Raw genomic sequence first — 57,671 nt, 5'->3', positions numbered from 1 at the left:
GAATCAGGATTGGGTAATAATCAGTGTGAAAGACAATGGGCTGGGGATAACAAGTGAGGTAATAACCCATCTATTTAGTCCTTTCTTTACAACTAAACCTGTGGGTCAAGGTACTGGTTTGGGATTATCTATTAGCTATCAGATTGTGGTGGATAAGCACGGCGGAGATTTGAAGTGTTTATCACAGCCAACAGAGCGGGGTGCAGAATTTGTGATTGAGATTCCTATTAGGCAGAATAATCGGGTAGAGATGAAGGAAACTTAAGGGGAATTAAACACAAAATCAGGGTCAAGTCTGGTAAAGTCTATAATCGCGATCGCACTTCCCCAATTTCTCTGTAATTTCTGAAGTCTCCCAAACACTGAACTACCTAGCTGAAGCCCTCGATAGTAGATTTTGAGTCGTTGGTCAACGTGTCAGTGTCCCGGACTGGTTAAGGTGAGGCGTGAGGGGGCGATCGCGCCTTCACCATGTGCCAGTTGCATAAGTTTTGAACTAATGACTAATGACTAATGACTAATGACTAATGACTAATGACTACTGCCAACTGCCAACTGCCAACTGCCTATCTTCCTCCGACTACAACATTTTTAATTCGCAGGTGGGGGCCGCCGACGCTGACGGGTAAACCGCCTTGGCCGCCTTTGCCGCAGCCGCCGTAGGCATAAACTGAGTCGTTGCCGATCGACTCAATATCCTTTAAAGTCTGAAATACATTGCCACTTAAAGTAACATCGCTCACCGGTTCGGCCAATTTGCCGTCGCGAATCATGAAGCCTTCAGCCGCCGCAAAGGTAAACATTTCGCCGTTTGTTTGTCCTCCCAACATCCGCACTGCATACACTCCTTCCTCAATGTCGCCCACCATTTCGTCAAAAGAATGTGCGCCAGATTCGATCGCCGTATTAGTCATCCGCACCAACGGCATAAAAGTAGCGCTCAGAGCCCTGGCATTTCCCGTCGGAGCTTCGCCCATTTTGCCCGCAGTCTCGCGATTGTGCATCCGAGCTGCTAAAACTCCATTTTTGATTAAATGCTTGCACTGAGCGGGCACGCCTTCGTCGTCGTATTTCAGAGTTCCCGGCAGTCCCGGCAAAGTTGCGTCGTCAATTACATTCAATTGTTCGATCGCCACAGGCTTGCCCAAAGTCAACAATTCCTGCATTTTGGGGTTTTCGTAAATGCCGTCAGCTTCCGACAAATGACCGAAAGCTTCGTGAATAAACACCCCCGACAAATAAGGGTCTAAAATCACCGGATACTGACCGCCTTTGACCGGTTTTGCGTCTAGTTGGCCAACAGCTCGAACAGCCGCACTTTTAACACGATCTTCAATATTTGTCAAGACACCGTAGTCCGATCGCGAGTGAATCGACTCAAACCCTTGGCGGACGACACCGCCCTCGCCCCGGGCGATCGCCCCGAAACGCCCCGTCACGTCCAAGCGCTCCTGAGCAATGCAAGTACCTTGAGAATTCACAAAATAAGTAATCCCAAATCTGTCGCTATAACCGGCCATTGTCGTCTGAATTCGCGGGTCATAATCTAACAGCAACTGATTGTAAGATTCGAGCAATTTCCGCTTTTCTGCTAAAGTAATAGAGCGCGGATCGCGGCCAAATTCCACCGCTACATAATCTTGAATCGGAGCGACATCTGCTAGTAGAGTTTTTTCGCTCCCAACCAAACGAGACTGAACGACAGCTTCTTCAATCCGAGCTTTTAACTCAGCTAAACCGTTAAAAGTTACAAAACTCCAGCCGCCTTTGTGACAGGCGCGGATGCCGCCGGCGAGACTGAAACTGCGGTTGACTGCATCTAACCCAGGGCCGCGAAAACTAATCGCTGTTGACTCGCTTTGTTCGAGGCGAACTTCTAGATAATCTACTCGATCGCGATAAGGTGCGATCGCTTCCATCAACTGTTCCTGCATCAAATTGCCCCTATGAAGATTTACGCCCAGCGCTGACAAAAATTATTGCTAACTCCATTTTAACCAATAAATCCCGTCTTTCGGGTGCGCGAGTCCGAACGGGGAGAGGGAGAGTCTGGGCTGTTTCATTCTAGAAAAAATCAGGGTTTTGTCTTGTAGGGGTAGTGCCCCCGTGCCTACCCCTCCACTCTTGCCCCAAGCCCGGTATCCCGGAAATATTGCATTTGCTTAGAAAAATAGAATTAAAATAAATCTATCTAAAGACTTAGAAATATAGCTTAAGTGCCGGCAAATGCAATACTTTAAGATTAAAAAATTTCAAATTTCACCTTATTTAGCAGCAATTGCCACATCAGTAGCAATTTTGGTCGGAGTTGGCATTTTAGATAGATCGGAACAACAGCGATTTTTGCAGTACAAGCGCGCTAGCACGATCGATCGCCTCAGTACAGTCCGTTCTAAGCTGGAAAGTTCTTTGAATTCCCGGCTGTTTTTGATCCGGGGTTTGGTGGCTGACATTTCCAACAACCCAAACATCACCGAAGCCGAATTTGCAGCGACGACGAGAATTCTGCTGGCACAGCAAACCGGTATTCGCAACATAACTTTAGTTAAAGGCACGACGATTGCTTACATTTATCCGCCGGAGGGAAATAAAAAGGCGATCGGGCTTGACTTGATGGCGGTATCCGAACAGCGACAAATGGTCGAAGAAGTCATCAACACCAGAAAAACTTTGGTTGCCGGGCCCGTGAAATTATGGGAGGGAGGCCTGGCCTTCGTCAGCAGAACACCCATTTTTCTCACACCCCCGAACGCAGAGCCTGAAACAGGAGTTTACTGGGGGTTGATCGGCGTGATCCTCGATAAAAACTCCCTGATCGAGGAAGCAGGACTCAATGACACCTCAGCCAACATGCAATATGCTGTGCGCGGCAAAGACGGCAAAGGAGCGATCGGGGACGTGTTTTTCGGCGACAAGTCGATTTTTCAGAAAAGTCCCGTGGTTCTGCAAGTGACCTTGCCCAACGGTTCCTGGCAGTTGGCAGCAATTCCGGCGGAAGGATGGCAACAGAATTCGCCGCTGCGGGGGTGGTTGCTGTTTGGTGGCTGCTGGCTGGCTGTTTTCAGCGGGGCGGTGGCCTTTAGTTGGGTGTACGGGCCTGCGAAATTGCGCGCGAACGAAGCTAAGTATCGGCAATTGGTGGAGAATGCTAACAGCATTATTGTGCAGTTAGATAGCGAAGGTAAGATTACTTTTTTTAATGAGTTTGCGGAAACTTTTTTCGGGTATTTAGAAGCAGAAATAATTGGCAAAAGTGTGATCGGCACAATTGTAGATTCGGTCGATTTGTCGGAAAATCATTTAGCCGTAATAATTCGAGACTGTGCGACAGAACCGGACAAATACTTCAAACACGAAAATCAAAACATCCGCCGCAATGGCGAAAAAGTCTGGGTAGCCTGGAGAAACCAACCTTTGCTCGATGACCGAGGACGAGCGATCGGGATTCTGTCGGTGGGTACAGATATTAGCGAGCGCAAAAAAGCTGAAATCGCCCTGCAAGCTTCTGAATCAGAATTGCTAGCTTTGTTTGCTGCCATGAACGACGTAATTTTTGTGCTCGATGTTGAAGGACGCTTCCTGAAAATTGCCCCCACCAGTCCTGAACTTTTGTACAAGCCACGGGCCGAACTTGTCGGACAAAAAACCCGCGATATATTTGAGCCAGAAATAGCAGAAATGTTTCTGGAGTCAATTCGCCTCGCCCTCGCTACTAATCAAGTCAGTAGTTTAGAATATAATCTGCAAATTGGTAGCGAACAAAGGTGGTTTTTCGCTAACATTTCGCCCATGACAGAAAATACGGTGCTCTTAGTAGCCCGTGACATTACGCAGCGCAAGCAGTCTGAAAATTGGTTGAACGGTCAAAAACAAATTTTAGAAATGATTACTCAGGGCGCTTCTTTGAGCGATACTTTAAATACTTTAATTGAAATTCTCGAACAGCAATCGAGAGATGTCATGGGTTCGGTTTTGCTGTTAGATGAAGACGGTCAACATTTTCTGCACGGAGCCGCGCCGAGTTTGCCGGAAAGTTACAACGCTGCTGTTCATGGTGCAGCCATCGGCCCGAATGTCGGTTCCTGCGGCACTGCTGTCTACCGCCGCGAACAAGTGATTGTTACAGATATTGCTACCGATCCTTTGTGGGAAAATTATCGAGATTTAGCCTTGACTTTTGGACTGAAAGCTTGTTGGTCTAGTCCGATTTTTTCGTCTACAGGTCAAGTTTTAGGCACTTTCGCCATGTATTGCGCCCAACCGCGCGTTCCCCAAAATTTTGATCTGCAATCGATCGAAACTGTCAGGCATTTAGCAGGAATTGCGATCGAGCGCAAACAAGCAGAAGAAAGTCTCAAAAAGCTCAATCAAGAACTAGAAAATATAGTCAAACAAAGAACAGCTCAATTGATGCAAAGTGAAGAACGCTGGCAGTTAGCGCTCAAAGGCAACAATGACGGCATTTGGGATTGGAACTTGCAAACAGGAGAAATATTCCTGTCCAATAGATTTAAAGAAATCACCGGATACCAACACAGACCAAATCTCGATTACTTTGACGAATGGAACAGGGACACGCATCCCGACGATTTAGCCTTAGTAATGCAAGCTTTCCAAGACCATTTAGATAGGAAAACGCCACATTATATCGTCGAATACCGATTGTGGTGCTACAACAGCTCCTACAAATGGATACTCAGTCGCGGACAAGCTTTGTGGGACGAAAATGAAAAAGCCATCCGCATCGTTGGTTCAATTACTGACATTACCGAGCGCAAACAAGCAGAGGAAGCACTGCGTTTGAGCGAAGCAAAATTCCAAAAGCTGTCAGCTAATTTGCCGGGAATGATTTATCAATGTTTGCTGCGTCCAGATGGCTCTGTCAGTTTCCCTTACATGAGTCTTGCTTCCCGAGAAATGTTTGAGTTAGAAGCCGAAGCTGTTGTGCAAAATTCGGCTTTGCTAGTAGATTTGGTTCATCCCGATGACCGCCAAAATTATTACGAATCTATTGGTGTTTCAGCGCAAAGTTTGCAACCTTGGCAGTGGGAAGGACGGCTAGTCCTGCCTTCAGGCAAAATTCGCTGGTTTCAGACAAATTCGCGTCCTGAAGCTAAAGAAAACGGCGATATTCTTTGGGACGGCATCACCATTGATGTGACGGATCGCAAGCAAGCTGAGTTAGCTTTGCAAGAAAGCCAGCAGTTCATTCAAAAAGTAGCCGATGCTACTCCCGGTATTTTGTATCTCTACGACTTGGAAGAACAGCGAAATATCTACTCTAATAATTCACTACTCGCGCTTTTGGGCTATACCTTTGACGACATTATAGCGATGGAGTCGTCAATGATCCCTCAGTTAATACACCCCGAAGATTTATTGCTAATCGTGAAACATCACGCGAGCCTTGTAGAAGTTGAAGATGGCGAAATTAGGGAAATTGAGTACCGGATGCGGGCAGCAGACGGTCAATTTTTGTGGCTGCAAAGTCGGGATACTATTTTTAGCAGGAATGCTGACGGTCAGGGTAAGGTAATAATTGGATTTTCCCTGGATATTACGACTCGCAAACAAGCAGAGGAAGCACTGCGACAAAGCGAGGCGCGAGAAAGACAAAGAGCCGGAGAGTTGGAGTCAGCGCTGCAGTCATTGCGCTCTACTCAAGCTCAACTCGTTCAAACTGAAAAAATGTCTTCTTTGGGGCAGTTAGTTGCCGGCATCGCTCACGAAATTAATAATCCGGTTAATTTCATTCACGCTAATATTAATTATCTCAAAGAGTATACGCAACAGTTGCTCGGTCTGGTGAGTCTTTACGAACAGGAGTATCCAGAACCTAATGCAAAAATTGTCGATCGCATTGAAGAGATTGATTTGGACTTCATGGCCGAGGATTTAAGAAAACTTGTGGGTTCGATGCAGGTAGGAACCGAGCGCATCCGGCAAATTGTTTTGTCCCTCAGAAATTTCTCGCGGCTGGACGAATCGGCAATGAAGCCTGTGGATATTCATGCAGGAATTGATAGCACTTTGTTAATTTTGCAGCACCGCTTGAAAAGTCACGACAGCCGTCCGGCCATTGAAGTAATTAAGGAGTTCGACAAACTGCCACTGGTGGAGTGCTATGCTAGCCAACTGAATCAGGTGTTTATGAATATTATTGTTAATGGGATTGATGCGATTGAGGAACGCTGTCACAAGTTGTCGGTTTCTGAAGCAGAGAAAAATCCCGGCCGGATTGCTATTTGGACTGGTGTAACGCCTCAAAACACTGTGATGGTGGAAATTTCGGATAACGGTACGGGCATTCCCGAGGAGATAGTCGATCGCATTTGTAACCCGTTTTTTACGACAAAAGCTGTGGGGAAAGGTACGGGGCTGGGAATGTCGATCGCGCACTCGATTGTGGTAGAAAAGCACAAGGGTAAGATTGAGTGTATTTCCAAAATGGGACAGGGAACGACTTTTAAGATTGAAATTCCGATCGGCAAAACCTAGTCGATTTTAGATTTTAGATTATAGATTTTAGATTGGTAGGGTGCGTCAGCTCATAGCTGAATTTTCAGGCTGTGAGCGATGAGCCGCGAGCTGACGCACCCTAAAAATTAGCGACTCGTGCACGAATGCTCCCCTTCTTCCTTCTTCCCTCTTCCTTCTTCCTGATGACGTTGGACGGAAAGCTCGGGGGGACAGCAAAACATGACGTTGGACTAATGACTTCTTCCCTCTTCCCTCTGCTACAGCGACTAAGATAGATCCAAGCTGCTAGAGAAGCGGTGCTGCATCAACCTTTAAATGGATAAAAACTGACATGATGGGATTAATCCTGGAAGCGCTCGAAGCAATGGGACACAATGTCCGCTGGATGTCTTGGAATTTGTTTTTAGGTTTACTACCGCTGGCGCTGAGTTTTTGGCTGTTCCGCAAACCCCGATCGCGCTGGCTGCTTTGGGGTACGTGGGTTCTTCTGGGCGCTACATTTGTGCCGAGCACGCGCCATGTTTTAGCCTATCTGAGGCACATTGTGCAAGATGTGGGTAAAACTTACGTTTTGGGGGCGATCGCCATTACACTCGCGCTGATGGCTTTAGATATCTGGGTACTGCGACAGCGCGGAGTTCGCTCTCTCCGCTGGTGGGGCGGTTTTTTCTGGTTTATCGCATTTTTGCCCAACGCACCCTACGTTTTAACTGATATCATTCACCTGATTGAGCAGATTAAAGAGGATCGATCGGTGTGGACTGTGACTCTGGCTTTAATTCCGCAGTATCTGGCGTTTATGCTGGCCGGGTTTGGAGCTTACGTGCTGTCGGTGATGAATTTGGGTTACTATCTCAAGCAACAGGGTTGGGGTAGATTTATTCTCGCCACCGAGATGATTATTCACGCACTTTCGGCGATCGGCATTTATTTAGGGCGATTTATCCGCTTCAACACTTGGGACATTCTGACTAACCCCGATGCGCTGGTTAACACCGTAATGAACGATTTGATTGGCAAGCGTCCGGTTGTAGTAATGGTTGCAACATTTGTAGTAATTGCGGTTTTGTATTGGCTGATGAAGCAAGTTATTTTGGGGATTAGCGAGCGATTTTACAGCACTCAATCCGAGTCGGGGTCGATCGACCAAACCGCGACTTCTTCTGATTCCATCGATTTGAGATTCTAGAGATGCCCATTGAGAATTGACTTGTAGCTCCGTGAATCTGCCAGCTTGAACTAATAGCAGTTCAAAAAAACAATGCAACTCTAGGATAGCTGCTAAACCGCTATTTTATAAGTCATTCTCAATCAAAAAACGCAAAACAAAAAATGAAAATGCTATAAGACCCATTTTTTTTAGATCGCGTATTTAAGCCGGCAAGCAAGTATCCGTCTGTAGGTGAGATTAATTTCTGCGATCGGCTCCCAAATAAATTACTGCAGCCATCGGTAATAAAACTTGATATGTTATAACAGCCGAAGTAGTTTTGTAACAAGCAAAGATGAATCGATTTGACCGTCAGTTGTGGGAGCGATTTATGGCGATCGCTCAGCCTTACTTTTATCCTTTAGAGCCTGGGGGCGGCAGAAGATTTTTAGGATTAGTCGCACTGCTGTTGATATTTCTCTTTGCTGCGATGTTTATGGCTGTGAGCGCTTTATGTCTCGGAGGTGCTGCTCTTTTTCCAGATTTTGTCAATAGTATTGCAGCCGGCTTAGTTACTTTGTTGAAAGGAATTATTAATTCGCCCGCAATTGCGATCGTAGCTTTCATGCTAATTATTCCTTTCATTGCTTTTATCTGCTTCAAAAACAGATTGACAGCGCACTGGCAGCCCTGGGCTTTATTGACTTTGCTGCTATTTTTGTCCCTGTCAGTTAGCGGGCTTAATGTAATTATTAGTTATGTCGGTAACTTTTTTAACACAGCACTAGCTAAAAAAGACGAACTCAATTACTGGAAGTATCTGTTTGTCTATGCAGGCGTTTTTGCACTCGGCACTCCTATTGTCGTAATTTACCGCTACATCCAAGATAAATTAAGTCTCTACTGGCGAGAGTGGATGACAAATAAGTTCCTCGATAAATATTTTCACAATCGGGCTTATTACGAAATAAATTCTCACAAAGAAATCGACAATCCCGACCAGCGAATTTCCGAAGATGTCAAATCATTTACCAGGACAAGTTTGTCATTTTTGCTGATAATCTTGGGTTCAATAGTTGACATTATATCTTTCACAGGTATCCTGTGGTCTATCTCCAAACAACTTTCGATATTCCTGATAGTTTATGCTATCTTGGGGACGGTCGCCACTCTAATTTTTGGGCAAAAATTAGTACCTCTTAATTTTAACCAACTTAAAAAAGAAGCTAACTTCCGCTACGGACTGGTTCACATTCGCGACAATGCTGAATCTATTGCTTTTTACCGGGGAGAAGAACAGGAATCGACACAAATAAAGCAGCGGTTCGTGGAAGTATTCCGCAATTTTAATTTACTAATTGGCTGGCAGCGAAATCTGGATTATTTCACAACAGGATACGGATATGCTGTTGTGATTATTCCGGCTTTGTTTCTAGCTCCTGCTTACTTTGCCGACAAAACCGATACAATCCAGTTTGGAGATATCACGCAAGCAGGTTTTGCTTTCAGTCAGGTTTTAAGTGCTTTTTCTGTGGTTGTAACTCAGATTGAACCGCTGAGTTCTTTTGCAGCTAGTATCAATCGTTTGACTGTATTTACAGATACTTTGGAAGCAGAAAAAGCGGTATCTCGTGCCGGAGAAACAGTTATAGATGTAGTAGTTGATTCTCAGTTGACGCTGGAACACGTTACTTTAGATACTCCCAAACATCAAAAGACTTTGATTAGGGATTTGTCGGTAGCGGTGTCGCCGGGAGAAGGACTGTTAATTGTCGGTCAAAGCGGCGCAGGAAAGAGTTCTTTGGTGCGGGCTATTGCGGGTTTGTGGGATTCGGGAACGGGCCGTTTGGTGCGGCCGGAACTTGGGGAAATGTTGTTTTTGCCGCAGCGTCCTTATATGATTTTGGGGAGTTTGCGATCGCAACTTCTGTATCCCAACACCAGCAGCGAGGTTGATGAGGAAAAATTTCGCCGCGTTTTGGCATCAGTAAACTTAGCAGATTTACCCGACAGATTGGGCGGTTTTGAGGCGGATTTAGATTGGACGGAGATTTTGTCGCTGGGAGAACAGCAGCGTTTAGCTTTTGCCCGATTGTTGCTGACAGAACCGCGCTACGCTATTTTGGATGAGGCGACAAGTGCTTTGGATTTGAAGAACGAGCAACATTTATACGAGCAGTTGCAAGCAACTAAAACTACCTTTGTGAGTGTCGGCCACCGCTTGAGTTTGTTGAAATATCACCAGCAGGTTTTGGAACTTTTGGGCGATGGAAGTTGGCGGGTGGTTTCTGCTGAGGAATACCGGGATAGTGCGAGCGTGTTTGATTGATAGAGGGCTGCTAAAGATGATATTATGTCCGGCAAAAAAATAACGTTCAGGTTGGTAGTAAGGACTGAAGTTCCCATCCAATTTAAAAGCTGAAGTCCTCACTACAAACGTATTTTATAGCTGTTGTTAGCTCGGACATAATATTACTGATTGCATCAGGGTTGGGAGGTTTTCCGCAGTTGCATGGTTTTTTAAACTGGTACCAAAACCTAGAATTTGGGAAAAAATATCTCAAATTTTCCGAAAAAAAAACAAGCAAACTGAACTTTAACCGATGCAATTGTTCGCCCGCGAGAACTCACAGAATATAATAGAAGATAGATTTTTAGTAGAGGCGAGATTCCTACCTTGACTACTCCGATTCCTCAAAACTTTGTGCAAAATATCGCCAAACAGCTCGGTGTGACAGATGCCGAGTTAAAAACCGTGTTTATGGCTCTTGACGGTCAATCTACCGCTACGATCGCCAAAAAGCTCGGCATTAGCGACATCGCCGTTCGCAAAAGACTAGGCGAAGTTTACAAAAAGTTTCAGATTGGGGGGAACGGCCCAGGAAAATTGTCAGAATTGAGACATCAGTTGCTGTTTTCATACCACGCAGAGCAGGGAGCAAGCGATTTTAGTCCCGGAGGTAAAGGATCTTTTTTCAAAATGCCGATCCTCTCCGAGCGCTCCGCTAACGGGCGCAGACAAGAAGATTGGGGCCAAGCACCGGATGTTACGGTTTTTTACGGACGCAGTGAAGAATTAACTGCGCTAAAACAGTCGATCGTATCGGATAATTGTCGCTTGGTAGCGCTGCTGGGTTTGGCCGGTAGCGGGAAAACAACTCTGTCGGTACAGTTGGCGAAACAGATACAGCATGAGTTTGATTTTGTGATTTGGCGATCGCTGCGATCGACACCAACACCATCCGAATTTCTAGACAGCTTAATTCAACTTTTTTATAACCCAAAAAAGCCCGATGTGCCGTTAGTGGCTCCATCGAAAAAGAGCGATCTCAACGACAAAATTTCGCGTTTAATCGAGCATTTGCGAAAACAGCGCTGTCTGCTAATTGTAGACGATTTTGAAGCAGTCCTCCGACCCGAAGAACTAGCAGGACACTACCGCGAAGGCTGCGAAGGCTATCGAGATTTAATTATACGCCTCGGTCAAGTCAATCATCATAGCTGTTTAGTGTTAGTTAGTGCCGAAGAACCTACAGAACTAGCTTTGCTGGCGGGAGAAAAAGTGCGGTCTTTCAAGCCCGCTATTTCTTCAGAAATAGCGCGAGAAATTTTTCAAGAAAAAGGCTTGTCAGCTCGCGATCGAGAGTGGGAAATTTTGTTAGCTCGCTACGGAGAAAATTTGTTAGCATTAAAGATTGTGGCAACCACAATTAAAGATTTTTTTGATGGTAATGTTGTCAAATTTTTAGAAGGGACGGCGTTATTTATTGAAGAACACATCAGCAATTTGCTCGCGCAGCAGTTCGATCGAATGTCGAATTCAGAACAAGAGATTGTCTGCTGGCTGGCTATTGCACAAAGTCCAATTTCCCTGACGACTTTGCGAGAAAAAATGTTAGTCAATTCCTCGCTTTCCGATTTGCTAACAAATCTCGATTCTCTCAGCCGTCGCTTGCTAATTGAAAAAATCAGTGAGGCCGGAGAAACTGTGTTTAGGCTTCAGCCTTTAATTGTGAAATACGTCAGCGAAAGATTAGTTGAGCAGATTCGGGTGGAGGTTTTGGAAACAGTTAAAACGCAAGGAACAGAAAGAATGCTGCTGTTGAAAACTCACAATTTTAGCCAGAGTATTGCTCAAGAAAAAGCCGGTGAAGAATCTCGCAGTCGTTCAATTTTAGCATTAGTTAAAAATCGGCTGCAAGTGTTGTTTCTGAAAACTACAGGCTTTGAAGAACCGCTAAATATCCTGACGAAAGTTGTCTCCGGTTTGGAGGATAAATCGACGCTTGAGGTGGGATATGCGAAGGAGAATCTAGCGCAGATTATTTGGGAATTTCAGTAGACTTGAATTGCATCCATGTCCTCTCAAGACTTGAAATCTGCGTTGAGCGCCGTCAATCTGCTATTTTCCGAGCGATCGTATGATGTTCAGTAGATTACCATCACAAAAATGGTTCGCGCGTGCGTCAGTCAGTGTCCGCACGCGCGATCCGAACTGTGCGTTTAATCGAGTATTTGTGGGGTGCGGATACATCAAAAATTCCTTGCACTCGATCGACAATCTGACGTAGCGGATCTATGAAATTGTCGATTTTTTGTTATAAATTTTCGAGGAATACGCACCCTACGCTTCCTTCTTTCTTCTTTTCACCCTGAGCGAAGCCGTTATAGCCTTCTTCGTGATGACGTTGGACGTTCGCGAGCGGCTAAAATAACTAATAACTAGCCTTCGACTTCGCTCAAGCTAAAATAACTAATAACTAACAACAAATAACCAATAACCAATAACCAATAACCAATAACCAATAACCAATAACTTCTTTGCCAAAAAAAACGATCGCCCTTTCAAAAAAAGCGATCGCCCAATTTTCAACAAAAACAGAATTCGATAAAATTATTTGACAATACCGAAAGCCGATGCAGATTCAGATCCAGTAATTTGGCCCAAAGCAGGGGCTGTTGGAGTCTGTGCAATTTTGGGTGTCAAAAATCCCTTCGCATAAATCTGAGGATTTTCTTGAACAATTAGGCTGTAAGATTGGCGGACTTCGGCGTTTACCGCCACAGTCGTCGCATCGTAAACTTGCATCGCCATGTTGGGATAAAAACCAATTCCCACAATCGGTATCAAAAAGCAAAATGCGATCGCCACTTCCCGAGGTTTAGCATCAATAAACTGTGCATCACCAGGCAAAATACAACTATTACCGAAACAAACCGCTTCATCCAGATTCTCTCGCTGATTCCGCAAATCTAGATCCTCAAGGTCACAAGCCGCCAATGTTCCACAGTTGTAAAATAACTGTCGCAGCATCGAGAGCAAATAAATCGGTGTCAAAATCACTCCCACCGCCGCCAAAAACACGATCGCCGCGCGGAAAGAAGAGCCGTAAACATCGCTCGTTGCAACGCCTACAAAGACTGACAATTCGCTAGCAAAACCGCTCATACCGGGGAGTGCCAAAGATGCCATTGCGCCTGCGGTAAACAAGGCAAAAACTTTCGGCATCACTTTCCCAATCTCGCCCATCTCGTCCATCACCATTGTATGGGTGCGATCGTAGGTAACGCCCGCCAGGAAAAACAATACTGAGGCGATCAAACCGTGGGAAATCATTTGCAGCAGCGCCCCGTTGATTCCCAAATCCGTGAAGGAAGCAATACCCAACAACACGAATCCCATGTGAGAAATCGACGAATTCGCAAGGCGGCGCTTCATGTTCGTTTGGCCGAAGGAATTCAGCGCGCCGTAGATAATGTTAACAACACCCAGCACCGCCATAATCGGTGCAAAGTAAATGTGTGCTTTCGGAAGAAGTTCCAAATTCAGGCGGATCAGTCCGTAGCCGCCCATTTTCAGCAACACGCCGGCCAGAATCATCGACACCGGAGAAGATGCTTCGCCGTGGGCATCAGGTAGCCATGTGTGAAAGGGGAAAATCGCCAGTTTTACGCCGAAGGCAATGAACAATCCGCCATAAAGCAGGATTTCTAAACCCAGCGGGTAGTCCTTCAAGCCGAGTTCTACCATGTCGAAGGTAACGTTTCCTCCGCCGTAAAATCCCATTGCTAAGGCAGCTATCAAAATAAAAATGGAAGCGCCTGCGGTGTAAATCAAGAATTTGGTAGCTGCGTAGCGGCGGTTTTGTCCGCCCCAAATCGAGATTAGCAGGTACACCGGAATTAGTTCTAATTCCCAGACAATGAACAGCAGCATGATGTCTTGGGCGACAAATACTCCGATTTGTGCCGAATACATCACCAACATTAGGAAGTAGAACAATCGAGGCTTGCGATCGACCTCCCATGCAGCAAAAATAGATAGCGTCGTCACCAATCCCGCCAACAACACCAGCGGAACCGACAGCCCGTCAACCGAAACAGACCAGTTGAGCCCTAAAGAAGGTATCCAGGAATATTTCTCGACGATTTGGAAAGTAGAGATGCTCGGATCGTAGTGAGTCCAGAACACCCAGCACATCAATACAAAGTCTGCAATACCAACGCTCAGAGCATACCAGCGGACTGTTTTGCCGTCTGTATCCGACAAAAAAGGGATGGCGGCGGCAGCTATGAGGGGTAGGATGACAATTGCGGTCAGCCAAGGAAATTGATCCGCTATCATGATAGTGAGAATAAATACTTAGTTGGAAGTTACGACAATTATAATACTAAATTTAAGTAAAACTTAACATTTGTAAATATATTTTTTTGACAAATACCGCAGTGGCTAGCAAAATCATAGATTGCGGCAAATGTCAATAGTTTTTGCAGTTATTTTATTCAGCAGTTTTTAACCGGACTCAAACATTTTCTAGCAGCTAAAGTGGCTCTAAACCTCTCTGGACAAGGCTTGTGAAGTCGGGAAGCCAAAAATAACACTAATGCGACGGCGAGCATCTGTGTTGTGTATTTCTAGCATCGCCCAGCCCAAAAAATCCTTTTTACAAAACACAGATATTCCTGCTTACGGTTTCGGGCAAGTCTTATTGGGGAAATCACAGCTATAAATATAGGGTTTCTGCCAGTTCAGAGGAATTTGTAATAAATCCCTGGTTCCCGTCATTCCCTGTCCCAGAAAGAGCAGCACAGCTATCGAATTCAAGATGACATGGACAGTGCGCCACCGATTCGATCGATCTTTGTAAATATCTTCAACAATCGCCAGCGAAAACACCATCAGCAGCGCAGCGGTGATGCCAATGTAATAGTGAGACCAATACCATTCCTTGGTTAGCCGATAAACGCCATCTTGAGTGCCAAGAATCACCAAGCCAGCACCAGTCAATGTCGCAAATATGCCACGCCATAACGCCGGTGTCGATCGATAGAGCATCACCAAAGAAGCAATAGTCGCCAAAAACATCAGCACAATGAAAACGACTTGAAACGAGTTTTTGCTCCAAATTTGTTCGGTCAAAATATGCTCAAAAATCGCGTAGCCTAAACCCAACAACGTCACTCCTACCACCGAACCAGACAGAATTCTACCTGCTTTCAGGTGTTCTGAACCGACTACTGGAGGAATTTTGCTCTTTTCCCCGGATGCAACTTGCTTGCGGCGCTGCATCGTTTGCCAAGCCATATTCAGCACCACACCAAGCATCGGAAAAACGATCGCTACAGCTAAAATCGGATGCAGCAAAGCCAGAAAATCTTTAAGTTCCATACAATACCCTTTCGTTTTTCAATTCGATTTAACCTCACATCTTGCGCCCATCTCAAATCAGGCTTTTTCATAGGGAAGAGCGGGTTTATTCAACCTCTCTGTAACTTTCTGTGACTGTTGGCGAAGTGAGCCCCTACAGGACACTCGTGTTGCAATATCTCAGTTTAACTAAACTTTTGATACCTTCACGCAATCGATCGCGCGATCGAACAACACACAAGGCTTCAACAAAATCCCAGATAGTAGCAAAAGAGACAATAACTCGCCGGAGCGCCAGGGCGTTTCCATTTACAAACGAATACCAGAAATATTATGGTACAAAATGTGAGTTTGAATCAAGTATGATAGCTCCAAAAAGATTTCTGAGTATCCGGCATCAGCTTTAATTAAGCTTAACGTAACAATTCTTTGTTATTCAGAATACTAGGCCAATTTTTGTTTGCTAAAGCAATATGACCGGGGATATCACCCATCCACTCTGCTTGTACTTTCTTGTCGTAGTTGAGATAAAGCTTCCCATTAACAATTTTCCAGGCATCAGGTTGTGTAGCAACAAGATTTCCTTCACTGGCAGCCTGAGCGCAATATCCACCGTATTCAGGAGCATATTTTTCAGGATTTTTAGCAAACATATCGCGGTTTGCTGCACTAGCAAACATCCAAGTTGTGCCACCCCAATTATGTTTGAATTGGCTAACTCCCATCACTAATTTGCTTTGGGTAAAATAGGCTACGACATCCTGACCGTCAAGAGCCATACCATTTTCGGTGTAATACTTAGGATGAACGGTTGTTGTGCTGTTTTTACCAGCGCAAGGATTGGCTTTACCCGCGCAAGGATTGGCTTTCCCCGCACAAGGATTGGCTTTCCCCGCACAAGGATTGGCTTTCCCCGCACAAGGATTGGCTTTACCAGCGCAAGGATTGGATTCTGCAATCTTGAATGAAACGGTTGTAGAGTTTGAGTTTGTGGCACCCTTGAAGTTGGCGTAGCTAACATTAGCTGTTGCCAAGCCTAGAATAGTGGCAATCGCGATCGTGGTAAAGTATTTTACTTTCATGTGTTTAATTTTCCGATAAATTGTTAGCAGTTCCATGCCAGAGATTAGCTTGAGAATTCTTACTCTGTGGCAAATCGGCTGGCTTTTTGTTGTCCTCGACGCACTTTTGACAAAAGAAACCGGGTTTTTACTTGATTTGTGGGTGACAGTGAAGGATTATTGGTAAAAAACCCGGTTTCTGGCCACCCGTGCGTCAGTCCTAATGGTGTTGTCCTCAAGACTTGAGGTTATTTACATTAACACTCAAGAAAATGAGTGCTAGATGAGGAAGAGATGGATGGGAGATAAAACATTCAGAGTTTTATCTCTCGGTTTCTTCAGCAAAAATTCATCTAAGAATTAGGAACCCATCATCTAGTTACCAGGAATATCTTATAGACTGGAGATTAACCCTGACTATCTTTTAGTAGTTCAGTAATTTAATCGCGAGTTGAGAAATGATCACAGGAAAAGACTGGTTAGTAACGGATGATGGACAGTACCGTGTTGGTGAGGCTATCAGTCAAACACAAAATTTGACTCATCCCTACCGACTTTACCGCTTTTTAACTGACTTGGAAGATGTATTAGAACAAATTAGTGATGATTATTTACGACTCCAGGCAATTTGTCCTCTTGTTCGCAAATTGTTAGATGGTTCTTCTTGGCTTCAAATTGCTCTTTTAGAGCCTGACTCTGAGACAGGATGGGCAGTACAAACACTTTATGATGAACCATTTTTTCCTCTGACGGTGCAGTTGGTGGCTTGGGCTCCGGGGGCAGTTTCTCCGATTCACAATCATGCTAGTTGGGGGCTGGTGGCGCTACTTGGTGGACAGGAAAAAAATACTTTTTGGCAGCGATCGCCAAATGCTAAATTTTCCAATAAAATCAAAACAGCGGGCGATCTTTTGCTTGCATCTGGTGACATTTTGTGCTTTATGCCCGATGCAATTCATCATGTGGAGGCGATCGGAGATGAACCAACAATTAGCTTTAATATTTATGGTGAAACAGATTACGATCGACGCTTTGAATTCAACCAACTTCAAGGCACGGCAGAAAATTTTTAAGCGAGCATTCTGATGGGAAATTGGGAATTGGGAATTAGGAATTGGGAATTGGTAAATTGAATGAAGCATATAACCAAATTTAGAGCTGCTATTAATCATTTTACTGGTAAGCGAATTTCTACTTCTTCGCTTCAGTTTCGCCTGACGCTGGAATTGCTGTTACTCTCGATTTTAGGACTTGGCAGCGTGGCATTTTGGTCTGGCTGGCAAAGGTCACAAAATCTAGTCGGTGCCCACAAACAAACGCTGGAATATATTGGAATGCGTTTTCCCGAACAGGTTGAACTTTATAGTGAAATGGGTTCACTAGAAATTGGTTTAACTCGAAGCGTTCATAAAGCTTCTACAGGAGGAATTATGGTGTGGGTGAAGCGAAATGACGGGATGCTGTTGGTAAATTCACCTGATATGGATCTGCAATCTTCTAAGATTACGAAGATGCTTTCGTTGACGCAAGTTCCTGCTGAGCCGACTTTTGTGCGGGTGGAAGATCGCTACATGGTAATCTGTAGCACGACTCTGAGAATCAAAAATCAGTTGCTGGGTACGGTATATTTTTCTCAAGATATCACTGACGAGCAACGTCAATTAAATGATGGGATTCGGAGTTTAATTGTTGTCAGTATTGTGGTAATTTTGGTGTTAATGTTGGCGATCGCCAGTCGGATCCGCCATGCTCTGGGCCCCTTGGAACACATGAGTCAAGTGGCTAGCACTTTGTCTGCTGATAATTTGCAGGCGGCAAAACTCCAACTGGATGAGGCTCCTGATGAGATTTTAGGACTTGCACAAACTTTTAATGAGATGTTGTTTAGATTGTCGGGTTCCTGGGAGCAACAACGCCAATTTGTCGGCAATGTTTCTCACGAATTACGCACTCCCCTGACGGTTGTTCTCGGTTATTTACAAAGTTTGCTCCGACGCAGCACTAATTTAAGTGACTATCAGCAGCAAGCACTGGAAACAGCGGTTGGTGAAACTGAACGCACGATTCGGATGTTAGAAGATTTACTCGATTTGGCACGGGCTGATAGTGGCAATTTGCACTTTCGCTTGCATCCGGTGATCTTGAATACTCTGGTGGCTGAGGTGGTTGAAATGAGTCAAAAAGTTAGCAATCGAAAAATTATTTTGGTTTCCAATGATGAAGATGTTGTAGCCTGTGCGGATCAAGCTCGTTTACAACAAGTTTTAATTAATTTGCTTGATAATGCAATTAAGTATTCTGATTCCGAACAACCTGTGGAATTAGTCTTAGAAAAGAGGGAAGAGCAGGTGATGATTCATGTGGGCGATCGCGGAATTGGTATTTCTCTCCCCCATCAAAACCGGATTTTTGAGCGGTTTTACCGGGTGGATGAGTCAATGACTCGCTCTAGAGACGGTACAGGGTTGGGATTGGCGATCGCCAAAAGCCTGATCGAAGGTATGGAAGGACGTATCGCGCTGCGATCGAAACCGGGAGAAGGTAGTATTTTTACTATCACCTTACCTGTCTGGAATCCACAACTATGAGCGATCGCATTCTCCTGGTTGAAGATGACCCTAAACTAGCGAAGTTCATCGAATCGGAACTTACTCTAGAAGGCTATCACGTCACCGTCGCCCCCAATGGATTGGATGGATTGACGATCGCCCGCACGGCTGAACCGGATTTATTGATTCTAGATTGGATGCTTCCGGGTATCTCTGGATTGGATATTTGTTTGAGGTTGCGATCGACTGGCGTGCAAGTACCAATAATTATGTTAACAGCAAAAGATGAAGTCCCCGATCGCGTAACGGGATTAAATGCTGGCGCTGATGATTATGTGACTAAACCTTTCAGTATCGAAGAACTTCTAGCGAGGGTAAAAGCACGTCTCCGTCGCCTCCAACCAAATGACCCTGATAGCTTAGAATTTGAAGACCTAATCTTAAATTGTTTAACCCGCGAAGTTTATCGAGAAAATAAACTAATTGAACTCACGGCTAAAGAGTTTGATTTGTTAGAATTTTTGCTGCGAAATCCCCGTCAAGTCATTACGCGCGATCGGATTTTAGAAAAAGTCTGGGGTTACGATTTTATGGGCGAGTCAAATATTATTGAAGTGTATATTCGGGCGTTACGGATTAAGTTAGAAGCAAGTAACTCAAAACGCTTGCTGCATACTGTTCGGGGAGTTGGCTATGTGTTGCGAGAGCAAAAGTAATATTACAACCTATTCTAGGTTTATGAAGTACACAATCCTAACCGATTTTTTATCTAAATTATATCAAATCCTCTCTTCATCGGAATAGTAAATTCACTGTTGACTGTTGACAGTTAAAATCATGAGGAGTGCAACCGGAATTGCTATTAAAGGTCTAGATGCAGTATTTTTGCAAAAAAACCCGGTTTCTCACCACTGGTGCGTAAGTCCTATCTATACCTGTACTCTCTGCGATCGATCAAAAAAAAATGTTCGCAAACAAAATATAATTGCCATAGCTGCCGTTAAAAATAAAAAAACCAGACTTTTCCCCCCAAAGGCTGAGGCAAAAGACGACTCAAGCTAATATTGATGTTAACCTGTCCCTACCCGAGATCGAACTGTTTCATGATACCCGATGCCTCTGCCGGAGCCGCTGCTGCTGCTCAATCAACACCCGAAATCAGCTTAGATTTGCAAGTCCGACTCAAGACTGAAGACGGACAACTATTGTTGCTGCTTCCCCCAGAAACCAACACCGAGGCCGCAACTGGTGCAGCTTCGACTTGGACTGAACTTTGCCAGCAGCTAAAAGTTAGGCTGAATGCAGGAGAACGCTTTTGGCAGCCAAATGCAGAAGTAAAATTGATGGGGAGCGATCGACTTTTAGATATCCGCCAACTGCAAGAAATCGCCGATGCCCTATCGGAAGTGGAACTGCAACTCAAACGAGTCTACACCAGCCGCCGCCAAACCGCCGTTGCTGCCGCTACTGCAGGCTATTGTGTAGAACAGCAGCCTCCGGTTTCTTCCCTGAGTCAAACGGTGGCCGAAAAACCGCAATCGCTGGCGGAACCTTTATATTTGCAGATGACAGTGCGATCGGGCGTAGAAATTCGCCATCCAGGGACGATCGTACTTTTGGGAGATGTAAATCCCGGTGGCTCAGTCATCGCCGGAGGAGATATCCTAGTTTGGGGGCGTTTGCGGGGCGTAGTGCACGCCGGTGCCGGTGGCAATACCAAAAGCGTGATTATGACCTTGCAGATGGAACCGATGGTGATTAGGATTGCTAAGTATGTGGCCAGAGGCCCTGAAACCTCACCCGCTCAGTTTTTCCCGGAAGTCGCCTATGTGACACCTCAAGGAATTCGGATCGGTAGAGCCTCGGATTTTGACAAATCGCAGTTAATTGGGGGTGATTAGTTATTGGTTATTGGTTATTTTATTGGTTATTGCTCATTAGTCATTGGTCATTGGTTATTGGCAATACTACTTCTCTTTAAGTCTGCGCTTTATAATTTTGGTCTTGGCGAAATCAGTCAGTCAAGGAAGTTTTAAATTTTCAAGGCAAATTCAGAGAGAATTGGTGGAACAAGGAGAGTTATTAGTTTTGAGCGTTGAGTTGATTCAAGGGAGCATTTCCGGCTTGACAAAAGCATTTTTTTGTGATGGTAGTGCAAACTCTTGATGTTCACTACCATCACAAAACTAAACTACTTCCTAATTCAATTAATAACAAAATCACGGAAAAATATCCAAAGAATCAGCTAATTAGCAACCCCAAATAATACCGTTGCCAATGACAACTGACAACTGACGACTAACAACTAACAACTGACAACTGACAACTGACGACTAACAACTGACAACTAACAACTGACAACTGACAACTGACAACTAACAACTGACAACTGACAACTAACAACTGACAACTGACTAATAAATCTAAAATCGCTTATGGCTCGCATTATTGTTGTTACATCAGGGAAAGGCGGAGTGGGAAAAACCACATCCACAGCCAATCTCGGCATGGCTTTAGCTAAGCGGGGGCGCAATGTTGCCGTCATTGATGCCGATTTCGGTCTCAGAAATTTAGACTTGCTGCTGGGCTTAGAAAACCGCATTGTTTACACGGCCTTAGAAGTTCTCGCCGGAGAGTGCCGGTTAGAGCAAGCTTTGGTGAAAGATAAGCGGCAGCCGCGTTTGGTGCTGTTGCCGGCTGCCCAAACTCGGATGAAGGATGCCATCAGCGCTGAGCAAATGAAGCAGCTTGTGGGGATGTTGGGAGCAAAATACGACTATATTTTGATTGACTCTCCGGCTGGAATTGAACAGGGTTTTCAAAATGCGATCGCCCCGGCGCAAGAAGGCATCATTGTCACCACTCCAGAAATCGCTGCTGTCCGGGATGCCGATCGAGTCATCGGGCTGCTAGAAGCCAACAATGTCAAAAAAATTAGGCTGATCGTTAACCGGATCAGGCCTGCAATGGTGCTGGCAAATGATATGATGTCGGTGCAAGACGTGCGGGAAATCCTCGCCATTCCGCTGTTAGGCGTTGTTCCCGACGACGAGCGCGTCATTGTTTCTACGAACCGAGGCGAACCATTAGTATTGTCGGAAACGGCCTCTTTAGCTGGAACGGCCTTCGACAATATTGCCCGCCGCTTAGAAGGCGAAAAAGTTGACTTTCTCGATCTCAATTCCCGTCCCGAAAACTTTTTTACTCGCCTCCGCAAGTTCTTCAATACTAAAATTATGTGATGTGCTGCCATATTGGCGATCGACCTCAAACAGCAACCACCGCACCACAAAAATTACTTGAAAGTTTTCCCAAGTGATACCGGTTCCCCAAAAGCATCAAACTGCTGCCCCCTACTCCAACCCAGACGGGAATAAGTCATTCCCCAATCTTAAAATCTCAAACTTGTATTGAGCGAAGCCGAAGTATCTAAAATCTAAAATCGACTGACTTGTTCTATGCCCAACCCTTGACAAATCCGCTATACCCATGCTATACACACTTCTCGAACGACTTTTCCCGCGCACCCCTGACAACAGCCGCGACGATGTAAAACGTCGCCTGAAACTGGTTTTAGCCCACGATCGCTCAGAGCTCAGCCCCGAAATGGTTGAATCGATGCGCCGAGAAATTCTAGAGGTGGTGTCTCGCTATGTGGAAATCGATACTACTGAGTCGGAGTTTGCGCTTGCTAGCGATCAGCGGGCGACAGCATTGATTGCAAATCTCCCGATCCGGCGAGTCCGCCTCGAACAGCCACGGGAGAATTTGCCAGAGAATTTGCCCCAGAATTTGCCCCAGGATATTCCCGAGTATGTACCGGAGTATGTCGTGGACATTCTCCCGGAAACGACAGATTAACCGGGGAGCATCTGCGGCTTTGTAAAAATATTTTTTTGTAGGAATGCGAGCCTTTACTAGGCGATCGCGCGACAGCGCTACAAAAACAAAACTCAGATGCTCTCTCAAAAAATGCGATCGTTTCTATTAAAAATTTTTCAATATCAAAACAAATCACCGGATTAGCGATCGCTCTACGATTTCTATTCTGTTCGCTAGATTACTATAACAAAAACGTTTCGCAGTGCGGACGACCGTCCGTAATAAGAACGGACAGTCGTCCGCACGAACCTTATTTACTGTGGCTAATCGACCGGAAACTATATCTCTTGTGATTCATTTTTCTGCTTCAAGACGCTCTCACCAAAATTACATTGCAGTTGCTTTGACGAGAAATTAGGGCTGGAATATTTCCCTGTTTCATCTGTTGCAATAATCCCTCTCGACTCGCACCCAAAACAATCACATCGCTTCCATCCTGTTTGGCATAACTCAATACTGCAGCCGACACAGAATCAGCACATACAGAAGTCGTCAAGATAGAGGCATTCACTTGGGGCTTGAGAAACTCAGCGGCAGCTTTCAAGATTTCTTCGGTTGGTTCAAAGTCAACACGATTGGCTTGGCGCTCCTCAGAAGCATCGTACACATGAAATAATCTGACTTGTGCGGTTTTGGTCAGAGAAATCAATCCAGGTAGCAACCGAACTGCTTGATGGGCATTGGGCCCGCCTGCCATTGGTACTAACCACCGCTCAAAAATTGCTCGATCAATTAACTTCACCAACACCACTTCACAAACAGCCTGTCGAATCATAGTATCGACAACTCGACTAAAAACCCGCCCCGGTGTTTTAGTGCTGCCTTTCCAGCCCATTAAGACGAGATCGATATGTCGCTCTTCGATCGTTTCGAGAATGGCACTTGACAAATCATGCGCCACTAGAATCTGGGTATGGATCGGAACTTGCCACGCTTGACACAGACGGATTGCCTGCTTTAGTAACTTTTGACCCTCCGCCGTTTTTACTGGAGTTTCTGCAAGCACCTGATGTCTCGGCACAACAATCACCTGCAAACATTCAATTTCATAGTTGCGATCGCGGGCAATTGCCACTGCCATTTCTAACAGCGTCAGGGAGGTTTTTGGATTGCTCAACGGCACGAGGATGCGCCCTTGTCCAGTTTCGGGCGATTTGGTTTGATGAATTATCCGAGATCGTTCTACCTTTGGTTGAGCGAGACTTTCGTTGTTGAGATAAGCTGCTTCAACGCGAATAATATCGCTGCGGGTAATAATACCGACCAATCGCCGTCCTTCTACGACTGGTAAGCTATGGAGATTGTGTCGATCGAGCAAATGCAGCACATAGGCAAGCGTATCTTCTGGGTTAATGCGAACCGGCTCTGGTGTCATCAGCTCGCTGACAAGATTCTCACCATTCAATCCTCGTGCAGAAAAGTTGGTAATATCCTTTTGAGTTACAATGCCGACAAGCTTGCCGCTTTCTACCACCGGAAACGTGCGGTGGGAAGACACAGAAAACGCCTGTAACGCTTCTTCCAGACGAATCCGACTAGAAAGCGTTTCTACTTTCGGCTGCATCACATCCAATGCAGTTAGATCTGTCCAAGGATCTTGAGCGCTCGTTTCTTTCGTCAGGTGAATGCCTTTAAAGGCGAGCAAGCGATCGTAAAGCGAACCTTCATCCAGCAATTCTGCAATCAGGTAAGAAGTCACAGATACGATCATCAGCGGCAACACTAAATTAAAGTCAGTCGTCATCTCAAACACTAGGATTACCGCAGTAATCGGAGTGCGAGCAACCGCACAGAAAAATGCCGCCATCCCCACCCGTGCATAGGTGGTTGCCAGACTTAAACCCAAAACTTGGTGTTCTCCGACTCCTACGAGGTATCCTAACGCTGCACCCAGTACCATGCTGGGAATCAGCAACCCGCCCGGTGCGCCAGAACCGTAGGTGACGACGATCAGAAAAAACTGGATGCAAAAGACGATCGCCACGAGTTGCCAGTCTGCATTTCCGGTTAATAGCAGTTCTTTGAGTCCGGCATTGTCTCGAAATATATCTGGTAAAGCAGCGAGTGCAATTCCCGTAATCAGCCCAGCAAATCCGATTCGCCAGGGTAAGCCGACACGGAAAAAGCGGCGGTACAACGTCAAACTTGTCAGGATTGAGCGATTGAACAGCACGCCAAGTCCGCCTGCTATGATTCCCAGCAGCAGGTAAAACGGAATCTCAGAAGCAGAAAAGCTGGTATTAAAGACAACAAGATGCAGGTCTAAATCGAGATTGTGCGAACCACTGATCCGAGCGACAACTGACCCGATGAACGAAGCTAGGATAGCGGTTCCCAAGGTGATTCCTGACACGTCTTGCAACAGTTCTTCGACCACAAATAAAACACCTGCGATCGGCGCGTTAAACGCGGCTGCAAGTCCCGCTCCGGCTCCGGCTGCGAGGATCTGACGGCGATGATCGGGTGAAGTTGGGAACCATCGACTCAGTTGACTCGCTAACGCTGCCCCAATCTGTACCGTGGGGCCTTCTCGTCCGAGGGGTATGCCGGCAGCGAGTATGAGGGTGGCGCTGACCAACTTCACTAGGGCAATTCGTAAATTCAAAGGCATCGGAACGTTGGCGAGTACCGCCTTGACTTCGCTCATGCCGCTCCCGCTGGCGGCCGGAGCGAGGCGATCGACTATGAATCCAGACAAGAATCCGCCTAGGGCCCCGATCGAGGGTAGTGCAATATAGGCCGGGATGAAATGCGTTGCCTGTTGCCGCCAGCCGCCGAGCCAACCTACTCCTTGTGCCAACAGCAGCGCAGCAAGTCCTGACACTAGCCCAATCAGGCAGGCTTCAAAAATCGCTAATCGCTTGGGACGCAACAGTTGATGGGAAAAGCGACTCCAGATAAGTTTTCCGATGCGTATCATTTTGCCTTTGGGGAAAGTGCAGACGTTGACGATCCCGCTTAAAGCAGCGGTTTGGGGGATGGTGGACTGAGACCCGCAGGCTGCTCGGTGGGCGATCGCCAAAGCTGTTGTGGGTGATGCCTAAACCAGTAGTCTATCGTAATACCACCGACGAACAACAGCAGCAATAAATATAATTCTGTTCGCCCAAAAATAGCGTTTGAGCGATCGCCGGGAGAAAAATTTCTCTCTTTGTCATCAAATTCGTCTTTCATATTTCTTTAGCTAAACGATAAGAACACTCCCATTCTGACTGAAGTGGCTGCGATCTTCCTTCAGGGCGATCCTAACGTCTAAAAGTCTAGGAGATGCTTGCTTGTAACTGAAGTTCTAACGGTCGGTCGGAGCGAATTTCTAACCCTGGTAAATCGTGTTTTACTAATGTTTTTTCGCCTGTTTCAGCAGTGGCGCTCGGCCATAGCACCCAGCGGCTACCTTGGGAAAGAGTGCTTAAACTCGTAGTGTTTGGAGTCAGCCAAATTATCGACTGTTTCGATCGAGAATCGATCGCCTCTTCCCCAGAATTAACCGCGGCTAAAATTTCCAAAACTACCCGGTTCCCCGATACGAGTCCGGTTCCGGCCGTCCAAAGTTTGACGTTTAACAGGCGCTTGCTAGCATAGAAGTAAAGAGAAGCTGCTACTGTCACGGCTCGTTCAAATTCCTTTGCTTCCCACAAAGCGCCGCTGTCGAGAGCAATAATAATGTCTTGACCGCCGGCGGCAACTTCTAACTCTCTCACGCGCAGTTCTCCGTAGCGGGCGCTGGTGCGCCAGTGAATCAGGCGGGTGGGGTCTCCGTGGCGGTAAGGTCTGAGGTTGCGGGTGAGGCCTTCGGTAGCAGTTTGCGATCGACTGCGATTGTACAATTGCGGGCTGTCTTCTTGACCGATGCGATCGATCAAAGGGCAAGCGCTCAACGGCAAAACCTGCGGGTAGACAACCGCCACCGCTTTCGCCGGACGGCTGCGGCGGCACCAAAACAACCCTAAAGGCGCAGCCGTTCTCAAGTGCACCTCTTGCCAGCGATAGATACCGCGCTGCGGGACTTCTCTATAGTATGTATCCCTGTATGTACTGTTAGGCTCTATCACTTCGATCGGGCGGATGACCTCTTTTCCCAATACAAACGGCAAGATGTCTACCACTTGCAACAAAGTTTTAGGTTGGCGATCGCGATTTGTGATTTCTAGTTCGATTGTAATTTGATCGCCCGCACTCACCGGTTCGATGGGGCGACGGCGCACTTCCAAAGAACGAAGCGATTTGACCGGCAAAACCGCCGCTACGACCAACAGCGCCAAACTCCCACCGCTTAGTGCGTACAACCAACCAGCCATTGTATTAGTAGCAGATCCAAAAAAGAAAACCGTCATTCCCGATAGCAGCCAACCCGCGTAGGCGGGGGTTACAGCACGATTTTCGAGCCAGCCGACAATTTTTTGACTGATATTCATACAAGTTAAAATTGTTAATTAGTCGATCGTCCCATCAAGCCCAATTGTAAAATATTTTCAGCATCTAGCACCGAATGAGCCAGCGAGCGATTAGATTATAAATTGGGTATTTTTTCGCACTTATAGCAGTTCGAGCCAAAGATAGGGTATTGAGCGATCGATCCCTCAATCCTCCAATCCCTAAATCCCCCAATCTAAAATCTAAAATCTAAAATCTAAAATCGACTCACTTCTCGCCTTTTTGATAAAAGCTATAATACACTGACCTCGCCCAATAACGGATACAACCTCCCGATACTCAATCACCGTCAATTCGCAAATTGTAGACCCTCATTGAAACTGCCAGATTCACGGCGCTGCGAGTCAATCCAAAATCTCAAGTTTTACACCTAAAATCGACTGATTGGAGACTAAAAAATGAACCCATCAAACAATCGTACACCCGTTCGACCAGAGCCTCAAGCCCGCCGCACGCCTCCGCCGCCCCCGCCCTTAGCAATCGCAACTCCCGCGCCGAGTCCGCCCCCCGCCGCCCCGCCACGGGCTGTGGAGACACCCACCAGTACGATCGAACAAATGGTCAGAGATGCCCACAGCGCCTCGGCTTCCGACATTCACATTAGAGTCGGCCAAGTACCTCGATTTCGGATTCGGGGCGTGATGCAAGTAGCAACCACCCACCCCAAAGTAACGCCAGAATTGTTTCAAAATTATCTAGCCGAAATTCTCACCCCCGAACAGCGACAACAGTTTGCAGCTACCAAGGAATTAGATACAGCAATTTTTTACCCAGGCTTTGTGCGGTGTCGCGTCAACTGTTTCGATGCCCTCAGCGGCGGTGCGATAGTATTGCGATTGATCAGTTTAGAAATACCGACTATCGATTCCTTGAGGCTACCAGAAGTTCTCAAAAGTATTATTCTGCGATCGCAGGGGTTAATACTGGTTACGGGGCCTACCGGTTCGGGAAAATCAACAACAGTAGCTGCCATGATCGACCATCTCAACCAGATGGAACAGAAGCACGTAGTTACAATAGAAGATCCGATCGAATTCATTCACCCTTCTAAAAAATGCTTGGTCAGCCAGCGGGAAGTCGGCTTGCACACCCACGAATTTCAGCAGGCTTTGCGGGCAGTTTTGCGGGAAGATCCAGATGTGATTCTGATCGGGGAAATGCGCGATCGCGTTACCATCAATACAGCCCTGCAAGCAGCTCAAACAGGTCACTTAGTAATTGGAACTCTCCACACTCGCAGCGCCATAAACGCCATCAACCGCTTGTTGAATATGTATCCGCCCGAAGAACAGCAAACGATGCGGATTCAAATCTGCGATTCTTTGGTAGCAGTAATTGCCCAACTTTTGCTGCCAACAGTTGACAACCGCCGCGTCGCAGTTCACGACATTTTGGTGAATACGCCCGCCATGCACGATTACTTAATGAAAGGTGCTGATGACGAAGCTTTCCGGTTGATGGAACATGACACCTACGAAGGAATGCAGATTATCAACCAGGGTCTTTATAAACTGGTGCTCGAAGGCAGAGTGACGATCGAAGAAGCAGCAAAAAGTTCTCCCGAAGCGAGCGATTTAGACCGTCGCTTACGGACTGGAGGCTACGATGTTGGGGACGCTCGCGGCTTTGAAGGCAGCAAAAAAGAACGCAGCATTCGCGACCGGTAGCAGCACGCAGGGGTAGTCTTGTTCTGGCTACCCCACCAATTCATACTATTTGACATTTGAGATTTAAGAGTTGAAATTAAAAAATTGGGAATGACTTATTGTGTACGGATATGTGGCAGTTTGAGGAAAATATGAGGTATTGAGCGATCGCTCAATACCTCATATCATATCCGGTCAATTACTATCACAAAAACCGTTCGCGCGTGCTAATCCATCGGAGATGATATCACTCGCTCAATTCCCCAATCTAAAATCGATAGAAGCCTGAATTCCCCAATCTAAAATCTAAAATTTAAAACTCGTACTGAGCGAAGCCGAAGTATCTAAAATCGACTCAGTTCTCACCTTTTTGATAAAAGCTATAACCTCGTATATAGCTGTTCTAAAAAAAGTGAGGTATACCCAATGCCCAATCCCTCCGCTTCGCGCTCGCCCTGCGCGGGCCAATCCCTCCGCTTCGCGCTCGCCCAATGCCCTGCGCGGGCCAATCCCTCCGCTTCGCGCTCGCCCAATGCCCTATCCCGTATCCCATATAGTACCTCATATGAGAGCACAGAAAGGCTATAAATAGCAATATTTTAGGCACACCGCAATATTTGACAATGTTTTCCGTATCTTTACTTAAACTTTTAATACAATTAGTAATAAAAAAGACATTTTACTGATAGTGGCAAGGATTATTAAGTTTGTTTGACGCCTGCACTACTTTACATTAACTTTAAAATTGCGTGAATATTCTGAGGTAATTACAAAGAAATGGTAAAGATCTGTTGTGACTATTGCCAACGGCCAGCAACTTACGTTTATAGTTGTAGTGACTAATTTTTGACAGAGAAAGTTCCGACTTAGCAGCTAGCCAAAGCAAGCAGATTAAAAATTCCTTAATAAAACCACAAGTAGACTGAAAATAATTATTTAGTAGGAAAGCAGATCGCCTATCTTTCCGATTAAGTAGCTTTCTATGTAAAAACAACCCAAATCAGCCGAATTTTTAAAATTCTGTCCCTCAAAAATCAGTTTGACAACTCTGAATCAGCATCAACAACCGTATTTCTATAATTTAAAGGAGCCCAGAAAGTGAATAACACATTTAACTTCTCAGAAGTGTTTGAAGATGGCAGCAAAGCGGCAATAATCGATCGCATCCAGCAGCTAGTTCCCCCAGGTTCCCCCGAACCGCAAAATCCGCAAATCCTAGCAACGCTACAAACTCTCACCGCACAACTAATCGCAGCCTATCAAGCCGACGGACAACTAGAAAGCGAACCTTTTAGCGATGTGCGCGATCGTACCATTAACCTGTACAGCCTCGCCTGCAGCAACAAAATCAAAGGAAAAACTATCCTCATCACCGGCGGAGAAGGATGCGTCGGGAGTTTTCTAATCGAAAAACTCCTCTCTCTAGGCGCAACTAACATCATTTCCGTAGACAAAGCCCGATGTCAAAACCCCGACGAAAATCTCCCGCACTTTAACAAAGAAGGCGCAGTAACTTTCTATGCCGCCGACATTCGCAACTTGCAGGCGCTCAAACACATATTTGAAGTAGAAAAACCGCACATTGTTTTTCACCTAGCAGCCCAGCGCCAGCCCGGATTAGCTGAAATCCAAATTCGAGAAACAGTTACAACCAGCCTGTTGGGATGCAAACACGTCATCCAACTTTCCGAAGAATACGGCGTAGAAGACTGCATCTTCTCTTCCACAGGCAAAACATCTCGATATTTTACAACCGAAATTTACGCCGCCTCCAAAAAATTTGCAGAATGGCAATTTGCCAAAGCAGCTCAAGAAGGAAAAGTCACTTACGGGATGGTTCGCTTTACTCATATGCTAGAAAATAGCTTGTTCTGCGAGCAAATGTCCAAGAAAGTACAGCAAAGTAAAACAGTCAACGTTCACGCCCCCCACCGCTACGTAACCGCTCAAAATCTAGTCGAAGCCGTACATTTGTTACTGAATTCGCTCGTGGTTTCCGTTCCGGGAAAACTGAAAATTGTCGCCGTCAGCAATCTCGGATGGCCGACAGAAACCTTGGAAGTCGCTTTGTATAAAATTCTTGAATCCGGCAAAAATTTGCCGATTTATTTTCAAGGACTTTTACCGGGATACGAAGAACCATTTTTCTTAGGACAATTTGACTGGAATAAACCTACAGACATTCATCTCCTAATTAATGTTCTGGAAGATCCTTTCAGAAGAGTTGACCAGGCTGGCGACATGGTGATTCTAGAACTAGCTCCTTTTTCTTTGTGCGTGTTAGATAAACAAGTGTCTAACCTGGAAAAAATAATTAGCGATCAGAATTTCCCAGAAGTGCAAATTAAGCCGGCTCTTGTCGCAGCGGAAAAAGAGGTAATTGCTTCTTCTTTTGCGTGGAGTTCCGCCGCAGAATTGCTGAAAATTTTGCAGTGGGGAGTCAATCCGAAAAAATTGCAAGGTTACGGAACAGAAGTCGCTGACTACAGCGAAATTATCCAACTCCTCCTGCAAGGAATGTACGGGAGGCTCAACCAAAAAGTTTTGAACTGTGCTGGAGTTAATGCTGATGAATTTGATCAATTAGTGGAAAGTCTTTCTGCGGTGGATTCTCTTGAAGCAGAAGTGGGATATTTGCGATCGGTCTCCAAATGTATCAGACCATCTGCACTCCCGGCACAGTTCACTCAAAAAAAATCTGAACCTGTTCCTGTGCGGGAAGCGGCGTAATTGAAAAATAGTTGAGAGATTGCTTTGTCATTTTTAGTTGATTCAAAGCTGAACAACCCGAAACCCGGTTTCTTTGAGATACCGGGTTTTTCAAGTTTGGGTCTGTTTGAGGTTTAATTAAGTGATTTACTTAAAATGGTAAGAATCGACATGATATGATATCATGTTGGAGCGAACGATTGCAATCAAATTAGTTCGTGGCAAGGACTAAATTCCTCTCTTGGAACGGACTCGCATTCCTGACTACAAACCTAATAAGGGTGATGTTTTCGTATCTTATAAGTTAGATATAGCGGTTATCAAAAAAGTGAGGTAGGCCCTGTTTGGCCAATGCCCTGTTTGGCCAATGCCCTGTTTGGCCAATGCCCAATGTCGCATAGTACCTCATCTTTCGCTTGAAAAGCTATAGTGTCGATCGCTGAGTTGACTGAGGTTAAATTTGATTAAGTCAATTCAATGACCGCTGCAAATTAAATTAAATTAAGGTGCTAGAATTGTGGAAATAAATCAGCTACCGTTGCTATTTGTTGATGTTGTACTTTTGACGATCGCCCTAATCCTGCTAATTCCCGTTGCAGTTCTATTTCTAGAATGCAGTGCAGCTTTCCTGTCGAACCTCGCCCCCACAGACGAAACCAAAGAACCCCGCCCCAAAATAGCCGTTTTAATTCCAGCCTACAACGAAGCAGTAGGAATAGCTGCCACCATCTCTACCATTCTGCCGCAGCTAACACCTCAAGACCGCCTGTTAGTCATTGCTGACAACTGCACGGATGCTACGGCAGAAATCGCCCGCAACTGCGGTGCAACGGCGATCGAGCGCCATGACACAGAACGTAAGGGGAAGGGATACGCCCTGGATTTCGGCTTGCAGTCGATCGCCTCAGACCCTCCAGAAGTAGTCATTATGGTTGATGCAGACTGCATCTGCGAGCCAGATTCCATAGAAACATTAGCCCGCGTTTCAATGGCCAAACAAAGACCGGTGCAGGCCACATATTTAATGGAACAGCCGCCCGATCCTACCCCCAAAGATTCGATTTCAGCCTTAGCATTTCTCGTGAAAAACCTAGTCCGCCCCAGCGGATTAAAACAGCTAGGATTCCCGTCATTGCTAACAGGTACGGGCATGGCTTTTCCCTGGCTAATCATTCGAGATGTTCCTTTAGCCAGCGGCAATATCGTGGAAGATATGCAAATGAGTTTGGATCTGGCGATCGCCGGACATCCAACCGTATTCTGCCCCGAAGCCAGAGTCACAGGGTGTTTGCCGCAGCAGGAGGAAGCAGCTAAAACTCAAAGAACCAGATGGGAACACGGACACATCCAGACGTTGCTAACTCAGACACCCAGGCTGGCGACAGCTTCGATCGAGCAACAGCGTTTTGACTTAATGGCGATCGCCCTCGACTTATCCGTCCCTCCTCTATCGCTTTTAGTTGCTCTTTGGCTAGCCGCTTTTGTCGCCTCTATAGTAGCAGCGATTATCGGAGCATCCGCGATTCCTGCCATCTTGTTAGGAGTACAAGGACTACTAATTTTAGTTGCAATTGTCAGCGCTTGGGGAAAATTTGGCCGTGCCGACATTTCCGGCGCAACTCTATTATCCGTACCGTTTTATATCCTGTGGAAAATTCCTTTGTATCTGGGTTTTCTGCTGAAGCGGCAAACTAAGTGGGTGCGAACAGAACGCGATGTTTAGTATTCGGTAGGGTGCGTCAGCCAGATGCTCGATCTAACTCAAACAGCTTTTTTCGGGTACACCCTACGATGAATAAACCGATCGGGAAAAACTATACTTTTACAAATTTTCTTGATGACGGATTTACCTTAAATAAATGGCTGCCCAAAAACTCGCTCGAGAAAACCAAATATTTCGATGGGGAGTAAGAAGCGGTTGACATACAGCGTATTCCCTGTAGGTGGAATACGCTGTATGAATCTGGTAGAAAATAAAAACAAAAAAAATCTGAAGCTGGAAAATTCCAACTTCAGACTTTTACTAACTCCCCGGGTAGGATTTGAACCTACGACCAATCGGTTACACTTATCCCAACGTTTCCGAAGGGCGCGGACTATTTCATCATCCCTAAAACGCAGACTTATCATCTGTCGCGGGATGTCGGGCGCTGTGAGATTTATTGGTTAGGCTCCTCATCTCTAGTCTCTGCACCTTTCCGGCTACTTGCGATCGAAACCGCTGCCTTTCGCCAGACTTGGCTCAAGATTGCCGCCACCCGAAGTGCTGCGGTTTCCTTGAATTCACCCGATTTTTCAGTACCCGTTACCGGATAAAGCTGCTATGTCACTAGGGCTTTTGGTTGATGCCAAAGGCTTGCATTCATTACAGCCGATCGCTCTGCCACTGAGCTACCGAGGATTGCGTGGTTTTTGTCATCCACATTTACTAATAGTAGCTGAACCTATTCGATTTGGCAAGGCCTTTTGCAAAGTTTTTTTTTTCTCATGCAGCAAGCGGGTTTGGGACGCTAATGCAGCCCCATTCTCATTCTGGCGAGGCGCTGCTGCGATTCTGGATCGAGGGAATTGGCCAGAAAGCGACTGGAATTGTGTTTGCGAGATTTGTGCTGGCGCTCGCTGCGGCGGGCGGTGGATTCTACGTCAGCCGCTAGTTGTTGGGCGGACATCCATTCGGCACCGTAGCCGACTACGGTTAATTGCTGGGCTCTGTCGGAGGTGGCGACAATCATTCGGCTTTTGCCTTTGACCGATCGCAACTCGTAGCGCAAATTAGCACAAGACTTTTCAATATAAGTATCTGCTGTCTGACCGAAGTCAGTGTAGTGCACAGATAAATTTTTAGTAATAATTTCTTTAACGCTGGGAGTGTTTCGATACTGAGCGTCAAACACGAGTCTAGCTTCAAAATCTTGTACGGCGCTGTAGTTAACCAAAGCCTCAATCAACTCGCGGCGGGCTGTTTCGAGTTCGTCGCGATCGCGCTTCTCTCGGAGTCGAGGCCAAAGTCCAATTATGTTATAGCCATCTACAAGTAACACTGCTTGCGATATATACGGTGACATGGTTCAAGGCTGAAGATCTCCAGCAGATAGAGGACATTATTTGCATTGTTCATCAAAGCTTTTGTTGCATTTTATTACACAATGATGTTCGATCGCTAGCTGCAATGTTCCCAGCAAAAACTCAACCCCCCAAATCCCTAGGGTTTTGGAGGGTAAGATTTTAGATTGAAGATTTCGGCGATTGTGTCGCGCGATCGAGCAATTTTCCAGCTTATTCGACAGATTCCACAGATACGGGCGATGGCTTACGCCCCGCTTCGCTACGAACAACAGTCGGCAGAGATATCTTTTCAACCGCAGGAGTACAGCCGAGCCACTGCACCGACAAATCCGCAAACTGCTCAGGAAGCCCGCTCACGCAAAAACGAGTCGGCCGCGCAGTACCAGAATTCCGCAGCCCCAAAACCTCCAACTCTCTAGCAGCAGCAGCCACAACCCGCACCGCCGGATCGATTAAATTCACCCCAACAGGCAAAAGCGATCGCACCACAGGAGCCAACAGCGGATAATGAGTGCAGCCGTAAATCAGCGTATCGATGCGCTGCTGAATCAAAGGAGCCAAATATTCACGAGCCACCTCATAAGTATAAGGATCGTGAATCCGGTTTTGCTCCACCAGCGGCACAAAAGCCGGACAGCTAACCTGCCATACCCGACAATCCGCATCCATTTCCAAAATCGCATTTCGATAAGCATTGCTAGCAGCCGTAGCCGGAGTTGAGATCACCCCGATCCGCTTGCCTTGCTGCACCGCAGCCTGCGCCCCCGGCAGAATTACTCCCAGCACCGGAATATCAAACTCAGCCTGTACCATTTCCATCGCCAAAGCAGAACTGGTGTTGCAGGCCATAATCACCATTTTCACATCCTGCTCCACCAGCCAGGCCATAATTTCCCGGACAAAATGCACAATTTCCGAAGCTGCGCGAGTCCCGTAAGGAAGCCTCGCCGTATCTCCCAAATAAAGTATAGATTCGTTGGGCAATTGTTCGTATAACTGCGTCAAAACAGTCAAACCGCCCACACCGCTGTCAAAAATACCGATTCTTTTTTGTCCAGAGTTGTCTGTTGTCATTTGTTAATAGTTAGTTGTCTGTTGGCAGTTGGTAGTAGTCAGTTGGTAGTTGCCAGTTGGCAGTTGGTAGTTGCCAGTTGGCAGTTGGCAGTAGTCAGTTGGCAGTAGTCAGTTGGTAGTTGGCAGTTGGCAGTCAACAGTTAATAGTTAACAGTCAACAGCTAACAATTCCCTAATGACTAATGACTACTGACTAATGACCACTGACTAATGACTACTGACCACTGACTAATGACTACTGCCAACTGACCACTGACTACTAACCATTATCTTTGTTGAAGATAAACTAAAATGCCGCGAGCGATCGAAGCAGCCATTTGACTGCGATAAGCTGGGTCAGAAAGTCTAGCAGCATCCTCAGCACCCGTGACAAAACCGACTTCCACCAAAACAGAAGGCATAGAACTCTTCCTCAAAACATAAAATCTTGCCTGTCGCACCCGGCGGTCAGTCGCCCCCGTTCCGTCCAAAATACTGGCGTGAATCACCCGGGCTAAATCTTTCCCGCTATCAAAATAATAAGTCTCAATCCCGCTAATATCTGGCCGGCTCATATTGATCGAATTAGCGTGAATGCTGACAAACAAAGTAGCATTCACCCGTTCCCCCAAAGAAACTCTCGGTTCCAGGTCGATTTCGCTGTCGTCAGTCCGAGTCATCACCGCCTGCACGCCCTGCTGTTCCAGCAGCCTCGCCACCTGATACGAGATATCTAAAACAATCTCCTTCTCCTGAATGCCACCAATCCCGACTGCACCTGGATCGCGGCCGCCGTGCCCCGCATCGATCGCCACCACGACGCGGCGGTTGGATTGGGGCAAATCCCCCGATCCGATCGTCCTTTTCGGTAATGGCTGCGGATTTGGATCGCGAGTCAAAGGCGGCGGGGCGCTAGCATTGGACGATCGCAACTGCAAAGACAGCAACTGCTGGCCCGGTCTCGTCACCCTGCCTACCTCTACGCCCGATCGGGGCTGCACCCAAATCAGCACAGTCTCCGCGTCTTCCTGACTGGCAGTAAACGATACAGGGCTGTTGGCACCAAGCTGAGGAATTTGCCCCGCCAGGAAACTAGAAGAAATTCTCAGCCAGTAAGCTCTCGACGACTGGTCCCACCCGCTGGTATAGGAGACTTGGCGGTCAGTTCTCACCACCAGTTGCGTGTCATTATCGGCTAAGTCGATCGACAGAACTCTTGCTAAAGCCGCTCGCTCTGGTCTTCCAACAGCTACGGGCTGGGAGCGGCTGAGGATTGGCGCAATCGTACCCCCCGGCGACAGCACAACCGAGCCGGAATTGTTCACAGACGCGCGCCACTGAGTATTAGAAGCCTTCAGCCGCAAAGTCACGCGGGTAACGGGCGGGTCTGTTGGCAGTTGCCGGACTTCAACCCTCTCGACACCGAGCTGGCCGTTAGTTTGAGGCTGTTGGCCGCCCGCGCCCGGAGCTAAAGTAGCTCCTTCAATATCCAGGGTAGCGATGTCTCCGGCGCGACTTTGTTCAAAATTAATTTGGGGGCGGCCGCCAGCAGTGCGGACTAAAAAACCGTCTGCTGTCAGTTGAACGTTCTGAACTACGGTTTCTTCTGCAGACTGGGGCTCGCCTGCTGAAGGTTCAACCGATAACCTTTCTCCCCCGGGTTCGGAAATGGGATTTTGACTTTGGCCGCGCGTCGGTGCGGGTAAATCTACTGTCCACTCGCTGGCAGAAATCCCCCGGAATTTTACTTGTTGGGGGTCTAAAGTAAACCCGTCTTTGAGTTCGACTACAATTCTGGTTGTGTCGTTGTCAAACTGTCCTGCCCGCACCGATTCGATCGCCCCTGAGAGCTGTTTGTTGACTGAGGGACGGCCTAGACTCGTTCCCGGCAAATCGATTACCAAGCGCGTCGGGTTGAAAATCAGTTGAGCCTTGGGTTGCACTCCCCCCTCTGTTCTAATGTAGAGCCGGTTCTCTGAAGCATCAAACCGCCAAGATTGCAGTCGGGCTGCTTCGGCGGCTCCGGCGAGCAAAAATACACTTAAGAAACTCGGTAGTAGCCAGTGGAATTTCACGACAGTTTTTTCCTCGTTTGCGTTACTACTAAAAGCTGGAAGGGTGCTGTTTGCCCGATCGGCTTTCAGCAGTTAGCCGCCGCCAGCCGACCAGGGATGTCCGGGCCGTCAGTTGTTGGCCAAATTGACTTTTTTAGCCGTTAATAGGCAGCCCAATGCCAAATTCTGGCATTTTTTTACTTTCCAGCAGACTTGGGGGCGATCGGTTATAAGCTGACTGAGAAATTGTTGGCACAAGGGAAGGTATTTATAGAAGAAGGAATAATTAACAAGACCCAAGGAATAATTAAGAAAACCCAGGCTTTCAGTAATTTTAAACGTCCTAACCGTCTGGCGCTGTTGCTATATTTTTATCAACAATCAACCAGGTTTTTCCTGAATTTATCACAAGTTAGAATGGAGATTTTTACGGTTTTTCTTAGGAGCGATTTCTTCGGTCTTTCATAGGGGCACAGTTCGTTAAAGCCAGGGTAGTAATCCCTTTGATAGTTGCGTTTTGTTCTAATTTTTAATCAAGCACTCTGACTAATTAACAACCTACCTCGGGAACAATCAGGATTTCCCAGATTTAAGTTACTTTTGAATACATGAAGATGTTAGTTTCATGGAAAGGAGCATATCCTTTTGCGAAAGTTTTTCCCCTGACTGTTTGACAGTTAAATACAACTACATGGCGGCACCGATATCTGGTTTTTCTTGATTTTTTATAGTAAGGGATTTTGGGTGCTTCTGGAAATTTAGTTTGGCGATCGCCCGCGCCATACCCGGTGACATTATGATAGCTAATCCATGCTTTTTGCAGTAACTGGAGAGTGTTTTGTGTCACCAGGGCGGGCAATGCTTTGTCACCGATACTCTTCGATCGCGGACGATCGACCGTCAGAGCATTGATTGGTTGACGGGGGAAAAAGTTTTGACGGTAGATATAGTTATCGCAGTTGTGATTTTTGGACTGGAAAAACTGTCGGTCGGCTTCTGGATAAAACCTGTGATTTGGTTTGATGACCTGCCTTTCGACTAACTGCATAACTTGTATATAATACTACCAGTTAGAGAAGATACACGATCGCGACGATTGTGTCAATGCCTGAGTTTCCCCAAAGGCGATCGTCAATAAAACAGTCTGGGACGCATCAGTACCTTCAAACCTTAGTTTTAGCCCTAGACGCAGCAGTGATGAGAAACCTGGTTTCACAGGCAAAAATACTGCATCTAGACCTTTAATCCCGATAAAAACCCGGTTTCTGTGGTGTTGATGCCTAAGTCCTTAACTTTTTACCGGCTCTAGGGACTACAGCGGAGGTATGTTCGTAAAAATACCATGAGTGGTGAGAAACCGGGTTTTTTGATGAACTCCTATCGCGTGCGATCAATTAGCAGCACTACCAAGGGATCGCGCGATCATCGCGAACCATTTTTGCTATGTTAATCGATCGGACGCAAGATCGCAGAAAGACCGAGACTTGCTTTCCGGTAAGAGTCGCCCCTTGCCTAAAAAGTTGTTGAGGTTAGTTCCAGAGTTGTGTAAAGTCATTTCACCGGGTGCGATCGACTTGTGACAAGCTGATTCTCGATCCAGGATATCGATACCTGCAAATAATGTTGGTTAATTAGCAACGCACCGCCCCCTATCTATTTAAATTAACTGTGTTGCAAAGATCGATCGCCACGGGTGGCAAAGTTCCGGCCCATCCAATCCAAAATTGCTTGATTTACTTGTTCCGGGCATTCATCCTGGGGACAGTGGCCAGCATTATCTAATTCAACTAGCTCTACACAACTCGGATTGCATTCGACAAATTGGTGGGGTTTGGCGAAGCGAGGCGGAATCATCCGGTCTTGTTTTCCCCAAATTAACAGCATCGGGATTGTTAAATTTCGCAACACAGTCTTGACACCAGGGCCGCATTTTGCACTACCTACAGCTTTAAATAAAGCACAGAAGGCGCGGGCGGCTCCCCGATCGCCCGCAGGCCCTGCTAGAATTTCAACTAATTCGTCGCTAACAGCTCCGGGGTTGGCGTAGGCAAAGGCAACCCAGCGACGGACGATGGCAGGCTTGCGAGCTAAAGAAAACAAAGGCCTGAGTACGATCGGAGAAACAAATAAATTTTCTATAGATTCGATCGCCGGTAACAGCCATCCGGGCACCGCCTCGGCTCGCACAGATGGGTCTGGGAGGCTGATCGCCACCGTGCCGGCCACCATGTCCGGGTGAGCGGCCGCCGCGGCCAGACAAATCAGCGAGCCGATCGAATTTCCTGCCAATATGACCGGCTCTCTGATAAAAGTCAGCCAAAAATCGTAAACTTGATCGACCCACAAAGACACGTCGTAGTCGATGGGAGCTTTTTGGGAAGCGCCAAAACCCAACAAATCTAAGGCGTAAACCGTGTGATTTTCGGCTAGTGGAGCGAGATTTTGCCGCCAGTGGCCGATCGAAGCTCCAAACCCGTGCAGTAAAATAATCGGTGTTCTTGATGTGGTGGAGGCGATGGGTTCGGCTGCAGAGTCTTGAAATTCGATCGCCCCTGGATTTCGCCCCAAAGCCGGCCGCAAATAAGTGTATCGAGTTTGCCAACCCCGCCACACCCAGTCTCGTTGAGTGCCCACCCGTTGGTGCCAGTGTAGAGAATTTGTCAATTTTGCCTCAGCTCGCAACATAAATTTACACTTGGTTATACCTATTGTACAAGGCAAATCAGGGGAATTGGGGACTGGTAACACCCGTTGCCACGGGGTCAAAAAAGCCGTTTTACCTCATCCTTAAGGATTTACCGGGCATTTTTTACGGTTTGGCGCTCAGTCTGGTATGGGAACGGACGATATAGTATGAAGTTAAAATAAAACTACGCAGAAACTCAGCGAGAGTGAGTAGAATAGCAAGTATTGTAAGAATTCATTTACGATTCGGTTCAAGTATGCCCTAACGACGAAGCTGAAGGCATACAGGGCGCGGTAGTACGTCCGGTAAGGGTAACAGCTTGCCAAATAGCTCGATCGGAAAAAGTGAAATATTGACCGGTCAAGCCTGTAACTATCAAGAAACTTCGCTATTAAACTACTGCTTGTAAAAACATTCATGCCTGTGATTGAAAGAAGACAAAATCGCAACCTACCCCAGATCAACGAAAACATTCGATACCCCACAATCCGGGTGATCGATACCGACGGCGGCCAACTAGGGATATTGACACCCGCAGAAGCGCTCCGTCTGGCAGAAGAAAAAGAACTCGACCTGGTACTTGTCAGCGACAAAGCTGACCCGCCCGTATGCCGGGTAATGGACTACGGGAAGTACAAGTTCGAGCAGGAAAAGAAAGCGCGAGAAGCCAAGCGGAAGCAGCACACTGCCGATGTCAAGGAAGTGAAGATGCGCTACAAAATTGAAGAACACGACTACCAAGTGCGCCTCAAGCTAGCAGACCGCTTTATCAAATCTGGAGATAAAGTAAAAGCCACGATCATGTTCAGAGGTCGGGAAATCCAACACAGCAACCTAGCAGAGGACTTGCTCAAGCGCATGGCCACAGATTTGCAGGAAATCGCCGAAGTGCAGCAAGCCCCGAAAAAGGAAGGGCGCAGTATGATGATGCTGCTGTCTCCCAAAAAACAGTAATAGGGCGATCGGTCATCAGTAGACCTATGCCATTGTTCAGCAGGCATCGAGCCTGCTCTTTACAAGCTTGGCTCTCGTGTCCGGTCGATTTACAAACATAAGATTGGTTCGTAGTGCGGACACTGACTGACGCAACCCAATAGCGGACACTGACTGACGCACTACGAACCGTTTTTGTGACGCAAATCGATCAGACAGGATCTGAGAGCAAAAGTCCAGTCATCAGTCAAGAGTCAAAGATTGGTGACGGTGGATTAATCGCTCCGCCCCAAAACCGATAGAAGTTTGCCACAGGAGTCGCGGACGCGCCAAAACAAAAATTTTAGACTCCTGTACTCGCTCTCACATTCACCGAGCCGCAAGTAAATCTAAAATCGAAAATCGAAATATTAACGCACCAGAAATGGAAAATTTTCAAATGGGCGCGATCGCCAGAGCAAGACAGGGAGTGCTGCGATCGCTCAACTTGCGATCGGAAGAATTAGAGCGAACCTTACTGATGTTCCTCGTCTACACTCTAACCTCCGTCGGGCTGATCTGGCTGGAATTGAGCACGGTAGGTTTGTTTTTAGACGAATTCGGTGCAGAAAAACTACCCTGGATTTATATAGCCAGCGCCTTTATCGGTTCGAGTCTGGGCTTTGTCTACTCGTGGATGCAAAAAATCCTGCCACTGAGGCGCACCGTCGTAGTTGTGATGGCAATGATGTCGGTACCGCTATTTTTGTTTCGATTCGGCATCGGCTACGAAAATACTAAGATAGCTGGCATCAGCATCGCTTTTATTACTATTTTTTTGATGTGGCTGTGGGTGGAAGCTTGCTATGTCCTCAACGACCTCAATACTTCTATCACTTCCAATCAACTTTTTAACATTCGAGAAATCAAGCGCACCTATCCGTTAGTCAGCAGCGGCTATCTAGTGGCTGGAGTAGTCAGCGGATTTTCTCTGCCAGTCTTGCTCTACGTAGTCAAACTCAAAAACGTTACCCTAATATCCGGGTTGATGGTGGCGGCAGGCTCGTTGCTGCTGTACTACCTCACGGAAAAATATAGCCAAGCATTCCCGGAAACTGCTCGGTGGACAGATGACGACGACGAAGACGACCAACAAGAATTTACCGCCCGCAAAGTTACTGGGCCTCTGCAAAAATACGCGATACCTCTAGTCAGTTTCTTCGTGCTGGCAGAAGTCGTCTACGTGCTGGTAGATTTTCAATTTTATAGCCAGTTAGAATACCAAAACCCGGGAGACGGAGCGAGCGGAGCTAGTTCGATTGCTAGCTTCCTGGGCATTTACGAAGGTATACAAGGTCTGTTTCAAGTGGCGACTCAGTGGTTTGCTTCCAGCCGCTTGGTAGAACGAATCGGTGTATTCGTGACGGCGATGATTTTGCCGGCGGGTATCGCTATTCTTGGGGTGCTGACTTTAGGAGCGTCCCTAGGCCAGCTAGTATCTGTGTTTATCGGGCTGATATTGCTGAGGTTTTTAGACGAACTGCTCCACTACACGCTGCTGGAAACTGTGAGTCCGGTTTTATTTCAACCGATTCCTGACAATATTCGATCGGGCATTCAAACTCTGGTCAACGGTGTGGGCGAACCTTTGTCCTGCGGAGCTACAGGAGTAGTTATCCTGGGGATGCTGTGGGTGACAGACAAGATACTCCCCCACGAAACCGAAAGCGCATTTCACGACCTGCAAAGCTTGGTATTCATCGGTACGATCGTAGTTTTGGCGCTGGTGTGGGTATTTGTGGTGTGGCTGATCCGCTCTCAATACGTAGGGCTGTTGGTCAAAAGTGCCGAACGCGGGCGCTTGGGCGTGACAGACGTTGACCTCAAGGCTCTCAAGCGCGCAGTGGTGGAAACTCTAGAACAGCCGGGGGGCGAAGATGAAAAGCGCTCTTGTATAGAACTGCTGACCCAAATTGACCCCAAAAATGTCGGAGAAGTTCTCGCACCTATTCTGGATTCGCTTTCGCCACTTTTGCAGCGCCAGAGCTTGGAAACTATGCTGCAACACCCGAACCCCGCATATTTAGAATTTGTCCGCGCACTCTCGCAACAACCATTGCCGCCGGAGGTGCTGGCTTTGGCTTTGCGCTACATCTGGCTGACGGAGGCTGAACCGAATATTGACAGTTTGCGGCCTTATTTGCAGCAGAATGTCGATCCGGTGGTGCGGGGTACGGCGGCTGCTTTAATTATGAGAAGGGGCGATCGCCAGCAAAAAGCAGAGGCTACTAACACGCTGCGCCAAATGCTGACGCACAAGCTGGAACGAGAACGGGTGATGGGGACGCGGGCTCTGGGAGAGGCTGATTATTTGCAAGGACTGCGGCTGTACATCCCCAATCTTTTGCAAGATGAATCTCTGCGAGTTCGCTGCGCTCTGTTAGACGTGATTTCGTCTACTCATTCGGAAGAATATTATCCTTCGCTGCTGCGGGGACTAGGTTACAAATCGACTAGGGAAGCGGCTTTGCAGGCTATAGTCAAACTTCACAACGATGCGATTCCTTTGCTGGTGTATTTGGCTGAGGATATCCACAAGCCGGATTTGGTCAGGTTGCAAGCTTGGACGGCTTTGGGTCAAATTGGGACTGTTGAGGCGATCGACATTTTGGTCAGCAATTTGATGACGGCTTGGGGAACTACGAGGCGCAACATCCTCCGCATCCTGTTGAAAATGCCTTCGGAAGCGGGGATAGAAGGGGTTCTAGACCGCATCGGCCGCAGCGGCTTGGAAACTCTCATCGAACAGGAGTTGATGTTTATCGGTCAAATTTATGCGGGTCTGGTAGATTTGTCTGGGGTAACGACCTATGACAATTTTTCCGATCGAGATCCTAACACCGCCGAGGTACCTGCGAACGATACGGCTCAATTGTTGCAGCGGGCTCTGGCGGGGTTGGAAGCTGATGCTAAGGATCGGTGTTTTTTGTTGATGAAGTTTCTTTATCCGCTGGACACGGTACAAGCTGCTGCTTTCAACATCGCTTCGGGCCAACCTTCTCTGGTGGCTAGGGGATTGGAAATTCTTGACAATACTGTGGATATAGTTAGGAAGCGATCGCTGATCAATTTGTTGGATCAGCACTCGGAAAGAGAAAAGTTGACCAATCTCTCTGAATTGATGGTTTACAAACCTCTAACTCCTAGCGATCGTTTGCGCCGCTTGCTAGAATTGCGCCACTTCCTTTCGGATTGGGCCTTGGCTTGCTGCTTTCATTTGGCGAAGGAGGCGCGCTGGAGTCTGACGGCTCAACAAACTCTCGTGTGTCTGCAACACCCGACGGGTTTTGTTCGCGAAGCAGTGTTAGCCTATTTGAAAATAGCTTCGCCGCGAGCTTTGCTCGAATTGTTGCCGAGGCTGCAAAATGACCCCGATCGTTTGGTATTCGCTCAAGTTGAAGAGATGATGGCAGAGTTAGGTGTTGGGGGGAAAAGGTAACATTAGTTAGTTGTTAGTTGTTAGTTGTTAGTTGTCAGTTGTCAGTTGTTAGTTGTTAGTTGTCAGTTGTCAGTTGTCAGTTGTTAGTTGTTAGTTGTTAGTTGTTAGTTGTCAGTTGTTAGTTGTCAGCCAACAGCCAACAGTCAACAGCCAACAGTCAACAGCCAACAGCCAACAGTTTTTATTCCCCCTGACCCTGTTTAAGTTTAAATCAATCACTGCATCGCATTATGCTAACTAGCGTCGAACGCCTATTGTTTGTCAGGGAAGTTCCGATCTTTAAGGAACTGCGAGATGATTTTCTTGTGCGTCTAGCATCGGTAATGGATGAACTTTCGTTCCCTTCCAAGCACAGGATTTTTACAGAAGGACAGGAAGGTCGATCGCTCTATATTTTGGTATCGGGAACGGTGCGGGTGCATATAGGCGATCGCGATTTGGCACAGTTGAAGGCGGGGGCTTGTTTCGGGGAAATGTCGCTGTTTGATGCGGAACCTCGATCGGCTTCTATTTCTACTCTGGAACAATCGGAGTGTTTGATGTTGACTCAAATGCAGCTTTATGATGCGATCGATGAAACGCCGGGAATTGCTGTTAATATTATTCGCTTGCTTTCGCGCCGGATTCGTGAATTGAATATAAAGTTGAATGCTAAAGAGGTGATTTTGTCGCCAGAGACTACTAGAGTTGCTGAAATGCGATAAAGTTTGGGAATCAGTCAGTAGTTAGTAGTCAGTTGTTAGTTGTTAGTAGTCAGTTATCAGTTGTTAGTTGGTAGGGGCGGTGGATGGTGCGTGCCCGCCCTCTTAGTAGTCAGTTTTCATTGGGGATTGGGAATTGGAAATTGGAAATTGGGCACAATTTATGTTTTGTAAAGCACCATGAAAGGATGAGTGCTGGTTTGGATTATATACTGATTTGTATCATAAGTTGTTGGCTAAACCCGCCCGTACAAATCTTCCTCATTCCTTATTCATTCTTCCTTATTTCTGCTTCCTTCTTCCCTCTTCCTTATTCCTTATTCATTCTTCTTTATTTCTGCTTCCTTCTTCCGACGGACTTACATCCTTTACATCCGTTACATCCGTTACATCCGTTACATAATCCGTTGCCGAACTTCCCCTCTTCCTTCTTCCTTCTTTTAGCAAACAATTAAAAACCCGGTTTCTGAAAAAACCGGGTTATTTAAATCGATGGTGAAGCGCGATTTGCTATCTAGACTATGCGGAAAATAAAAGGATAGCGGTAAGGTTGGTTGGGATTTTGCAAAATGTGGAGGATGGCCATGATTGTTAGTCCCCAATGAATTGCGAAACCTATCAAGCCTGCTAAGCCAAGTGTCACAAAAGATAGTGGAACCAAAATCAGACCGTACAACCATACATTCAGGTGAAAATTGATCGATTCTGTGGCGTTTTCTTTGACAACGGGGTCATCTGATACTAACAATACTGCGATCGGCGCTCCGATCGAGAACACTAACGTACTGAAAAAAATTGCCCCGTGACACACGAGTGATAGCAGCTTGCGCTTGTCGGAGTCGTACATATTACTTGTATTTCCTTGACTTTACTGATAATTTTACCTTCTATAGCAACTCTAGCACAGGCTATAATGGCGATCGGGTGATGATTCCCCTACTTACTTTGTGATGACAACAGAACTCGAAACTGAACTGCTAACTGCTGTGGAGCGCCGGCGCAACTTTGCCATTATCTCGCACCCTGATGCGGGTAAAACTACTTTGACAGAAAAGCTGCTGCTTTACGGAGGTGCAATTCACGAAGCAGGTTCTGTGAAAGCGCGGCGGGCCCAGCGACACGCTACCTCTGACTGGATGGCGATGGAACAGCAGCGGGGAATTTCGATTACTTCTACTGTTTTGCAGTTTGAGTATAAAAATTATCACATTAATCTGCTCGATACTCCGGGACACCAAGATTTTAGCGAAGATACTTATCGAACTCTGGCGGCGGCTGACAATGCGGTGATGCTTGAGGATGCTGCTAAGGGTTTGGAACCGCAAACTCGCAAGTTATTTGAAGTTTGTAAGTTGCGACGTCTGCCTATTTTTACTTTCTTTAATAAGCTCGATCGCCCTAGCAGAGATCCTTTGGATTTGTTGGACGAAATTGAGAAGGAATTGGGCTTACAGACTTATCCGGTAAATTGGCCGATCGGTACGGGCGATCGCTTTAAAGGCGTTTTTGACCGCAGAGGGCGAAAAATTCACTTGTTCGAGCGGAGTAAACACGGTTCTCGCGCGGCAGTTGATACCGTCATTGAATTGGGCGATCCGCGCATTGAGGATTTGTTAGAACAAGACCTTTACTATCAGCTTAAAGAAGAGTTGGAACTGCTGGATGAGTTAGGAACTGAACTGGATTTAGACTTGGTTCGCGCTGGGAAAATGACTCCGGTTTTCTTTGGCAGCGCGATGAGTAATTTTGGGGTAGAACTGTTTTTGGATGCGTTTTTAGATTACGCGATGAAGCCGATCGCCCGCAACAGCAGCGTCGGGGAACTTCCGCCAACTTACGAAGATTTTACCGGGTTTGTGTTTAAATTGCAAGCAAATATGGACCCGAGACACCGCGATCGCGTAGCGTTTATTCGGGTTTGTACGGGCAAGTTTGAAAAGGACATGAACGTGACTCACGCTCGCACTGGTAAAACAGTGCGTTTGTCAAGACCTCAAAAGTTATTTGCTCAGGATCGGGAGTCGATCGAGGTTGCGTATCCGGGCGATGTGATTGGTTTGAACAATCCGGGGGTTTTTGCGATCGGCGATACTATTTACACTGGGCAAAAACTGGAATATGAAGGAATTCCCTGTTTTTCACCGGAACTTTTTGCTGTTTTGAGAAATCCCAATCCTTCTAAATTTAAGCAGTTCCGCAAAGGTGTTTCCGAGTTGCAGGAAGAGGGCGCAGTACAAATTATGTATTCGGCTGACGAGTCGAAACGCGAACCAATTTTGGCAGCAGTAGGACAGTTGCAATTTGAGGTGGTGCAGTTCAGAATGCAGTCGGAATACAATGTGGAAACGACGATCGAGATGTTACCTTACAGTGTAGCCCGTTGGGTTGACGGCGGTTGGGATGCGCTGGCTAAGGTTGGACGGCTGTTTAATACGGTGACGGTGAAAGATACTTGGGGAAGGCCGGTTTTGCTGTTTAGAAATGACTGGAATTGCCGGCAGGTGGAAGGGGAGCATCCTGTTTTGAAGTTAAATGCGATCGCCCCTGTGGTTTCTGGTTTGGCTGTTAGCGCGGAGTGAGCGTTATACCAATTTCATAAAATAGCGCTAGATCTTACCCCCCAACCTCCCCTTACTAAGGGGGCTAAGACTTTGATCTCGCAACTTACAGCAGAGAAAACTGTAGGAGGAGCTTAAGTTAGAATACGGTTTACTTAAGTTATAAGTTGTAGGGTGCGTCGCTCGTTTAATCTGGCGTTGGGGGGCGAAAGTTGTTCTTGGTGGCGCACCCTACGTTCACTCCTACCAATCCAGTTAAAAACAATGCAAACCAGAGTCCAATTATAGCTTTTTTGAATGAAACAATTCACATTTCTAATTTTTCTGTGCGGCCAGTGATATCTTAAACTGTTTTCCCACATAACTCAATGAATCTGCTAAATGTTTGTGCCAATAATTCCAACCGACATCAGGGCCAACAATCCCGTGTCCGCCCGGAAATTTGTTGAACTCGTTAGCAACACCCAAACGGTTTAATTGTTCGTGAAACTGTTGCGTAGAAATTAGAAATTCCTTGTCTTCTTCCCCAGCATCCAAATAAGCGCGCAACCGCTGTTTATCTTTAACATAAATTTTTTCAACTAAATATTTAGGACTGTTAGCCTTGCCGCTTTGGTCGGTAAAATAACCGCTGTGGCTGAACAGAATATTAAAATTATTCAAGTAACGCAAACCCATATTAAAAGCTCCCCAACCCCCCGAAGATTGTCCTCCCATTGCCCAGAATTTGGGGTCTTGCTGCGTTCTGTAACGCGATTTGACGATTTGAACCAACTCGGAGCCGATCGCGCTTCCCACCTTACCGTTGGGCCCGTCAAAATACTGCGGGTCCCACAAAGGACTCGTACCCCGCTTGTCGTTCCCGTCAGGAGTAATTACAATTGATGGCGGCAATCTTTTGCTTTTATATAAATCGTGAAGCACAGAAGTAACAGCGGCTTTGTCCTGATAAGCACGCGCGTCTCCGTGCCCGCCGTGCAGCAAAAAAATGACTGGATAGCGCTGTTTGGGATTTTTTGCGTACCCAGGCGGCAAAATTAAGCCGTAGGTGCGCTCTGAATTCATAGCTGCACTTTTATATGTTTTGAGTTGAAAATTTAAGTCAGCATCAGCCACTACTTTCGGAGGGTCTAACTGAGGTGCTCCGGCAATAAAAACGTACCAGTATCCACTCGCACCGAGGAGGAGGATTGTACCGGCACCGATACCTAAAACTTTTCCCAGCCACTTAGGCATAGTTTCAATCTCTCTTTTTTGTTTGCGATCGCAATCCGTACATTATATGCAAGTATATTGTAGAACTGTAGGTGAGGTCGATCGCACATTTTGCAGCTAAACTGCAACGGTCTCTGGGGCCCGTTCCACAGTTAAACTGCAACGATGTTAAATTCTTCAATTCTTTAATCTAAAATGGTATGACTTATCGAAATCCCGCTCCTACAGTTGATATTATCATCGAATTAGCCGATCGCCCGCACCGCCCGATCGTACTCATCGAACGCCGCAATATTCCCTACGGCTGGGCAATTCCCGGCGGTTTTGTCGATTACGGGGAATCGGTAGAAACGGCGGCAAAACGCGAAGCTTTAGAAGAAACGAGTTTGAATGTAGAATTAATTGAGCAGTTTTACGTTTATTCTGACCCAAATCGCGACGCCCGTGAACACACTATCAGTATTGTATTCTTGGCTTCTGCAACGGGCGAACCTCAAGCCGCCGACGATGCTAAAAATTTACAATTTTTTGACTCTTGGCAGATTCCCCATCAATTATGTTTCGATCACGATCGCATTTTACGAGATTATTGGCGTTACCGTCATTATGGATTGCGTCCGCGTTTGTAGGGTGAGGATTTTTTAACCGCAGATGCACGCAGATTAACGCAGATTGATTGTGATGATTTATCTGTGATTTATCTGTGTTAATCTGCGGTTAAATTCATCAAACTCAATTCTATGCAAAGCTTGACAATATTAGGCGGAGGTGCTTGGGGTTCGGCACTGGCAAATCTGGGAGGCAAAAAAGGAGCTCGAGTTAATTTGTGGTCGCGCAGCAGTTCTGTTAATCTAGAATCAGTTATAACAGGTGCGGATGTTGTTGTTTCCGCAGTTTCGATGAAAGGAGTTGGAGCAACGGTCGATCGACTTTTGGCTTTACAGTTAAGTCCCGATACAATTATAGTTACTGTCACCAAAGGTTTAGATCCCGCGAGTACGCGCACTCCCTCTCAAATTTGGCAAAATGCGTTTCCTAACAATTCAATTGTGGTACTTTCTGGCCCCAATCTTTCCGAGGAAATTCAGCAAGGATTGCCGGCTGCAACGGTAGCGGCGAGTTGGGATTTAGCTGCGGCCAAGCAAGTGCAAAATATTTACAGTTCTGATATTTTTCGGGTTTATGTGAATGAAGACCCGCTGGGGACTGAGTTAGGTGGAACTTTGAAAAATGTATTTGCGATCGCGGCTGGAGTTTGCGACGGTTTACAATTAGGAACTAATGCTAAATCTGCTTTGCTGACTCGCGCTTTGCCGGAAATGATTCGGGTGGGAGTTCGTTTGGGAGCTCGTGCAGAAACTTTTTATGGTTTGTCTGGTTTGGGAGATTTGCTCGCTACTTGCAACAGTCCTTTATCGCGCAATTATCGGGTTGGTTTCGGGTTAGCTAAAGGCAAATCTTTAGAGGAAGTTTTGCAGGAATTGCAGAGCACGGCTGAGGGGGTCAATACTACTAATGTGTTGATTGATTTAGCTAATCAACGCGGCATTGAAGTGCCTGTTTCTCGTCAAGTTTATCGCTTATTAAATGGTGAAATTACTCCTGAACAAGCTGTTTTATCGCTGATGGAACGAGCTTTGAAACCGGAGATTTTATAACCTGTACCACTAGATAGGTAAGGACTTAAGCAAAGCCTAAGTCCCTACCCGTAGCTGAAGTTTCAAGGATTTGCCTCACCAGTTGCTAGTTATGAATTAAGAGTTGTAAGCGACATTGGTTGAGCGGTCAGATTGATGTTTCCATCGCTCGGTAGAGAAAGAGTTTAAGGAATTGAAGATGAGTTGTGAATCCAAAACTCTTTAACTCATAGCTGCTACTACTTAACTCTTAAATAGCTGCTACTACTTAACTCTTAAGCTGTTCATCATTTAAATTTTCGAGGCGATCTAAGCCAGTAAAGCGTTTCAACCTCTGAAACACGCATTTTAAATGCACAACAGCTTAACTCATAACTCATAACTTGCAGAGCGAGTTGCACCAGCTTTACATCTTGCCTTGCTGCATTACCTGTTGAAGGTGCTGCCGAATTTCCTGCGCGTGCTCCATGTCAGCTTGCTGCAATTTTTGAAACAGCTCAGCACAAGGCTGAGAACCGGTTTCTTGAGCATCTTTCATGTAAGTATCGTAGGCTTTCAAAGCTTCAGACTTGTTGTGCAAAACTGTTAACAAATCATACTCGAGGTTGCTGATGACTGTACTACCGTTAGTGTTCATAAACTGACCTTCTGCTAGGATTTGTTCCAAGTTTGACCTATCCAGAGATGACTGTTCATCTGTCTAGAAGGGTAGATAATTTTTACTTTCCGCCGTAATAAAACGCAACTTCTTTCTCTTTCAGCGGTGCGAAGTCAGCAGCAACGAGCATTTTATCGAGCTCGTTTTGAGGCAGATGTTTGACACCGATTCGGACAATGCGCGATCGCATTGTATTTGACACGCCACTGCGCTGTCTCCCGGCTTCTAATCCCATCACTTGCTTGTAGAGGTCTAATTTTGCTTGCGGAATCGGAGTACCGTCAAAGTCTATTCCCGAGGCGATCGCAACATCGATCGCATCTGCACCAGTTGTAGATTGAGCCGCTGAGTTTGTTTCTGAAGACATTGTGGTGTGATATTAAAGTTTGCTGTGGGAGTATTTTATCAGAAAACTCTTGACTTTAGTCAAATTTGTCAATACTAATATTTGACATTTCCCGAATATGTGACACCAACCCGAAAGTCCGCCTGGGGTTTAAACCCGTCGCAAAGCTAAAATCCGCGCTCAGCAGATTAAAGATAAAGAAGGATTTTTACTGTGATGTAATATGAATTTTACTATTGCTATCGGGAACGATATGAGCGGACTAAAGTCCGCACTACGAACCGTTTTTGTTGTGGCGATCAATTATACAGGGGTTAAAACCTCTGATATAATTTTTGACTAAAAAACTGGCAGGCTTAACTATAAAAAAAGCTGACTAGCTTGCCGCAAATCCACGTTTCCCCCGCTGACAATCACGCCAATTTTCATATTTTCAGCTTTGACAACTCCTGACAGCAAAGCCGCTGCTGCTAACACTCCCGTGGGTTCGACAACTATCTTCATTCGTTCCCACATAAAAAACATTGTAGTGCGAATTGCCTCTTCCGAAACTGTTGCCATATCGTCCACATAATGCAGCACTAAAGGAAAAGTCAATTTCCCTAAAGATGGCGTGCGCGCGCCGTCAGCAATAGTATCGGGGTTGCTAACAGTTTGCAGGGTTTTTGTGCGGAACGATCGCGCTGCATCATCTGCTCGATCGGGTTCTACTCCGATTATTTTACACTGGGGAGACAAAGTTTTGGCTGCGATCGCGCATCCCGACAGCAAACCCCCGCCGCCGCAGCAAACTAAAAGCAAATCCAACTCTCCAACTTCTGCGATTAATTCCAGCGCCGCCGTACCTTGTCCTGCAATCACCCGCGCGTCATCATAAGGAGGAATAATTGTCAAGTTTCTTTCCCCAGCAATTTGGGCAGCGAGCTCTTCGCGGGAAACTTGAGTTCGATCGTACACAATAATCTCGGCACCGTAGCCGCGAGTCGCCTCTTGCTTGACTTTGGGCGCATCGGCAGGCATCACCACAGTAGCAGGAATTGCGAGCAACCGTGCGGCAAGGGCGATCGCCTGCGCGTGATTTCCCGAAGAAAAAGTCACAACTCCCCGCTGTTTTTCGGCTTCAGATAGCTGCATCAAAGCATTGCAAGCACCGCGAAATTTAAACGAACCCGTCCGCTGAAAGTTTTCGCACTTGAAAAATACTTGAGAATGAGTTTGTTTGTTCAGGGTCTCCGAAGTCAGCACCGGAGTCTTGAAAGCTTTGCCCTGCAAGCGCTTCGCCGCCGCTTCCACATCGGCAAAACAGACTGGAAAGGGATTTTTATCAGCAAGCTTGGGTGTCATATTTTGCTGCGTCTGGTGCTTGGGGCGAACATTACCATAGATCGAGTCAGAGTAGTATCACTTTTAATGATAAGACATATCAGAAATATTTATCACTTAACTATTGCAACTAATTACCAAAAGAACTGTAAAATAAAATCAAAATTATTGCCATAAGTTATCACATAGCAACAACTAAGTAGGAGAGCGATTTAATGAATGTAAATTTTAAAGCGTTAGCAAGCGTTAGCGTCGGATTGTTGCTGTTAGGGGGTTTGACGGCGAATGCAGTGGGAATGGGGCAAAAGGCGATCGCCCAAACAACGCAGCAGGGCGATCCTCTTCGAGGGCTTCGCCAACGAGATTTAAGAGCACAAGCTCCGATAAATCGCATTAGAATCGTATTTGCCAACCGCAGAGATGCTACGGACTTGCAAAATAAAGCCAATCAAGTAGCGCAAATACTTTCCAAAGAAATCGGAATGCCCGTCGATGCAGTCATCGGCGACGAAACCGCCGCCGTAGAAGCATTGAGGGCCAACAGAGCAGATGTAGCATTTGTAGCAGGGCGCGCGGCATTAAAAGCAGAACAATTAGCCAAAGCGCGGATGTATTTAGCAGAAGTTCGCAGCGATTATTCCGGCGGAAATACCTACAATTCCGTGTTTGTAGTGCGCCAAGACAATCCCCTGCGCCCGAAAGGTTCAGCAAAACAAACCCTCGAACAATTGAAAGGCAAAAAAATGGCTTTCACCTCTCGAACTTCCGGTTCGGGATTCATTTTCCCAATCTCAGAATTAGTGGGTCAAGGATTAGTTTCAGGGCCGGATAGACTGGAGAGCTTTTTCGGAAATGTCACCTACGGTGACGGTTACAGCAGCGCTTTGCAATCTGTTTTAAGAGGTCAAGCAGATGTCGCAGTTGTCTCCGAATACGCTATGCTACCGCCTTGGATTACAGCGGAAGAAGGTAAGAAATTGCGAGTTTTGCAAGAAGTTAACGGAGTGCCAGCCCACGGAATTGTAATTGACGATCGCGTTCCTGCACCGATGCGCGAAAAACTGATTAATGCTTTCATGAAAATGAACGAACCAGCAAACAATCAATTGTTCCGCAGTTTGTACAATTCTCAGAAATTGGTAAAAGTCGATCACGCGCGCCATTTATCAACCTTGCGCCAAGCTTTGGTGCGCGCTAAACTCGAACCATAAAATCAAGGTTCGTAGCGAGAGTAAAGGTTCGCAGTGAAGGCTTCAGTTCGCAAAAAAAGAAGGACTGAAGTCCTCACTACGAACCGATTTTATTGTTACCCATCGAGGAGACAGTATAGCCTTTCTGTGCTCTCATATAAGGCATAGGGCATAGGGCATAGGGCATTCGGCATAGGGCATAGGGCATACCTCACTTTTTTGAGAAAGGCTATATATTAATGGCAAAGTCGATCGACAAATAGTGACCAAATTAACACGCCCAATTAAAAATTAATATAAATAGCTAATTTTTTTTCTTCCTTCTTCCTTCTTCCCGATCACGTTGTACGGAAACTCGGAGGCGACAGCACTAATGACTAATAACTAATGACTAATGACTTCTTCCTTCTTCCGTCGGACTTACATCCGTTACATAATCCGTTGCCGAACTTCTTCTTATGACTATAGAATGCAGCCAATTAAAAACAGCTTATTCAACCGCGCTAAACCGCCCGATTTTGAACGGAATTGATTGCCAAATAAAACAAGGCGAATTTGTAGCGCTTCTCGGTTTAAACGGTGCTGGAAAATCTACACTTCTCCGTTCATTTGTCGGATTAGTCCCCGTCAAAACAGGAGAAATTCGGATTAACGATACAATCATAACTCCGCGCACTCTGAGACGAATTCGGCGCGATATTGGCTTAATTTTTCAAGGTGGCGGGTTGGTAAAACAGTCACCCGCGATCGACAATGTGCTTTGTGGTTGCTTGGGAAGCTTAAATACTTGGGAGACTTTGTGGGGTTTTCCGAAACAGCAGCGCGATCGAGCATTTGACTTACTAGCAGACTTCGGACTCAAAGACCTAGCATATCAAAAAACCAGACTGCTCAGCGGCGGACAACAGCAAAGAGTCGCCATCGCCCGCGCCTTAATCCAATCCCCCCAGATTTTACTCGCCGACGAGCCCACCAGCGGATTAGACGTAATCGCCGCCCAACAAGTAATGGAAATCCTCGCCCAACTGCACCAAAAACAAGCAATGACCGTAGTTGTAGTATTGCACGATTTAGGAATGGCCAGCACCTATGCCGATCGGGCGATCGTCCTAGATGCCGGTCAGATAGTTTATGATGGCAAATGCCACAACCTGTCCGACAAACTCAGCCAACTAACACCTCCCAAAGTAGAAGTCTAAACTCCTATCTTCTCCCCTCTTCCTTCGCGCCCTTCGCGTCTTCGCGGTTCGTTTAAAAAAAATTAAAAATCAACGCAAATGACCGAAAAAAAAGCAACTAATCCCTCAAAAAATCCTGGCTGGATTAAAAATATTGGTATCGCAGCAGGCTTAATTGTACTTTACGGTTGGGCGCTGCGGGGACTAGAAATTGATGCAGAAACCCTGACCAACAGTTGGCCTTACATGACTGATTTTATTTCGCGCTTGTGGCCGCCAAATCTCGAAATAATTGACGTAGCAATTAAAGCTTTAATCGAAACAGTTCAAATGTCATTGTGGGGAACGACATTCGGAGCAATTTTGTCGATCCCAATTGCGATTTGCAGCGCCCGCAATATAGCACCAAAGTGGTTGCGTTGGTTGGCTAATTTATTGCAAAATGCCGTGCGTTCAGTACCTTCAATTGTGCTGGGATTGTTGTTTGTATCCGCGACTGGTTTGGGCGCGCCGGCCGGTACTTTAGCGCTGGCCATTTATACGATCGGCTATCTTGCTAAATTTTATCAGGAGGCGATCGAATCTGTGGAAGCGCGATCGGTCGAATCCTTAGAAGTAGTCGGTGCATCTTGGCTGCAAGTAGCGCAATACGGAATTTTCCCGCAGGTATTGCCGCTAGCCCTCGGTTACACGCTGTGGATGTTTGAGTACAACATTCGGGCCGCTTCGGTGTTGGGAGTAGTGGGCGCTGGCGGCATTGGTTTTGAATTAGTCAATTATATCAGGTCTTTTGAATACAATAAAGCAACAACAATGATGTTAGTGCTGTTAGTTGTAGTCACGGTGATAGATATTATTAGCAGCAATTGGCGGCAGCGGTTGGAAACAAAATAAAAATAGGTTGAGAAACAAAAGAAGGACGCAGCATTGCCGTGTCCTTCTTTTATTGGGACACAGCAATGCTGTGTCCCCGCGCATATCCCCGATATTCAGATCAGAATTCTTGCCCTTTAGAACAAGACCACTTCAGAATTACCGGAAACTCCAAAATCGACACTCACAGTAGCAAACAAACTGTTGCCACCAACCGTAGAACCGTTGCTATCGTAATACAGCTTAGTAGATGCAGACAAACTGTCGTAGATAGCCATGATCGACGGCCCGGTTAAAGTTGCTTCTAACGCAGTTACAGAAACTGTGCTGCTGTAAGCGTAGAAACTGGAGCCCAAAGGCCCGGCGACCGCTCCCAATCCGATAAAAGCAGACTGGTCAATGTTAATTACATCATCAACAATGCTGTAATCGGTAATGATATCCCCGCCACCAGCAGTAGTTCCGGCGAACACAAACACATCAGCACCAAGCCCGCCGCTGAGAACATTTGTTCCCGCACCACCGGTTAAAGTATCATTCCCGTCGCCGCCGAAGAGAGTATCGCTACCCGCGCCACCGAAGAGACTGTCATTACCAGCGCCACCGGAGATGCTGTCATCACCCGCGCCACCGTCGAAAATATCAGCACCAGAGCCACCGTTCAAAATATCGGAGAACTCAGTACCAGTGACGTTATTACCGCTCGCATCTCCAGTAAATAAAACAGGAGTGCTGAAATTGTAACCGCCAGCACCAGAACCGAAGTTGTTAAAGGCTACGGGGAAAGTATTCCCAGCAGCAGTTAAATCAGCAACGCTACCCGACGAGCTAGGAGAAGTTGCAACCGGAGCACTGGTAATCGTCCCTGTAAACACAAAGTCCGCAGTTCCCAAATTGCCAGCAGCAGTACCCAAGTTCGCAATAATTGTCGAACCGCCCGTCACCGTACCGTTCGAGTCAAACACCAACACAGTTTCGTTCGACGCATTGCTGTAGGCGAAGAAACCAGCACTTGTAGAACTGCCCAAAGCAGACGCTTGTGCAGCTTCCACCGTTGCATAAGTTCCGCCGGTGAAAATCACCAACTCTTTGCCAGTAATGTCAGGAGTTGAACCCGTCACACCGTCAAAGTTAGTAGTAGTCAAATTGCCAAATTCGCTGGC

Annotated in this window: 43 protein-coding genes (1 of these 43 running past the window's edge); 24 read left to right on the top strand and 19 right to left on the bottom strand. The window is 46.5% G+C overall.

The window, feature by feature from the left end:
• Positions 1–265, top strand: partial view of a hybrid sensor histidine kinase/response regulator gene (locus QUA01_RS04145; RefSeq protein WP_333087058.1) — the end only. 1,100 nt of this gene lie to the left of the window's left edge; 265 of the gene's 1,365 nt are visible here — the last part of the coding sequence; its start codon lies off the left edge, out of view; the stop codon is at positions 263–265.
• 301 nt (positions 266–566) lie between these two features.
• On the opposite strand, the gene QUA01_RS04140 is transcribed toward QUA01_RS04145, so the two are convergent.
• Positions 567–1,934, bottom strand: a complete 1,368-nt coding sequence (locus QUA01_RS04140; RefSeq protein WP_333087057.1) for a TldD/PmbA family protein — start codon at positions 1,932–1,934, stop codon at positions 567–569.
• Positions 1,935–2,226: 292 nt separating this feature from the next.
• Here QUA01_RS04140 and QUA01_RS04135 point away from each other — a divergent pair, with 292 nt between their 5' ends.
• The 4 genes from QUA01_RS04135 to QUA01_RS04120 all read left to right on the top strand — a co-directional run bounded on the left by QUA01_RS04135 (position 2,227) and on the right by QUA01_RS04120 (position 11,972).
• Positions 2,227–6,498: a PAS domain S-box protein gene (locus QUA01_RS04135; RefSeq protein WP_333087056.1), complete on the top strand. Its 4,272-nt coding sequence runs from the start codon at positions 2,227–2,229 to the stop codon at positions 6,496–6,498.
• A 313-nt stretch (positions 6,499–6,811) separates the two neighbouring features.
• Entirely contained in the window at positions 6,812–7,669 is an 858-nt protein-coding gene (locus tag QUA01_RS04130) for a DUF1361 domain-containing protein (RefSeq protein WP_333087055.1), read from the top strand.
• Positions 7,670–7,985: 316 nt separating this feature from the next.
• Complete coding sequence (locus QUA01_RS04125) at positions 7,986–9,959, top strand: ABC transporter ATP-binding protein/permease (RefSeq protein WP_333087053.1); 1,974 nt, start codon at positions 7,986–7,988, stop codon at positions 9,957–9,959.
• 348 nt (positions 9,960–10,307) lie between these two features.
• Positions 10,308–11,972, top strand: a complete 1,665-nt coding sequence (locus QUA01_RS04120) for an ATP-binding protein (protein WP_333087052.1) — start codon at positions 10,308–10,310, stop codon at positions 11,970–11,972.
• Between the two features lie 552 nt (positions 11,973–12,524).
• On the opposite strand, the gene QUA01_RS04115 is transcribed toward QUA01_RS04120, so the two are convergent.
• The 3 genes from QUA01_RS04115 to QUA01_RS04105 all read right to left on the bottom strand — a co-directional run bounded on the left by QUA01_RS04115 (position 12,525) and on the right by QUA01_RS04105 (position 16,360).
• The gene (locus QUA01_RS04115; protein ID WP_333087049.1) at positions 12,525–14,255 is read right to left on the bottom strand and encodes an NAD(P)H-quinone oxidoreductase subunit 4; all 1,731 of its coding nucleotides are present in this window, start codon (positions 14,253–14,255) and stop codon (positions 12,525–12,527) included.
• 342 nt (positions 14,256–14,597) lie between these two features.
• Positions 14,598–15,299 (bottom strand): DUF4079 domain-containing protein, encoded by a 702-nt coding sequence (locus QUA01_RS04110; RefSeq protein WP_333087048.1) that lies wholly within the window; start codon positions 15,297–15,299, stop codon positions 14,598–14,600.
• Positions 15,300–15,691: 392 nt separating this feature from the next.
• The gene (locus QUA01_RS04105) at positions 15,692–16,360 is read right to left on the bottom strand and encodes a YHS domain-containing (seleno)protein (RefSeq protein ID WP_333087047.1); all 669 of its coding nucleotides are present in this window, start codon (positions 16,358–16,360) and stop codon (positions 15,692–15,694) included.
• Between the two features lie 34 nt (positions 16,361–16,394).
• On the opposite strand from QUA01_RS04105, the gene QUA01_RS04100 reads away from it, so the two are divergent.
• The 7 genes from QUA01_RS04100 to minE all read left to right on the top strand — a co-directional run bounded on the left by QUA01_RS04100 (position 16,395) and on the right by minE (position 22,749).
• Positions 16,395–16,526 carry a hypothetical protein gene (locus tag QUA01_RS04100; RefSeq protein WP_333087046.1) on the top strand — a complete coding sequence of 44 codons (132 nt, stop codon included), beginning with the start codon at positions 16,395–16,397 and terminating at the stop codon, positions 16,524–16,526.
• Between the two features lie 271 nt (positions 16,527–16,797).
• Complete coding sequence (locus QUA01_RS04095) at positions 16,798–17,412, top strand: cupin (RefSeq protein WP_333087043.1); 615 nt, start codon at positions 16,798–16,800, stop codon at positions 17,410–17,412.
• 60 nt (positions 17,413–17,472) lie between these two features.
• Entirely contained in the window at positions 17,473–18,927 is a 1,455-nt protein-coding gene (locus QUA01_RS04090; protein WP_333087041.1) for a sensor histidine kinase, read from the top strand.
• Positions 18,924–19,604: a response regulator transcription factor gene (locus QUA01_RS04085; RefSeq protein ID WP_333087039.1), complete on the top strand. Its 681-nt coding sequence runs from the start codon at positions 18,924–18,926 to the stop codon at positions 19,602–19,604. The genes QUA01_RS04090 and QUA01_RS04085 overlap by 4 nt, the downstream gene beginning before the upstream one ends.
• Positions 19,605–19,991: 387 nt before the next feature.
• Complete coding sequence (gene minC / locus QUA01_RS04080; RefSeq protein WP_333087037.1) at positions 19,992–20,789, top strand: septum site-determining protein MinC; 798 nt, start codon at positions 19,992–19,994, stop codon at positions 20,787–20,789.
• Positions 20,790–21,323: 534 nt separating this feature from the next.
• Positions 21,324–22,130 carry a septum site-determining protein MinD gene (gene minD / locus QUA01_RS04075; protein WP_194066505.1) on the top strand — a complete coding sequence of 269 codons (807 nt, stop codon included), beginning with the start codon at positions 21,324–21,326 and terminating at the stop codon, positions 22,128–22,130.
• Between the two features lie 247 nt (positions 22,131–22,377).
• Positions 22,378–22,749 (top strand): cell division topological specificity factor MinE, encoded by a 372-nt coding sequence (gene minE / locus QUA01_RS04070; RefSeq protein WP_333087034.1) that lies wholly within the window; start codon positions 22,378–22,380, stop codon positions 22,747–22,749.
• Positions 22,750–23,077: 328 nt separating this feature from the next.
• On the opposite strand, the gene QUA01_RS04065 is transcribed toward minE, so the two are convergent.
• From QUA01_RS04065 to QUA01_RS04055, 3 genes are all read right to left on the bottom strand, one after another.
• Positions 23,078–25,690 (bottom strand): chloride channel protein, encoded by a 2,613-nt coding sequence (locus QUA01_RS04065; protein WP_333087033.1) that lies wholly within the window; start codon positions 25,688–25,690, stop codon positions 23,078–23,080.
• Between the two features lie 38 nt (positions 25,691–25,728).
• Positions 25,729–25,944, bottom strand: a complete 216-nt coding sequence (locus QUA01_RS04060) for a hypothetical protein (RefSeq protein ID WP_194066507.1) — start codon at positions 25,942–25,944, stop codon at positions 25,729–25,731.
• A gap of 86 nt (positions 25,945–26,030) precedes the next feature.
• Positions 26,031–27,185, bottom strand: a complete 1,155-nt coding sequence (locus QUA01_RS04055; protein ID WP_194066508.1) for a DUF58 domain-containing protein — start codon at positions 27,183–27,185, stop codon at positions 26,031–26,033.
• Between the two features lie 417 nt (positions 27,186–27,602).
• Here QUA01_RS04055 and QUA01_RS04050 point away from each other — a divergent pair, with 417 nt between their 5' ends.
• The 3 genes from QUA01_RS04050 (at position 27,603) to QUA01_RS04040 (ending at position 33,282) form a co-directional block, all read left to right on the top strand.
• Positions 27,603–28,871, top strand: a complete 1,269-nt coding sequence (locus tag QUA01_RS04050; RefSeq protein WP_333087032.1) for a type IV pilus twitching motility protein PilT — start codon at positions 27,603–27,605, stop codon at positions 28,869–28,871.
• 1,077 nt (positions 28,872–29,948) lie between these two features.
• On the top strand, positions 29,949–31,580 hold the full coding sequence (locus tag QUA01_RS04045) for a polysaccharide biosynthesis protein (RefSeq protein WP_333087031.1): 1,632 nt from the start codon (positions 29,949–29,951) through the stop codon (positions 31,578–31,580).
• A 496-nt stretch (positions 31,581–32,076) separates the two neighbouring features.
• Positions 32,077–33,282 (top strand): glycosyltransferase family 2 protein, encoded by a 1,206-nt coding sequence (locus QUA01_RS04040; RefSeq protein ID WP_333087030.1) that lies wholly within the window; start codon positions 32,077–32,079, stop codon positions 33,280–33,282.
• A 787-nt stretch (positions 33,283–34,069) separates the two neighbouring features.
• Here the strand turns inward: QUA01_RS04040 and QUA01_RS04035 are convergent.
• The 5 genes from QUA01_RS04035 to QUA01_RS04015 form a co-directional block, all read right to left on the bottom strand.
• Positions 34,070–34,624 carry an NYN domain-containing protein gene (locus tag QUA01_RS04035; RefSeq protein ID WP_194008536.1) on the bottom strand — a complete coding sequence of 185 codons (555 nt, stop codon included), beginning with the start codon at positions 34,622–34,624 and terminating at the stop codon, positions 34,070–34,072.
• A 211-nt stretch (positions 34,625–34,835) separates the two neighbouring features.
• On the bottom strand, positions 34,836–35,699 hold the full coding sequence (murI, locus tag QUA01_RS04030; protein WP_333087029.1) for a glutamate racemase: 864 nt from the start codon (positions 35,697–35,699) through the stop codon (positions 34,836–34,838).
• Positions 35,700–35,965: 266 nt separating this feature from the next.
• Positions 35,966–37,753 (bottom strand): N-acetylmuramoyl-L-alanine amidase, encoded by a 1,788-nt coding sequence (locus QUA01_RS04025; RefSeq protein ID WP_333087027.1) that lies wholly within the window; start codon positions 37,751–37,753, stop codon positions 35,966–35,968.
• Between the two features lie 568 nt (positions 37,754–38,321).
• Positions 38,322–38,780, bottom strand: coding sequence for a hypothetical protein (locus QUA01_RS04020; RefSeq protein WP_333087025.1), 459 nt, complete (start codon positions 38,778–38,780; stop codon positions 38,322–38,324).
• A 614-nt stretch (positions 38,781–39,394) separates the two neighbouring features.
• The gene (locus QUA01_RS04015; RefSeq protein ID WP_333087023.1) at positions 39,395–40,417 is read right to left on the bottom strand and encodes an alpha/beta fold hydrolase; all 1,023 of its coding nucleotides are present in this window, start codon (positions 40,415–40,417) and stop codon (positions 39,395–39,397) included.
• Between the two features lie 418 nt (positions 40,418–40,835).
• Here QUA01_RS04015 and infC point away from each other — a divergent pair, with 418 nt between their 5' ends.
• The 3 genes from infC (at position 40,836) to QUA01_RS04000 (ending at position 45,533) form a co-directional block, all read left to right on the top strand.
• The gene (gene infC / locus QUA01_RS04010; protein WP_194008541.1) at positions 40,836–41,372 is read left to right on the top strand and encodes a translation initiation factor IF-3; all 537 of its coding nucleotides are present in this window, start codon (positions 40,836–40,838) and stop codon (positions 41,370–41,372) included.
• Positions 41,373–41,775: 403 nt separating this feature from the next.
• Positions 41,776–44,829, top strand: coding sequence for a HEAT repeat domain-containing protein (locus QUA01_RS04005; RefSeq protein ID WP_333087022.1), 3,054 nt, complete (start codon positions 41,776–41,778; stop codon positions 44,827–44,829).
• 230 nt (positions 44,830–45,059) lie between these two features.
• The gene (locus QUA01_RS04000) at positions 45,060–45,533 is read left to right on the top strand and encodes a Crp/Fnr family transcriptional regulator (RefSeq protein WP_333087021.1); all 474 of its coding nucleotides are present in this window, start codon (positions 45,060–45,062) and stop codon (positions 45,531–45,533) included.
• Positions 45,534–45,851: 318 nt separating this feature from the next.
• Here the strand turns inward: QUA01_RS04000 and QUA01_RS03995 are convergent, their stop codons facing one another.
• On the bottom strand, positions 45,852–45,977 hold the full coding sequence (locus QUA01_RS03995; RefSeq protein ID WP_333087019.1) for a hypothetical protein: 126 nt from the start codon (positions 45,975–45,977) through the stop codon (positions 45,852–45,854).
• 67 nt (positions 45,978–46,044) lie between these two features.
• Complete coding sequence (locus QUA01_RS03990; protein WP_333087018.1) at positions 46,045–46,377, bottom strand: DUF4870 domain-containing protein; 333 nt, start codon at positions 46,375–46,377, stop codon at positions 46,045–46,047.
• Between the two features lie 103 nt (positions 46,378–46,480).
• Between QUA01_RS03990 and prfC the strand changes: the two genes are divergently transcribed.
• The gene (gene prfC, locus QUA01_RS03985) at positions 46,481–48,109 is read left to right on the top strand and encodes a peptide chain release factor 3 (protein WP_333087017.1); all 1,629 of its coding nucleotides are present in this window, start codon (positions 46,481–46,483) and stop codon (positions 48,107–48,109) included.
• A gap of 294 nt (positions 48,110–48,403) precedes the next feature.
• On the opposite strand, the gene QUA01_RS03980 is transcribed toward prfC, so the two are convergent.
• Positions 48,404–49,324: an alpha/beta hydrolase gene (locus QUA01_RS03980; RefSeq protein ID WP_333087016.1), complete on the bottom strand. Its 921-nt coding sequence runs from the start codon at positions 49,322–49,324 to the stop codon at positions 48,404–48,406.
• 179 nt (positions 49,325–49,503) lie between these two features.
• Between QUA01_RS03980 and QUA01_RS03975 the strand changes: the two genes are divergently transcribed.
• Together QUA01_RS03975 and QUA01_RS03970 are read left to right on the top strand one after the other, a co-directional pair.
• Entirely contained in the window at positions 49,504–49,932 is a 429-nt protein-coding gene (locus QUA01_RS03975; RefSeq protein WP_333087015.1) for an NUDIX hydrolase, read from the top strand.
• A 111-nt stretch (positions 49,933–50,043) separates the two neighbouring features.
• Complete coding sequence (locus QUA01_RS03970; RefSeq protein WP_333087014.1) at positions 50,044–50,961, top strand: NAD(P)H-dependent glycerol-3-phosphate dehydrogenase; 918 nt, start codon at positions 50,044–50,046, stop codon at positions 50,959–50,961.
• Between the two features lie 385 nt (positions 50,962–51,346).
• Here the strand turns inward: QUA01_RS03970 and QUA01_RS03965 are convergent, their stop codons facing one another.
• The 3 genes from QUA01_RS03965 to QUA01_RS03955 form a co-directional block, all read right to left on the bottom strand.
• Positions 51,347–51,577: a hypothetical protein gene (locus QUA01_RS03965; protein ID WP_333087013.1), complete on the bottom strand. Its 231-nt coding sequence runs from the start codon at positions 51,575–51,577 to the stop codon at positions 51,347–51,349.
• A gap of 82 nt (positions 51,578–51,659) precedes the next feature.
• The gene (locus tag QUA01_RS03960; protein WP_333087012.1) at positions 51,660–51,965 is read right to left on the bottom strand and encodes a small RNA NsiR4-regulated ssr1528 family protein; all 306 of its coding nucleotides are present in this window, start codon (positions 51,963–51,965) and stop codon (positions 51,660–51,662) included.
• A 339-nt stretch (positions 51,966–52,304) separates the two neighbouring features.
• On the bottom strand, positions 52,305–53,288 hold the full coding sequence (locus QUA01_RS03955) for a threo-3-hydroxy-L-aspartate ammonia-lyase (RefSeq protein WP_333087011.1): 984 nt from the start codon (positions 53,286–53,288) through the stop codon (positions 52,305–52,307).
• Positions 53,289–53,482: 194 nt separating this feature from the next.
• On the opposite strand from QUA01_RS03955, the gene QUA01_RS03950 reads away from it, so the two are divergent.
• From QUA01_RS03950 to phnE, 3 genes are all read left to right on the top strand, one after another.
• Positions 53,483–54,478 carry a phosphate/phosphite/phosphonate ABC transporter substrate-binding protein gene (locus tag QUA01_RS03950; RefSeq protein ID WP_333087010.1) on the top strand — a complete coding sequence of 332 codons (996 nt, stop codon included), beginning with the start codon at positions 53,483–53,485 and terminating at the stop codon, positions 54,476–54,478.
• 437 nt (positions 54,479–54,915) lie between these two features.
• Entirely contained in the window at positions 54,916–55,656 is a 741-nt protein-coding gene (locus tag QUA01_RS03945) for a phosphonate ABC transporter ATP-binding protein (RefSeq protein WP_333087008.1), read from the top strand.
• Positions 55,657–55,734: 78 nt separating this feature from the next.
• Positions 55,735–56,529, top strand: a complete 795-nt coding sequence (gene phnE / locus QUA01_RS03940) for a phosphonate ABC transporter, permease protein PhnE (protein ID WP_333087007.1) — start codon at positions 55,735–55,737, stop codon at positions 56,527–56,529.
• 116 nt (positions 56,530–56,645) lie between these two features.
• Here phnE and QUA01_RS03935 read toward each other — a convergent pair.
• Positions 56,646–57,671, bottom strand: a 1,026-nt coding sequence (locus QUA01_RS03935; protein ID WP_333087005.1) for a calcium-binding protein, incomplete at its 5' end; no start/stop codon positions are given.

This window comes from Microcoleus sp. S36a_B3 (assembly GCF_036700745.1).
GTDB lineage: Bacteria > Cyanobacteriota > Cyanobacteriia > Cyanobacteriales > Microcoleaceae > Microcoleus.
The sequence above is the reverse complement of the archived record's forward strand: the minus strand, read 5'-3'. Positions and strand labels throughout refer to the sequence as shown.

What these genes read in the sequence shown, in the direction of transcription:
- QUA01_RS04140 (WP_333087057.1), bottom strand. Translation starts at nt 1,934, where the DNA reads ATGCAGGAACAGTTGATGGAAGCGATCGCACCTTATCGCGATCGAGTA.
- QUA01_RS04135 (WP_333087056.1), top strand. Translation starts at nt 2,227, where the DNA reads ATGCAATACTTTAAGATTAAAAAATTTCAAATTTCACCTTATTTAGCA.
- QUA01_RS04130 (WP_333087055.1), top strand. Translation starts at nt 6,812, where the DNA reads ATGATGGGATTAATCCTGGAAGCGCTCGAAGCAATGGGACACAATGTC.
- QUA01_RS04125 (WP_333087053.1), top strand. Translation starts at nt 7,986, where the DNA reads ATGAATCGATTTGACCGTCAGTTGTGGGAGCGATTTATGGCGATCGCT.
- QUA01_RS04115 (WP_333087049.1), bottom strand. Translation starts at nt 14,255, where the DNA reads ATGATAGCGGATCAATTTCCTTGGCTGACCGCAATTGTCATCCTACCC.
- QUA01_RS04110 (WP_333087048.1), bottom strand. Translation starts at nt 15,299, where the DNA reads ATGGAACTTAAAGATTTTCTGGCTTTGCTGCATCCGATTTTAGCTGTA.
- QUA01_RS04105 (WP_333087047.1), bottom strand. Translation starts at nt 16,360, where the DNA reads ATGAAAGTAAAATACTTTACCACGATCGCGATTGCCACTATTCTAGGC.
- QUA01_RS04100 (WP_333087046.1), top strand. Translation starts at nt 16,395, where the DNA reads ATGCCAGAGATTAGCTTGAGAATTCTTACTCTGTGGCAAATCGGCTGG.
- QUA01_RS04095 (WP_333087043.1), top strand. Translation starts at nt 16,798, where the DNA reads ATGATCACAGGAAAAGACTGGTTAGTAACGGATGATGGACAGTACCGT.
- QUA01_RS04090 (WP_333087041.1), top strand. Translation starts at nt 17,473, where the DNA reads ATGAAGCATATAACCAAATTTAGAGCTGCTATTAATCATTTTACTGGT.
- QUA01_RS04085 (WP_333087039.1), top strand. Translation starts at nt 18,924, where the DNA reads ATGAGCGATCGCATTCTCCTGGTTGAAGATGACCCTAAACTAGCGAAG.
- minC (WP_333087037.1), top strand. Translation starts at nt 19,992, where the DNA reads ATGATACCCGATGCCTCTGCCGGAGCCGCTGCTGCTGCTCAATCAACA.
- minD (WP_194066505.1), top strand. Translation starts at nt 21,324, where the DNA reads ATGGCTCGCATTATTGTTGTTACATCAGGGAAAGGCGGAGTGGGAAAA.
- minE (WP_333087034.1), top strand. Translation starts at nt 22,378, where the DNA reads ATGCTATACACACTTCTCGAACGACTTTTCCCGCGCACCCCTGACAAC.
- QUA01_RS04065 (WP_333087033.1), bottom strand. Translation starts at nt 25,690, where the DNA reads ATGATACGCATCGGAAAACTTATCTGGAGTCGCTTTTCCCATCAACTG.
- QUA01_RS04060 (WP_194066507.1), bottom strand. Translation starts at nt 25,944, where the DNA reads ATGAAAGACGAATTTGATGACAAAGAGAGAAATTTTTCTCCCGGCGAT.
- QUA01_RS04055 (WP_194066508.1), bottom strand. Translation starts at nt 27,185, where the DNA reads ATGAATATCAGTCAAAAAATTGTCGGCTGGCTCGAAAATCGTGCTGTA.
- QUA01_RS04050 (WP_333087032.1), top strand. Translation starts at nt 27,603, where the DNA reads ATGAACCCATCAAACAATCGTACACCCGTTCGACCAGAGCCTCAAGCC.
- QUA01_RS04035 (WP_194008536.1), bottom strand. Translation starts at nt 34,624, where the DNA reads ATGTCACCGTATATATCGCAAGCAGTGTTACTTGTAGATGGCTATAAC.
- murI (WP_333087029.1), bottom strand. Translation starts at nt 35,699, where the DNA reads ATGACAACAGACAACTCTGGACAAAAAAGAATCGGTATTTTTGACAGC.
- QUA01_RS04020 (WP_333087025.1), bottom strand. Translation starts at nt 38,780, where the DNA reads ATGCAGTTAGTCGAAAGGCAGGTCATCAAACCAAATCACAGGTTTTAT.
- QUA01_RS04015 (WP_333087023.1), bottom strand. Translation starts at nt 40,417, where the DNA reads ATGTTGCGAGCTGAGGCAAAATTGACAAATTCTCTACACTGGCACCAA.
- infC (WP_194008541.1), top strand. Translation starts at nt 40,836, where the DNA reads ATGCCTGTGATTGAAAGAAGACAAAATCGCAACCTACCCCAGATCAAC.
- QUA01_RS04005 (WP_333087022.1), top strand. Translation starts at nt 41,776, where the DNA reads ATGGAAAATTTTCAAATGGGCGCGATCGCCAGAGCAAGACAGGGAGTG.
- QUA01_RS04000 (WP_333087021.1), top strand. Translation starts at nt 45,060, where the DNA reads ATGCTAACTAGCGTCGAACGCCTATTGTTTGTCAGGGAAGTTCCGATC.
- QUA01_RS03990 (WP_333087018.1), bottom strand. Translation starts at nt 46,377, where the DNA reads ATGTACGACTCCGACAAGCGCAAGCTGCTATCACTCGTGTGTCACGGG.
- prfC (WP_333087017.1), top strand. Translation starts at nt 46,481, where the DNA reads ATGACAACAGAACTCGAAACTGAACTGCTAACTGCTGTGGAGCGCCGG.
- QUA01_RS03980 (WP_333087016.1), bottom strand. Translation starts at nt 49,324, where the DNA reads ATGCCTAAGTGGCTGGGAAAAGTTTTAGGTATCGGTGCCGGTACAATC.
- QUA01_RS03975 (WP_333087015.1), top strand. Translation starts at nt 49,504, where the DNA reads ATGACTTATCGAAATCCCGCTCCTACAGTTGATATTATCATCGAATTA.
- QUA01_RS03970 (WP_333087014.1), top strand. Translation starts at nt 50,044, where the DNA reads ATGCAAAGCTTGACAATATTAGGCGGAGGTGCTTGGGGTTCGGCACTG.
- QUA01_RS03965 (WP_333087013.1), bottom strand. Translation starts at nt 51,577, where the DNA reads ATGAACACTAACGGTAGTACAGTCATCAGCAACCTCGAGTATGATTTG.
- QUA01_RS03960 (WP_333087012.1), bottom strand. Translation starts at nt 51,965, where the DNA reads ATGTCTTCAGAAACAAACTCAGCGGCTCAATCTACAACTGGTGCAGAT.
- QUA01_RS03955 (WP_333087011.1), bottom strand. Translation starts at nt 53,288, where the DNA reads ATGACACCCAAGCTTGCTGATAAAAATCCCTTTCCAGTCTGTTTTGCC.
- QUA01_RS03950 (WP_333087010.1), top strand. Translation starts at nt 53,483, where the DNA reads ATGAATGTAAATTTTAAAGCGTTAGCAAGCGTTAGCGTCGGATTGTTG.
- QUA01_RS03945 (WP_333087008.1), top strand. Translation starts at nt 54,916, where the DNA reads ATGACTATAGAATGCAGCCAATTAAAAACAGCTTATTCAACCGCGCTA.
- phnE (WP_333087007.1), top strand. Translation starts at nt 55,735, where the DNA reads ATGACCGAAAAAAAAGCAACTAATCCCTCAAAAAATCCTGGCTGGATT.